A 57671-nucleotide genomic window follows, 5' to 3' on the forward strand; every position below is an offset into this window, starting at 1 on the left:
GCATGTGGAGACGGTAGTGTTGATGTCAAAGGTACAGAAATAAATAGGGCGTAAAAGCATGGAAATCAAGGGTTTCTAGGTATTAGATCTACTTAGCCAGTTGGTGGTTGAGAGATAAAATGCTTGGGAGTCCTTGCTTTTTGTGTTCTTGGGGACATATCGAAGGGATAAAAAGTGGTAGGGTTGAGGAGACAATTTAGATAACGGGTATTTTTGATAGGTTTAGGAGACAGGATAGATTTGTTTAAATTCATTACAGTTTAATAGACTAAGATGTGATACTTGAGTGACGTGGTAATCAATTTCATTTTTAGATTTAGCATAAGAGTTTTTTGTAACAGGTGAAACTTCGCATTGACAGAATGTACGGAATGTACTATTATTATTATAAAAGTACATTTTGGAGGGTTTGGTATGAGTAATACGGAATTTATCAAGCAGTTACGTGAGCAGACAGGTGCAAAAATACTTGACTGTAAAAATGCGTTGATCATAGGAAATGGTGATTATAGCAAAGCACTAGTATTGTTAAAAGAAAAAGGGATTGAAAGTGCAAAAAGAAGAACATATAGATTGACTAAAAGCGGAATTATAGGTCATTATGTCCATAATAATCAACGGTTAGGAGTTTTAGTGGAGATTTATTGTGAAACTGAGCCCGCTACTTCCACACAGATTTTCAAAGATTTTGTTCGTGATATAGCAATGCATATAGCGGCCATGAAACCTAAATATATTACTACGGCTGATGTGCCATCTATTGATCTTGAGCAAATGAATTATGATGAGCATCAAGCATTTTATAGAATAAACTGCTTGATGGAACAAGATTATTACAAGGACACAAACAAGAGCATTCAAGACGTGTTTCTAGAGATTATAGAAAAACTTAAGGAAAATGTGACTGTGAAGAGGTTTATCTATTTTGAGGTGAGCGATGATCATGAATAAAAAAGCTGAAAAAATCTTAAACACCACATCGAAATTATTCCTTCAAAACGGTGCCAAAAAAATAACCATGGATGATATTGCTGAACAAGCTAAAGTTTCAAAAGTAACCGTTTACAAATATTTTTCCGATAAAGACACGTTGTACTATGAAGTCGGTAAGCACATTTTATCTTTTCAGCTTTCAAAACTAAATGAGATTATTGAATCAAGAGATAGTCTCATAAATAGATTTTATAGTTATATTGACATCTTGAGTGAGTTTACAGATAGCCGTCAATTATGGCTATGTAGCGAATTAACCAAGTTTAATGATCGCCTATCTAGTGAATACAATGGCTATATAAGCAAGCAAAATGAATCTCTATTAATTCTAATTGATGAGGGATACCGAAGCCGCTTGATCAAGCAAGACATTGATAGGCAGATTGTGTTCCATATGATAAATATGGGGATTGTTTACTATCAACAAAATGAGGAGTATAGAAGAATAATGCATACGGATTCGCATTTTCAGAAGACAATTTTGTTTCTCTTGCTAAATGGCATTTTTGTTGACACCAAAAGTATTATGAATGGTGAAATATAGTGATAAAGGGAGTAGAAATATTATGGCAGAAGGTAGTGAATATGAAATACGTAGACCGACTGATTATTATAGTAGATTAGCAAAAGAAGGATCTAAAGACTCAGTAAGAGAGATTATGAAAGACATTAACGAGCAAATGACAATCGCTGAGTCAAAATTAATAGATTTTGTTTTGGGTTATGTTGACACACTTGAAGGAATAAAGACTCTTGAAAATTACCTGTTTAATGGAACACAAATACAAAGAAATTATTGCGCATTATATTTCAATCGGCGTGAGGATTATAAAATCGTCAGAGAGGCTTATGATCAGGGTTTGATTGATATGAAGCAAGTGTTTTCAAGATGAATTAGGAGTGAAGACCTTCGATGCCTTTACAAATACAAAGCTATTGATATTATGGTGTAAATCCCTAGGTAATCATAGAAAAAAATCTATAGAATAATAAAAATATTTAACTATACGGCATAGTTTAAGGTCGACATGAGTGACCTCTGTACTTTGCCGTTTTTATACCCGAGTGTAATGAATAGAAAAATAGTTATTGCACCAGAATGCAATAAGTATTGACATTCCATAAGTTTTTGCATATAATAAATAGAAAACAAAATATATATGGGGAGCGTAGAGGATGATTCAGCGAAATGAGTATTTTGAAAAATTAAAAGGGTATAGAGATAAAAAGTTAATTAAAGTAGTTACAGGAATCAGACGTTGTGGTAAATCCACCTTACTCAAAATATTTCAGGAACATCTATTGGAAAATGGTGTTCAAGAAAATCAAATTATATCTATTAACTTTGAAGATTATGAATTTGATTATCTAAAAGATCCAAAGGTATTGTACAATTATATAAAAGAAAAAATAACCCTTGATAAAATGACATACATTTTTCTTGATGAAATCCAAAATGTGAAAGAATATGAGAAAGTAGTAGATAGTTTCTTCATTAAGGACCATATAGATATTTATATGACCGGATCAAACGCTTATATGCTGTCTGGTGATTTAGCCACGCTTCTTTCGGGGAGATATATTAAAATAGAAATGCTACCATTCTCATTTTCAGAGTATGTTAGGGCAAATGGAACAGGTAAAAGTGTAGAGGGAAATTATAGGGAGTATATTGAAACGAGCTCATTTCCGTACACATTAAGTCTGGAAAAAGAAACACGTCAGATCAAAGAATATCTTACAAGTATTTATGATACCATCGTTTTGAAAGATGTGATTGGAAGAAAAAAAATATCAGATGTCATGATGTTGGAAAGTGTTATACGATTTTTGATGGACAATATAGGAAATCAATTATCGACTAAAAAAATAAGTGACACAATGACTTCGAATGGCAGAAGTATCAATGTTAGAACTGTTGAATCTTATGTTTCTTCGTTTATGGAAGCATACATTGTTTATCAGGTAAAAAGATATGACATAAAAGGTAAGCAGTATCTAAAGACATTGGAGAAATACTATATTGTTGATATTGGACTGCGTAATGCAATACTTGGGAATGCCGGTACAGATGTTGGGCGTGTTTTGGAAAATGTAGTATACCTTGAATTAATTAGAAGAGGATACGAGGTGTATGTTGGAAAAGTTGATAATGTAGAAGTAGATTTTGTTGTAAAAGATGAGAATGGAATAAAATATATTCAAGTTGCTGCTAGTGTGCGTGATGAAAACACCTTAGCCAGGGAACTTAGGCCTCTACAAAAAATCCAAGACAATTATTCGAAATGTATTATGACATTGGATTTAGATCCGGAAGTGGATTATGAAGGCATAAGAAAGATATATGCTTTAGACTATTTGATGCATAAGATTGAACTATAATTTATGCAGGGAGCATTAAGAAGTTTTAAAAAGTGGACATGTTTCCAAGAGCTGAAGCTCTCAAAATCTACCGCCAACATTCATCCTGTTTCCTCCACGCATGTGGAGACGGTTTGTCTGCTTAAACGGTTGTAATAACTAGGGTTAAGTGGTTACACCGTGCTAGAATTTAAAGCGTGTGGAAACATAAATAGAGAAAGGCAGGCACTCAAAAATATTGTCCACTAGAAATGAATTTCAAGAGTTTATTTATAATTTTTCCCTTCATAAACGAACTTCATATATGAGAGCAACAAAGGGAAAATATTGTAGGTTTGTTAAATGGAATTGATAGGAGATCATACAAATCCCAACTCCATTCCCATGTTTAAATATAGGATGATATAGATTTTAAGATTTTGCCACAGTTCTGATTACTGAAAAAGTAGTTGGGAGGTGGCATTTTTGCGATTTGGAACATGTAGACGCAGATTATGTATTAATAATCAATTATATATTAATTATTAGGTTATGTGAAATCATAACTTTAACCCCTATCAATCCAAATAACATAAGGTGAAAGAGTAAAAGTTTCATATTGGTTCTAAACTTATAGGGTTTCAGGATACTTGGTTTTCTCACAATGGCTTTGCCGGAGGTACCAATGTCATGAACCCCTTTTTTTTTATATAAACTTACTTGACTAATTCCAAAAATGGCATTATAATCATAAATGGAAATAAAAGGAGGTAGTTATGAAAAATATTAACGAGATAATCTTAAATCCTGTTCGAATGAGAGTTATCCAGGAACTTTCTACAGGACAAACCATTACCGCCAATGAGCTTTGTGAAAGAATTAGTGACGTACCGCGGACAACCATGTATCGTCATATAAATATTCTGATAGATAACAATATTCTGTCTGTTATTTCAGAAAAAAAAGTTAGGGGAAGTCTTGAAAGAACAATTGCTTTGAATATTTCAGAAATTTCAAAGCACAACACCATTGAGAACGCTGCTCAAAACGCCTTTGGATTTCTGATGAGTAATTATGCCAAGTTTCACAAATATCTTAATGGACATAACCCTAATCCTACAATAGATAAAATTTTTTTGAACAATACTGTGCTGATGATGAGTGATAAGGAGTTCGACCAATTCATTGAGGAGCTACGACAACTTATTTTAAAATACAATTATGAATCAACTGAAAGAAGAATAGTCAGGGATATTTCAATTATTTCATCACCTGTTGAGAAAAATTAAAAGCAGAGAATAGGTATGAAAACCTTATATCAAACAAATCAGGCCAAATTTAAAATGAAGAGAGGGAAAAAATTATGATGATATTCGGAATAATAATTGCAGTGATTGCGGTTATTATGATAATTGGTGGAATTTTACATGCTACTTATTTTAAAGGAAAGTTAGAAAAAATAAAGCCTTATGGCCAGCTTGTTGACGTTGATGACGGACAAATGCATGTCTATTCAATGGGAAATGGCGAGAAAACAATTGTATTACTTCCTGGTATGGGTGTTGGGCTTCCGTCTGCTGATTTTGCTCCCCTCATGCGTAAACTCAGTGAAAAATATACGGCTGTTAGTATTGAGTATTTTGGTGTAGGCTTTAGCAGTGAAACATCAAAGTTGCGTCACTACTCGCGCCTTTGGCAGTAAATAAAAAACAATTATTCTCATATGGATATACTGAGAAAGAGATCAATGACCTCATTACTTTTGCGGGCTTTTCAATTAACGATAACTTGTTGGAGCAGATGTCAAATTCAGCAGAATTCATAAAACAAACGATTGAATTGCCATTCCCTGAACCGATTCCTTATTTCAAGGTGATATCAAAAAAAACCTATGAAACTCCGAATAGCCAAATAAAAATGACGTCCCAGGAATACCAGAGCAAACATCTTGAACGAATCGGAAAACACGTAAAATATGAAATACTTGAAGGTACTCACTTCATTTATTTAAATAATGTCGACCGGATTGCAGAGATTACAGATGATTTCTTATTCGAAACAAATCAATAATATTTGACTTTTCGGTTCCAACATTCTTCATACTATAAATTACTTGGAAAGTTTATACGAAATACATACAGTGATGCTGTAATAATAAATGAGGAGGATGATAAATCATGGATCTATTTGAGATTATGAGCGAGATTGAATTGCTTGGCAATGCAAGAATGAAGAAATACTATGAAAGCCAAGGCGCGAGGGAACCACTTTTCGGCGTTACAACAGGTGCCTTGAAGCCAATTGCTAAAAGAATAAAGAAAAATCAACAACTTGCTGAGGAATTATATGCAACTGGAAACTATGATGCGATGTATCTAGCCGGAATGTTAGCAGATCCTAAAAAGATGACTCCAGCAGATTTTGATTGTTGGATTGAAAAGGCGTACTTTCATATGATTTCAGACTTTATTGTCGCTGTAACACTTGCTGAAACCGATTTTGCTCAGGAGGTAGCGGATAAATTTATTGCAAGCAGGGATGAATTAATTATGTCTGCAGGATGGAGCTGTTACGAATGGTTAATCGGTTCAAGGAAGGATACCGAGTTTAACCCTAGTAAGATTCTTTCTATGCTCGATGTAGTTGAAAAAAATATACATGACCAACCAAACAGAACTAGATATGCAATGAACGGTTTTGTTACTGCGGTAGGCATATCGTATATTCCACTGCACGAAGAAGCTATGCGTACGGCTGAACGGATAGGGGAAGTGTCGGTTTCTTCGGGCAAAAATGCATGCAGTGTACTCAATGCTTTTGAGAAAATCAAAAGTGAAACGGATAAAGGTCGGCTAGGATTCAAACGCAAAAATGTCAGATGTTAGAAGTCAAAATGGCTTTTAAGGACACACATGTAGAATGCTGCGTAGATAACATTTATGATATCAGCAAAATTCATGAAGAGGAAACCATCCGAGGATGTAATTGTTTATTGTTCAGCAAGTGCTTTATCTGATAAGCCTTTTATCAGAATATATCCACCGGCAAAAAATTCAAATGGCGCATATGGCAGCATCACGATAAATGGCACGTCAATACCATAAGTCTTTAAAAGTGTACCTATAAGCACAGGTATAACCGCTACCAGCCCCCAGAGTGAAAGCCATGAAGGTATAGCCTTGATTTTTAATAACAAATAGTAAAATAAAACTGCGCCAACCCCAAAAGGTACAATATGCATATTATATGTAAAATCCTTCATCGTAAGCAATAACTGGCCTAATGCTTCAAGTGCTTTATCGTTGTTTGCTGAATAGGCACCACTGACCTGAATTAGGGCAAACCCGAAAAATTTGCTCACAATAAGCATACCTGCTTCTACTATGTATAAGGCCAGAGCAGTTGTCGCCCAGACCTGATTAACTTTTCGTAACAAGCTGAAAAACAACACCCCCAACCAAACGATGACCAGCGCTGTGATGATGTCTAAAAATATGGAAGCATGAGCAATTGCTTGATTTGAAGTTGTATTGAGCATTATTTTTACAATATCGCTTTTGTCGGTGAAAGGACCAAGAAATAATGTTCCGCTGACCAAGAATGACACCAAGGCCCCACGAGGTTCAAGCGGTATCTTTTTTGTATCCTCAAGGCATGTGGAGATGGTCGTGTTGCTGTCAAAGGTACAGAATTAGGTAGGGCGTAAAAGCCTGTAAATCAAGGGTTTCAGAGTATTAAGTCTATTTAGCCAGTTGGTGGTTGATGGAGAAAATGCTTTGAGACCCTTGTTTTTTGTGCTCTTGGAAACATATCGAGTTTATATAATGTAGTAGGATTGAGAAAAATTAGCCAATACCTTAACCTTTTTAAGGTGTTCAAGGTGAATTAAAGTCACTTCCTTTAATTAAAGCATAATCAATACCAGACCGTTTAACTTTTGAATTACTACTTTTTTCAGAAGAAGAACTGTATCGGGACATAGATTATTTTTGTTGCCTCCTACTCGATTTGTGTAACAAGACTTGTACAATAATCATAGAGTATATTAGCACAAAGGATGAACTATGAAAGGGGGGTGAAGAAGAATATATGAGAAATAGTCATGAAGAGTATGAAGAATGCGACGATAATGATTTTGATATGAGATGCAGCAGAAAAAAATGTAGAAAGTGCTACGATTGCGAGCAAGACCACGACTGTGAGAAAGACCACGAATGTGAAAAAAACAAGTGCTCAATCTGTCCGATCGGAGCGCCAGGACCAAGAGGGCCGATGGGACCGATGGGACCAAGAGGGGCAACAGGAGCAACCGGTCTAGCAGGTGTAGCGGGAGCAACAGGCCCAGCAGGAGCAACAGGTTCAGCAGGAGTGATGGGACCAGCAGGAGCGATGGGACCAGCAGGGGCAACAGGTTCAGCAGGAGCAATAGGTCCAGCAGGAGTAACAGGAGCGGCAGGCGTAACAGGACCAGTAGGTGCAACTGGAGTAATGGGACCAGCAGGCGCAACAGGACTAGCAGGCGTAACAGGACCAGCAGGTGCGACTGGTGTAATTGGTTCAGCAGGTCTAGTAGGCGCAACAGGCCCAGCAGGAGCAACTGGCCCAGCAGGTGCAACGGGCGTAACGGGTTCGATTGGTCCAGCAGGGGTAGCAGGAGTAACAGGACCAGCGGGTGTAACAGGTGTAACAGGAGCAGCAGGCGCAATTGGTCCAGCAGGTGCAACAGGCGCAACTGGAACAGCAGGTGTAACAGGTCCAGCAGGAGCAACCGGCCCAGCAGGTGTAGCAGGCGTCGTAGGTGCAACAGGGGTAGCAGGAGCAACCGGCCCAGCAGGTGCAACAGGAGCAACCGGTCTAGCAGGTGTAGCAGGCGCAACAGGGGTAGCAGGAGCAACCGGCCCAGCAGGTGCAACAGGAGCAACTGGTCTAGCAGGTGTAGCAGGAGCAACCGGCCCAGCAGGAGCGACAGGTCCAGCAGGAGCAACGGGCGTAACGGGTCCAGTAGGTCCAGCAGGTGTAGCAGGTGTAGCAGGAGCAACAGGACCAGCGGGTATAACAGGAGCAACCGGCCTGGCAGGAGCAACTGGTCCAGCAGGTGCAACAGGCGTAACAGGACCAGCAGGTGTAACAGGTCCAGCAGGAGCAACCGGCCCAGCAGGTGTAGCAGGCGCAGTAGGTGTAGCAGGAGCAGCAGGAGCAACCGGCCCAGCAGGGGCAACAGGTGTAACAGGTCCAGCGGGTCTAGCAGGCGCAACAGGAGCAGCAGGAGCAACCGGCCCAGCAGGGGTAACAGGTGCAACCGGTACCGCGGGTCTAGCAGGCGCAACAGGAGCAGCAGGAGCAATCGGACCAGCAGGTGCAACAGGTGCAACAGGTGTAGCAGGTGTAGCAGGAGCAACCGGCCCAGCAGGGGCAACAGGACCAGCAGGAGCAACGGGCGTAACGGGGCCAGTAGGACCAGCAGGTGTAGCAGGAGAAATAGGTCCAGCGGGTGTAACAGGAGCAACCGGCCTGGCAGGAGCAACCGGTACAGCAGGTGCAACAGGCGTAACTGGCCCAGCAGGTGTAACAGGTCCAGCAGGAGCAACAGGACCAGCAGGTGTAGCAGGTGTAGCAGGTGTAACAGGAGCAGTAGGAGCAACTGGCCCAGCAGGTGCAACAGGTGTAACAGGTCCAGCGGGTCCAGCAGGAGCAACAGGTGTAGCAGGAGCAATCGGCCCAGCAGGTGCAACGGGTGTAACGGGTTCAGCGGGTCTAGCAGGCGCAACAGGAGCAGCAGGAGCAACCGGCCCAGCAGGGGCAACAGGTGTAACAGGTCCAGTGGGTCCAGCAGGTCCAGCAGGAGCAATAGGAGCAGCAGGAGCAATAGGCGCAACAGGAGCAACAGGTGTAGCAGGTGTAGCAGGAGCAACGGGCCCAGTAGGTGTAACAGGTCCAGCAGGAGCAACGGGTCCAGCAGGTGTAGCAGGCGCAGCAGGAGCAACAGGTGCAGCAGGAGCAACCGGCCCAGCAGGGGCAACAGGTGTAACAGGTCCAGCGGGTCCAGCAGGTCCAGCAGGAGCAATAGGAGCAGCAGGAGCAACCGGCGTAACAGGTCCAGCAGGAGCAACAGGAGCAACAGGTGTTTTAAGCTTTGCTGATTTTTATGCTTTGATGTCCCCAGATAATACAGCGACTGTTGCCGTAGGTGCAGCTGTAGAGTTTCCAAGAAATGGTCCAACAAGCGGTCCAGTAATTGTTCGTACGAGTAACAGTTCATTTAATTTGACTCAAATTGGTACATACCAAGTTTTTTTCCAAGTAAGTGTAAATGAACCAGGACAACTAATCCTAGCACTCAATGGGATTGACCTCCAAGAAACAGTTGTTGGAAGAGCCACAGGCACTTCGCAAATTGTGGAAATGGCACTTGTTACGACGACATCTGTTAATTCTATCCTTACCGTACGAAATCCATCAGGAAATCCAGAAGCACTGACCATAACACCTTCGGCTGGAGGAGCAAGGTCAGTTTCGGCACATCTTGTGATTACAAAAATCAGTTAGTGAATATCAACAAAATTTTAGAATAGGGTAGGATAGAGGGAAATGTTTTGCATTTCCCTTTTTCAAAAAAGTAAGAGCTGTGAGTAAAGCATCATCGAGCAATGTAATATAAAGGGGAATAAAAACAAAAATGACTACTATCAGTCTTTGTATGATCGTAAAAAATGAACAAGTTGTTCTTGAACGTTGCTTAGCATCGGTGCAAGACATTGTAGATGAAATAATCATCGTTGATACGGGTTCGACAGATAGAACAAAAGAAATAGCGAGACTTTTTACGGACAAGATTTATAATTTTAAATGGATTAATGACTTCTCTGCGGCTAGAAATTTTTCGTTTTCCTATGCAAGTAAGGATTATATATTATGGTTAGATGCTGACGACGTGCTTCTTGAAGAAGACAGGGTAAAACTAAAGCAACTCAAAGTGTCTATAGAGCCATCAGTCGATGCTGTCATGATGAAATACAACTATGCTTTTGACGAGTTTGGTAAGGTAATCTTAAGCTTTTATAGAGAGCGTTTGGTGAAAAGAAGTTTAGAACCCAAATGGCAGGACCCTATCCATGAATTTATTGGTGTTATTGGTTATGTCATAAATTCAGATATTTGCGTAACGCACAAAAGAATCCACCAAAATACAGATAGAAACCTAAAAATATTCGAGGTAATGTTGTCAGGCGAACGCAGATTGACTCCAAGAAATCTTTTTTATTATGCGCAAGAATTGTATTATCACAATAGATATGATGAGGCCATTCAATATTTTAAGAAATTTATTGACACAAATGAAGGGTGGGTCGAAGATGTTATTAATGCCTGTTACTTGCTCTCAGTATGCTATGGTGCACTGAAAGATGAAGAAAATTATATAAGTGTTTTATATAACAGCTTTGTATATGACTTGCCTAGGGCAGAGATTTGCTGTCAGCTTGGGGCGCACTATTTTAATAAAGAAAACTATCATAAAGCGATCTTTTGGTATGAACTGGCTACTCAGCTTGAAAGACCTAAATCCAGCTGGGGCTTTATATTAGAAGATTGTTGGGGATTTTTACCTAATATTCAGTTATGTGTATGCTATGACAGAGAGGGGGACATTGAAAAGGCAATAAAGTACAATGATGTAGCAGCTGAATATAAGCCACAAGCACCAGCAGTTTTACATAACAAAAGTTACTTCGAAGAACTTAAGAACCCACTTACTATGGATCATCGTTGGATGGAGGGCAGGCATCATGAAAATGGCAACTTGAGAATTGTTATGGTGGCACCCGATATCTATCCAATTCCTCCTCAAAATTATGGGGGTATTGAAAGAGTGGTATATGATTTAACAGAAGAGCTAGTAAAAATGGGGCATGAGGTTTTTCTTTTTGCTCCAAAGTATAGTGCCAGTAGTGCAAATATCATGAATTATCAGCATTATGGGCCAAATCCTGAGGAAATTGCTAGTTTTGTAAAAGCCCATTTGCCTAAAAACATAGATATCATTCATGATCATACCCATGCGTCCATAGTAGGTAGAGAAAACCTGAGTATTCCTACTGTTTGCACCATTCATACCCCTGTTACAAACTCTGTTAAGTACCCCATTTATATAAGTAGGAGAGCACGTGAGATACTTGCTGGTGGGAAAGGGTATTTTTCTTATAATGGCATCAATCCAGACGAGTTTGAGTTTAGTGAGCAGAAAGAGGACTACATTCTCTATATGGGCATGCTTGCTTGGTACAAAGGAATTACTCATTTGCTAGAATTAGCTGAGAGAACAGGGCAAAAGCTAATCATCGCAGGACCTATTTATGATATGAATTATTATAGGAACGAAATCGAGACAAGAATAACAAATAACGTCAACATTGAATACATTGGAGAAGTTGGAGGACAACAAAGGCAGAACTTATTGAAACATGCCAAATATTTATTGCTACCAACAATTTGTGAAGAGCCTTTTGGCCTCATTCTTGTGGAGGCAATGGCATGCGGAACAGCGCCTTTGGCTTTTTCAAATGGAGCAATTCCTGAGATTCTACGGGAATTTCCTCAACTAATCTGTAGTTCGGTAGATGAAATGGTGGATAAGGTGTTACATCAACAGGCTCCCGACCCACTAGCTTTGAGAAAATACGCCCTTGAAAATTTTTCAAGGGGCAAAATGGCAGAAACTTATGTAAAAATCTATTCTGAAATCATAGTTAAAAGCAATTCCAATAGTTAGCAAAAAGATGCGTTGCTCTAGTGTTCAAGCAACTCATCTTTTTTACTTACTAAAGGAGTCTATTTCCTCAACGAAAATGTAGAAAAGTAAGCTGTCTATAAAGACATTTGTACAAGTTTGTATTTCGAATAAACATAAAAAAAATAAAATATCATATTGACTACATCGCTATTGCGTGATACTATATAGTGGTAGTAAGTAATACTGATTACCAGTCATACTAAATAGTGAAGAGGTGGTTTTTTTGGAAAATATAACGGAAATGTTAAAGGGTGTACTGGAAGGCTGCGTCCTTGAAATAATCAACCACGAGGAAATCTACGGTTACGAGATCACACGAAGACTAAATACCCTTGGATTTTCGGACGTTGTGGATGGGACAGTATACACCATTTTAGTGCGGCTTGAGAAGAATAAACTCGTGGACATAGAAAAAAAGCCATCCGATATGGGACCACCGCGAAAGTTTTTTAAGCTCAACGACGCTGGGCGTGAGGAGCTGAGAAGGTTCTGGGAAAGATGGGAATTCGTATCATCAAAAATTAACGAGTTAAAGGAGATGAAATAATGAAATTTTGGGAAAAAATAACGGGAAGCGATATGACCATAGAATTTAAAAATTTTGAATCACGAGTCAAAAAATTACCGGCTGATTATCAAGTGGCATGGGTAAAAATTAAGGATAATCTTTGGCCGCACTCAGATTTCACAGGTCGTAACCTCATGTCAATTCTTGATGGTGTGATTGGTCTGCTCGAAGAAACAGCTGGAGACGGTCAGAGTGCACAAGAGGCTTTGGGTGACGATATCAAAGGTTTCTGTGCAGCGTTAATCGGCGAAGAAGGGTCAAAGTCTTTTCGCAACACGTGGCGCAAGCAACTCAATAATAACATCTCAAAAAAATTAGGTAAATAGGAGGATAAAATGCAAATAAAAGATATCATCGAAGGCAAAAAAGAGTGGCGAGCGCACATGGCACGTGTAAAAGCGCTACCTAAAGATTATCAGATTGTATATGAAGAGATTCAAAAGTATTTCTTTAAGGTCGGACCAGTTGAACTAATAGACGGAATTGGCTTACTTTCGGGGATTATTGATCTTTTTGAAGAAGGCGCTGCAATGGGGAAAGGTGTGCTCGATGTGACGGGCAGTAACGTTGCGGATTTCTGCGACGATTTAGTCAAAGATTCAAAAACTTACTTTGATAGTTATCAAGAATCTGTTGACCAAAAAATTAGCAAGGCCATGAAAAAGGTTACAGATAAATAAAGTAAAAGTTATATAACAAGGATGAAAAGTAATCAAAAAACATAAATTAAAGGGATGGTAAAGTGTTTAAATACGAGTGGCTATTATGCCCAGTCTGTGGCAACAAAACAAGGGTCAAGATACGTGAGGATACGGTGCTTAAAAACTTTCCATTATTTTGTCCCAAGTGTAAACAGGAAAAGATAATTAACGTAAAACAACTGAATATATCAGTTATTGAAGAGCCAGACGCTAAGACGCAGAGCCGATAACATGTGAGTGAATCACAGTTGTCGGCTCTTTTATTGTGATAACGATTCAAACTGCATTGAAAGGATTAGACGCAGATTTGAATGTGGTTACTTTATTGTAGAGGAGGAAAAGAAAGTGAAAAATAGCATCATACAAATTAAAGGCGTTAAGAAATCTTATAAAGATGTTGAAGTACTGGGAGGCGTAGATTTTGAAGTAGAGCAGGGGGGGATCTTTGCATTACTAGGTTCCAATGGATCTGGAAAAACAACGATGATTAGAATCATGACGACTTTGCTTAAAGCAGATGCGGGGCATGTTGTGATCAATGGTTTTGATATTGAAAAAAATGCAATGAACATTAGAGGTTCTATCAGTCTTACGGGTCAGGTTGCTGCTATTGATGAAATTTTGACTGGACGTGAAAATCTTCAAATGATAGCAAAACTTAGACATCTTAAAAATCCAAATGAAGTTGCAGATGCGTTAATAAAACGTTTTGGTATGAGTGAGGCTTCAGGCCGAAGAGTCAGTACTTACTCAGGAGGTATGAAAAGAAGAATAGATATAGCAATGAGCCTTGTTGGAAATCCAAAGATCATTTTCCTAGATGAGCCAACGACAGGTCTTGATCCAGAATCACGCTTGGAAGTTTGGAAGATTGTAAAAGAGTTATCAGCTTTAGGAACGACTATATTTTTAACAACTCAATATTTAGAAGAAGCAGAACAACTTGCAGATATAATCGCTATTCTTCATGATGGAAAAATCATTGCTCAAGATACACTAGAAGGATTGAAAAAATTAATACCACCTGCAAAAGTAGAATATGTAGAAAAACAACCAACATTGGAAGAAATATTTTTAACAATCATAGGCAAAAAGGGGGAAAAATAAATGGAATCAACAAATAAATATTTTATGAAAGATATGAGTGTCATGTTTGGACGTTCTATGCGTCATATTTTTAGAAGTATGGATACAATTATTACAGTTAGTATTACACCAATCGCGATTATGCTATTATTCGTTTATGTATTTGGTGGTGCAATTCAAACAGGCACTGATAATTATATTGATTATCTATTACCTGGTGTGATGTTGATGACTATTGGTAGTGGGATTGCATATGTCGCTTACCGCTTATTTACAGATAAACAACGCGGTATCTTTGAACGTTTTCATTCTATGCCGATCGCGCGATCTACTGTATTGTGGGGACATGTATTAACCTCTATAATCTCTAATGGAATTTCTGTAGTAGTGATTATACTTGTTGCATTATTGATGGGTTTTCGTTCTTCAGCAGGAATCTTAGAGTGGTTAGCAGTATTTGGAATACTTGGGGTATTTACACTTGCTTTGACTTGGATTGCTGTAATTGCTGGACTTGCAGCAAAAACACCAGATGGTGCAGGTGCATTTTCCTACCCAATTATCTTCTTACCATTTATCAGCTCTGCTTTTGTACCAACAAATACGATGCCTTCAGCAGTACGCATTTTTGCCGAAAATCAACCTGTTACGCCAATAGTTGAAGCGATTCGTAATTTATTGTCAAACAAACCAGTAGGAAATGATATTTGGGTTGCAATTGTTTGGTGTATAGCCATAATAGTTGTAGCGTATATATTTGCTATGAGGATATATAAACGAATATAGCCTAAATCAATAACCATTTGCGTCATTGTATTGTCTACTCTGGATATGTTCAAGCGCTCAGTGAGGATAAGGGGGGTTATAAAATCATTTTTACTTTTACACTTATTTCATGTATAATATAAGCATAAAAATGAGTGAGAGTGGTGAGAGGACCTATGATATTTCCCGTATTGACGACAAAACTGCATAAGCCTCAGCTACCTGACAGCGTGATTTCAAGAGAGGAACTGCTAAAGGACAGCCACTTGGCAAGAGTGATTCTAGTGTCTGCACAGGCGGGCTCAGGTAAATCAACGGTTGTAAGTGCCTGGCTATCGAAACAGAACAGGGCTTACTGCTGGTATTCCCTAGATGATTGGGATAACGATTTGATGCAGTTTTTTGCATATCTAGTAGCTGGGATTAAGCCTATTGATGAGCATGTTTCTGAAGCGCTGGAGCAGTTACTAGACGCTTTTCAATCTATTGGGTTTGAGGCGTTTTTAATAGCATTGATCAATCAGATACATACCATTAAGTCTCCATTTATCTTGATATTAGATGATTATCATGTCATACGAAATGAACAAATCCATCAAGTGCTTAGGACGATGCTCGAACACTTTCCACCGTCGTTGCAGTTAGTTTTGATTACCAGGGAAGATCCTCCATTTCCACTGGCAAAGATGCGCGCAAGCAAGAGGCTTCTCGAACTCAGAATTTCAGAGCTCAGATTCACAGAGGATGAGGTGAAAGTTTATTTTTCGCAGCAGCTTCATTTAACATTAGAAGAGGCACAACTGCAGCACCTTATCAAGCGAACAGAAGGTTGGATTGCGGGTCTTCAGATGACGGCGCTCTCGATGCAGGGACTTGATGATATAGGAGTTTTTATCGAGGCGTTTACAGACAGTCATTATTATATTATGGACTATCTGATGGAGGAGGTACTTGAGCACCATCCTCCAGAAATCAAGACGTTTCTACTTAAAACTTCCATGCTAGAGTTTTTTTCAGGTGATCTCTGTGATGCTGTGCTCCAGCTCGAAGCAGGCGTCGGCAGTACCACCATTGAGAGGCTTGTGAAGACGAACAGTTTTATCATCTCTGCGGATTCATCTCATCAATGGTATCGATATCATCACCTCTTTAGAGATCTTCTCAGACAACGTCTAGACCATCAGTTAAAGAGTGAGTTAGAAAAGCTCCATCTTCGTGCGGGGCTTTGGTTCAAAACAAATGGACGTGAGCAAGAGGCCATTCATCACTTGCTAAAGGCAAATGCATTTGAGGAAGCGGCAGCACTGATTGAGTGTAAATGGGCTGAAATGGACATTCAGCTTCAGTCGACATCGTGGCTTGACATGGCAAAGAGATTGCCTGCGGTTATTATTGACAGAAGTCCTGTACTTGCCATGGGGTATGGGTGGGCACTGCTCGATATGGGAGAGATGGAAGCTAGTAGAGCGTGGTTTGACAAGGCGCAGGACTTGTACGATCGGTGTCAAGCAGATGCGTGTTCCCAAGACATTATTATAAGCGACATTACTCAGTTTGATTTATTGCCAGCGACGATTGCATCCGCATATGGGTATCTTGCCGCTGCTACAGGGGATGTTGAAGGGATTTTCACACATGCTCGGGACGCCCTCATACGGATTCCCAGCGAGCAGTATTATAAGCGAGGGGTTGTGAGCATGTTGCTCGCAATCGCACATTGGGGAATGGGAGATCTACATGAGGCAGAAGTAGTGATTGCCCAGTCCTTAAAGAGCATTAGGAGTTTTGTGAATCCACTGACTGAGAATTCCTTTTACATGGTGCTCGGTGAATTGTATATTCAGCAGGGAGCCTTGAGTAAAGCAAAAGCTCTATTTGAACAGACGATTTCAAGAGTGATTGAGCAGAATTGCGTCCCTATCCTACTGGCTAGTCTATACTTGGGCTTAGCCAAAATCGCCTTTTTACGAAGTGAAAACAGGGATGCATACGCATTGCTCGAGAAGAGCAAGGCCTATGGTCAGCGATATGCTATAATGGACTGGAAATACAAATACTATCTGCTCCTTTCGAGAGTTTATTGTAGTGAGGGTTTCTATGATTTAGCACGCGACTGCATCATGGAGGGCAAAGTGTATTACTTTATGAATCCACTTCCTGATGAAATTACCCTCGAAGAAATGGAAATCATGATTGATAACGCAGAGACACCCCTTCACCCAGATCCGGTATTGGAGGTAGAGGCATTAAACAAGGGCAATAGACCGTCGTTTAAAAAGGAACATGCCAATCAGTCGCTCTCAGAACTCCTCACAGTTAGAGAGCTTGAGGTGCTGGCGTTGATCGTGTCGGGATTATCCAACCAAGAAATTTGTGACACACTTTTTTTAGCACTTAGTACTGTAAAGGGTTATAATCAAAACATCTTTGGAAAGTTACAAGTGAATCGCCGTACACAGGCAGTGGCCAAAGCGAAAGAGCTTGGCTTGGTATAGTGGGTGCTCAGTAAAGGAAAACCTACTTTTTATAGTGCGATACCCTACTTTAGAAGGTGCACAGACCTCATCGATTTTAGTATGCTTATAATAAATAAGTAACTATAACGAGGAGGTTTTTTTAGTGAAGACACAAAGCTCAGTACTACCGGAAAAACAAAGTGAACAGATACCTATGCTGCTATCAAAGCTGTGGATATTTCTTTCCCTGAACTACATTTTGTGCGATCTCTTAAGCAATATGGAGATGTCGGTTATAAGGGGATTGGTTGAGGGCAATATCGCAGGAATTCCGATGACAGAGGGATTTTTACTGCTTGCAGGAATCTCACTGGAAATTCCGATTTTGATGGTCGTATTATCGATAATTCTGCCTTACAAGGCCAATAGAAGGATGAATATCGGTGCTGGCATTCTCATGATCATCTATCAACTTGGGTCATTTTTTGTGGGATCGGACGTAATACTCCATTATATGTTTTTCTCAGCAGTGGAGATTCTAGGAAATGCGTCGATTATAGTGCTTGCACTTAAGTGGAAGAGGTGATGAAGCGTGCTATACGTAATTGTCATTAGTGGGTATATTCAAGAGACGTGGTTTGAAGAGCTTATTATTATAAAGCAGCCCAATTTAACCACGAAGCTATGTGGACATTTCATCGATCAATCGGCTTTGTATGGCGTCCTTCGGAAAATTAATGACTTGGGTATTGACTTGATTTCGGTCAATCACATAGAAGATGAGTTTTCTTATGAAATCATAGAAGATAAGAGCAAAAGGGAGGATAATTCAAAATGACAAATAATAATTTTACAGATAACATAACCCAAATGAAATACAACGGAGGAGAAAACATCATTTCGAACAAAAAAACTGCACGGATTGCAGGTCTTTTCTTCCTGCTAATGGTGGTATTCGGTTTGTTTGCGGAGATTTTTTTCCGTCAAAAACTATTCGTCTCAAAAGATATTGTTGCAACAGCCAGTAACATTTTATCAAATGTCTTCTTATATCGAATAGGAATTGTAAGTGATATCCTAATGTCTCTGAGTTATTTGTTCACTGCCTTGATTTTATATAAACTGCTTTCTTCAGTAAATAAGAATATGGCAGCGGCAATGGTCATATTTGCAATTGCTGGGAGCGTATTGCTTATGTTTAATATTCTGAATGAATTTGCACCACTATACATCTTAAGCGGTAATGATTATCCGGGTGCTTTTAATTCCAGCCAGCGTCAGTCTCTGGCAATGCTTTTTTATAATTTACATGGGCATGGATATATGATCGGTCAGATTTTCTTTGCCCTATGGGTACTTCCTCTTGGATTTTTGATCTATAAGTCGAGATTTATTCCAAAAGTGTTCGGTATTCTGTTTGTAATTGAAACCATATTTGGACTGATGGCAGTTATAGTACATTTTCTCATTCCAAATGGAACTATAGAGACAATCCTATTGTTGCCGACAACAATAGCTGAATTCTCATTTATGTTTTGGCTGTTAATTCGGGGAATTAATGAATCGACTTATTGCTCGAAAAAATAAACTTTTTTGGGAAAAATCTTTAATAGTAAATTGGCTATTTTTTAACCGATAAAGTATGGAGGTGAAAACTATGAAGGAAGAAAGCAAATCTACAGGTACCGTGTCAACAAAGTGTCTTATTATAGTCTATTCATATCATCATAACAATACCTCGAAAATTGCTGATGAATTTTCGAAGGTGCTGAATGCACAGGTAATAGCACCTAAGCATGTAATTCTGGAAGAACTTCAAGAGTATAATCTTATAGGATTCGGTGCAGGTATAGACAGCGGAAGGCATTACAAACCGTTGCTTGATCTTGCCGACATGCTACCGGAAGCGAATAAAAAGCCAGCCTTTATTTTCTCAACAAGCGCAATACAGGGAGATGCCAAGGTTGCTAAGGACCATTCTATGCTAAGACAAAAGCTGCAGTCAAAGGGGTACGCAATAGTAGGCGAATTCAGCTGCAAAGGCTTTAACACTAACAGCTTTCTAAAGTATTTCGGGGGAATGAACAAGGGTAAACCTGACAGTGATGACCTTAAACATGCAGAAGAATTTGCTTTGAACCTGTTGCTATGCAATCTTAGGAGAAAAGCAGACTAGTAATTTGATTTTTGATTTAAAACAGCATGGATATGTTCCCGAGGTCTGACCCATCCTAATAATAAGCAGTTAAAATTTAATAAACAGTAAAAAAGCAGATGTTTATTTAAAAGAGACAACAGAAATAGAGGGGGTAAAAGCCGGTAAATCAATTATAAACATTGGGTTGAGTAAGTACGCATAATTAGTACTTGAAGAATGTGGAAATATAGATAGAGAATGCTTACTAGGTAATACCCTAAGGAACATTCTCTTTTTTGTAAATTTCTGCTATAATGAATCAAGTTAAATTAACATAGATTTCTTTTCCCCTTGGGAGAGTAAAAGTAGTGATTTCGTAAATTAGGAGGAAAATCATGAAAGTATCAGACCAATTAACAAAATCACAAATAAGGGCGCTAAATTATATAACAAAATACGCAAGAAGTCAAAAAAATGAAGCTCAGCTAACAATTAAGGAAGTGCTTCAAATGTCAAATATCGATCAGAAAGCATTTGGAGAGGCTGTAGATAAGATAAAGGGTCATGCTAGGGTTGCTTTGCATTTTCATCCAGATCGACCAGGTCATAACCGATACGTTCCTTAGAGATTGTGCAATAGGTGAAAAAAACCTTACACCACGAAAGCTACTTGATCATTTGCTAGTTAATCTAGAAAAGCCCTTCGCAGATCCTTCAAACAAAGAGCCAAACCGTAATCTTAATCAATATATTGAAGCCCAAGTTCATGGAGATATTTCTTTGAAAAACGACGTGGAAGTGTTAGTGATAGATCCTTCATTTAAGGGTATTTATACTGGACGAATTTTGGAGCGGATATGTAATGAATACTCAATTGAACGCTACTGGCACATGGGTTTTGCGTTAGGGGTTACTAGAAAAAGAGCCTAAGAAAAATTGATGAGCAACAATCTAATCACCCACGGGCCTATGGAGTAATACATCGCATAACTACTTTAAGAGAAAAAAGAGGTGTTGCAACATTTTGTTTAGATTGGTGTTTTAAAGAATGCGGAAATATCCGAATAGACACCCATAGAAATAACATTCCGATGTTAATGGCCTTAAAAAAGAATGATTATTTGCAGTGTGGTATTATTTATCTTGAAAATGGGAAGAAAAAATAGCCTTTCAGACGTATAAACACTGGTGTTGAGCAGGTACGGAGTATTACAATTTCAAGAGTATGGAAAAATAAATGGAAAATAAAGGAGATGTTAATTATGTATAAACTAAAAACACAAGAAAATGACAATAACGTCATCGAATTTATTGAAAAAATAGAAAATCTCAATAAACGTGAGGATGCGTATGCATTATTAGATATTTTTTCTGAAACGACTGGTCTTGAAGCAAAGATGTGGGGGACAAGTATTATTGGATTTGGTTCATATCATTACAAATATGATTCTGGCCATATAGGAGATGCTATGCTCGTTGGTTTTTCGCCACGCAAGGCAAAAATTAGCTTGTACTTAGCAACAGGGGATGTAGAATGGGGGAAATTACTGAAGGATTTTGGAAAACATACGTCGGGGAAAGCATGTGTATATATTAATAAAGTATCAGAAATTGATGTTGAGGTGTTAAAGAAATTAGTAAATCAATCTGTTGCATTTTTGAAAGAAAAATATCCAAGTTAATATACTATTGTGGAGGAATAGTATCAAATGTACTATCTGCCACCTCCACCCAACCATGTTGAGACGGTGGTGTTGATGTCAAATATATAAATTATGCAAGTTCAACATAATGGATGTTTAAGAAGAAATATATAATTAGTCGCTGAATTGATTGATTTTCTCTTGAGAATGTGGCATGATTAGAATAATGTAATGTGCATAATAGTGCATTATTTGAAATATTAAAAAGAAAGAAGGGTGACCATGATACATCAAGAGATTGGTATTGATTTGGGCACAGCCAATACGTTAATTTATAGAAGCCATAAGGGGCTGGTTTATAACGAGCCAACTGTTATTGCAGTGAATAAAGGAAGTAATCGGGTTTTGGCTGTTGGAACTGAAGCGAAAGAAATGCTTGGCAGAACCCATGATGGCGTTAAAGCTGTCAAGCCACTACTTCAAGGTATCATTTCAAATTATGAATATGCAGAGCTTATGTTGAAATATTGTTTACAAAAAACAGGGGGTACAGGTCTATTCAAACCCAATATTACTATTTGTGTGCCGAGTGGTGTTTCAGAAATTGAAAGAAGAGCTGTTGAAGAAGTCAGTTACCGTTTGGGTGCAAGAAATGTTTTTATCTTAGATGAACCTATTGCTGCGGCAGTAGGAATTGGCATCGATATTAATGGTGCTGTTGGAAATATGTTGATAGATGTGGGTGGTGGTACCACAGATATTGCTGTTATTTCACTTGGTGGGCTGGTAACAAATACATCAGTTAAGTTAGCCAGTGATGACTTTGATAATGCAATTATTAAATTGGTACGTGAAGTGCACCATGTTCTTATTGGAGAGCTTATGGCAGAAAAAATCAAGATGAAACTTGGAACCGTTGATTCTAAGTATGAGTATAAAGAAATGACCGTTAGTGGATTGGACATGGTGAAAGGTATTCCACAAATTATTAAAGTCAATTCAACAGAAATTAAAAATATCCTTATGCCGATCGCACTTATTTTAACTGAACAGGTGCAACAGGTTTTAGAAAGGACGCCTCCAGAGTTAGTGGCCGATATTGGACTAAAAGGTATTGTCTTAACAGGTGGTGGAAGTTGCCTTGATGGAATAGACAAGTTGATTGAGGAAAAAATTGGAGTAAGTGTCAAAAGAGCAGAGGAACCATTGTCATCTGTCGGAACAGGCCTGATGAAAAAGATAAATGGAAAATACATCAAAGTAAAAAACTAAGGCTCGCAGTACTTAAATATCGAGAGTGTGGAACATAAATATGGAGAATGCATCCTTAGTCAATAAATTAGGTGTGCATTCTCTTTTTTATAGCAACCTGTAAAATCGGTCACAAATCTAAATTGAAATATTTGTCCCATCAAACTTAGTGAATTTAAATCCTGTGAAATTTTCATTATATGTATTCTTATAGTCTTGTAATAATCGAATGGCCACAGTCTCCCCAAGCTTCATCCCTTCCATTCCATCTGAACGCCAATGTACACCTGACATATCTCGGCCTAGCGAAATATTACTAGCGAGTTTATTTAATTCACCACCAATAGTTAAGGGTTTACCTTTAAAAGCGCTTAATGACAATCCGTTTGAACTAGGCACAACTGGGTCAGGAATCACATAATCTTCATTAAAAAATGCTTTTAAAATGGTTACAGCAGCTCCCGCAATAGTAGCATGTCCAGCAGGATATGCTGGGTGTGTAGGGCAACCATCAGGATAGGCCATTGGCAATAAATAGGAACCAAATTTAGAATAAACTTCATTTACTACAGGTGAGTTGAGTATTTCTGGGTTGATCGGATAATTGGAATAATCTTTTAGTACATTATCTACACATCCGCCATATTCCTCAGGACGCAACCTACGATGGACTTGAAATTTTTGAAACCAAGCAGCCTCCAATCCCAATCTTGCAGCACGTGCAGTAAAATCTAACACATGAGCTGATCCAAAAGTTACAAATCCAATCTGAGTTTTTGAGCGCAAGTATGGATTTGTGGGTGCTAGTGCCTCTTGTCCGTAATTCAAGAGTATTAAACAAGCTGCCAGATACCCTTGATATGTAAAGTCATAGTGTACCCACTCACCTAAACCACGACCATTGTATATGTATCTGGGTTTAGATTCATAGCTACTTTTTGTACGCGGATTTAAACCGTTTTGAATATTTAACCATTCTTTATATTTTGTCATAAAGTATTCACCTGGTAAGGTTGTATTGTAGTATTGAAGAAGGGTGCGATCACCATAGGGTATGTCCAACAATAAAAACTGTGATATATATGGTCCGTTAAGGGTTCCAGGAAAACCACTTCGAAACAATGTCCTTGGTGTTACCATGCCTTTTTCTTTTGGTCCTTTAAATGCTGAAAAAAAAGACAAATCTTTTGCTGCTTGGATGGTGAAGTGATTGGTGCTATAATCCATAAAAGGTACATCTCTCACCAATGACATCCAATAAACCTCAGCCATTTCGCTTGCAATCCATGCACTACTAAAACTAGGTGGAACGGCTATCCCTAAATGATGTGAATCCGCTCCAGCAAGTTCATATGCATAACTTCCTTGGGGGTTACTTAGTTTTTTGTCGCCACCTAAGGGGATTTCTTCAAAGACACAAGGACTACCTATTGCGATAGCGCGCTTATATGCTTTGTAAGCGTATAAGTCGACTTCTCCAAGTTCATTATGTGGTAACGCCTTTGAATAGTTACCAATCTTATCTTTGTACTTTTCTTCATCATCGTTTGTTGGATGCTCTGGAATAGGAAGGTTCTTCTCGAAATTTGTGGCTTCTTCTCTTATTTGAGAGGCCTCTTCATTTCTTTGAGATGGTGTTAAGGGCCCAATATCTGCATCTGCTTGTCCAATGTTACGATTACATTTGTATCTTCTTTTATGATTTCTTCTGCAGTGATTCTCGATAAAATGTGTTTTTGGTGCTTTTTTCTGAATAATCTCACTCCCTTATATATTCGTATATTACATTGTATGTGATTTGATATAAATGTGCTATTAAGCGACTGGGAAAAGTAGAGGAACACATAAAAAAAGGTCGTGCTATTAGCAGATGAATAAAAAGTAATCTATTTTCGAAGGCAGGCTCATAAAAAAACTCATTTCTAGTTACCAGTAGTTATTTACCAGAAAAGAGTTTTTACACACTTTATTTTATAGACTTTTTAAATATTAACAAAGGTTTGCTTCCTTATTTTTTTTCCATTTTCGTTGCTGCTTTACAAATGACAGTAGTATTCTCTTCAATATCTTTGACAACGATAGCCCCTAACCCTGCAGTACTGTTTTGACCAAGGATCAGATTTTCTTTGATGCTGGCACAGGCACCAATTAATGAACCTTTTTTAACTTTTACGTTCGCAGAAATACAAGACAACGGGTTTATGGTACAATAATCTTCAATTGTTATATCATGGCCAACCGTTGAATTGAAGTTAACAACTACAAAATTACCCAACTTGATGTTTGTTGCGAATGATACGCCTGCAAAAATGATAGAACCTATACCAAGGTCATTCGTACAACCGGCAGGTATATTTGCGTTAGGATGAATAAGATTAGGGCATACAATATTATCGCATTTTATTAAAATGTTTTCTTCAATAGTTTGTTTTGCTGACGGTGCACCAATTGCAATTGCAATTCCAAGTAATTTATTTTTTTTTGAAAAGTCTTCAAATAAATCATTTGAAATAATAATCTTTAATCCGTTCACTTCTTGTCCTATATCATCAGAGTTATTAGAAACATACCCCAATAGATCGTAAATTCTATTATTTGAACTCTTATTGATATCATCAACTAAACCCTTTACTTGCGTAGCCAAACCACCGATACCAAATATTACAAGCGGAAGCCCATTCCATTGTCTGCCCACTTCATTTCCCTCCATTATTTTCTTTAATCCAGTAATCAAATAGTACTATAGCTTTACATTACGTTTATTCAAGATTGAGGATCTTTCTTGCTTCATCCGGTGTAGCAACCTCTTTATTTAATTCAGTTATAACTCTTTTTGCTCTTTCTACCAATTCTGTATTAGATTTTGCCAATATCCCTTTTGAATAATAAATATTATCCTCCATACCTACTCTAATGTGTCCGCCAAGAGCAAGGGTTGCATACATGATGGGCAAATGCGCCTTGGAAATACCAAAGGCTCCCCATGTAGAACCTGAAGGTATTAAGCTTTTTAAGAATACCAAATTCTCTATTGTAGCATCCATACCGCCCGCAGTTCCTAGAACAAATTGAAAATGGAGAGGAGCTTCCAAAATTCCTTCCCTTAAATAGTAAAGTGCATTATAAATCATTCCTGCGTCAAATACTTCTATTTCGGGTTTTATATGGTTATCCTGTATTATCTTCCCAAGTTTTTCGAGGAATCTAGGACTATTTAGATGAATATCAGAATGCATCCAGTTCATTGACCCACAGTCATAGGAGGCCAGTTCCGGTTTTAATTCAACAAGATGCTTTATTCTGTCATCATCAGGAAGCCCTAATTGTCCTGAAGTTGTAAGGTTGATCAAGATGGGGCACCCAGTATCTCGGATATATTTAACGGTTTCTTTGAATTTTTCCAAATCCATTGATGCCTTGCCATGATCATCACGGACATGAATGTGTGCTATAGAAGCACCTGCTTTCCAGCATGCATATATCTCGGTTGCGATTTCCTTCGGTTGAAGAGGAATAAAAGTTGTATCCTGCTTTGAAGACCTCGAACCCGTTGTAGCTACTGTAACAATTACTTTATTATTTAGTTCAGTCATCATAATCATTCCTTTCAAAGGATATTTTCATGTCACTTTTTAGTGCCGACTAAAACTCTGTTTAATAAGTATGCTGGCTCACTGATGATAGTTCTGATATGTTCAAATCCAGCGCTTTCCATTGCTTGGATCCAGAATTCAGTAGTAGCCAAACATTCCCCGTTTTCTGTCAGGAATCTAGGCATTAGTTTTATCTGTAGTAACATCCTCTCAAAGCTAACCTCTTGAAGATAGTATTTAGCTTTCTTTGTTAAAAGATCTAGGATATGTAGAATTCTCTCTTCACTCTGTACAGGCCCCATAACCAAAGCAAACTGGTCTCCGTGTACAAACTTCCCACCAGACTTTAGGATACGATAAACCTCCCTGGCACAAGTTATCTTATCTTCATGAGCTAAATGATGCAAAGCCCAATTCGTGACAACATAATCAAAGGTATTTGCCTCAAACTCCAGTTTATGAGCACTACCAACCGTATATTGTATATTACTGTTTGTACTAAATTTTTTCTGTAGCAAGTTTAACATCTCAGAGGCGGGATCTAATGCAAAGTATTCTATGTCGGGATACTTTTTTATAGCTTTTTCAAGAATCGCTCCGGTCCCACAACCTAAGTCAAGAATTCTCTTTGGTGAACTGCTTATTTCTGCAACGATAGTCTCAAGTTGTATTTGGTAAGATTTATCCTTTGCCATTAGGTTGTCATAATCAGAACTAACATCATTCCAATGAGTCGTTACATTGTTCTTATCAGACAATAACATTCACTCCTTATATGTAATATTGCAATTATAGAATCATTATATGTGGACATGCTTTGTTTTGTTCCATGAACGAACCATGAAAACAGGCAGAACCTAATTAAGCGAGGAACGATTATTTCAAAACAACAAAAGCTATGCATTTTTAGACGGTGGAAAAACATCGTCAATCATAATCAGGGCATCGTATTCTTAACACCTTTTAAATTGGTTTTCAAATAGTTTTGAGTTATTCTAAATTCATCATCATAAGCATAATTTAGAAACCGATTATAGTCATCGATACATTCAATCATTGTTTGTATTTTTTTATAAGAACTTAGGCTGGACCAAATCCCTTCGTCATGAATTCTATAAAGTGTCATAGGAGCCTTCACATAACCAATATCTCCAAATTGTGAATAGTAAATATTTAACATCCAGTCACCAACAAACATTTCATAAAATTGTTCCGGAATTTGATCGAAATATTCGCTGCTATAAAAACAACAGGACATGGTTCCAAGGAGGTATTTTGTAATGATATACGACGTCGTAAAAATTTCACCAATTTCTACTTGTTGTAAATCGAATAGCACTTTCGTATTCTTATTTTGATCATAAATATGAATACTATCAAATGTAATGGCACATTCAGGATGACTTTCCATAAATGCTATATGGCTTTCAATTTTATGATTGTCAATCCAGTAATCATCACCATTCATGAGTGCAGTATATTGACTTCCACTACAGGCTTTAAGTACTCGCTTTAAGTTTCTTACCATACCCAAATTTTCTTCGTTTTTCAAAACTTCAAAAGTTATGTTTTCTTCTAATTTTGTATTTTTAAAGTAATCATCAATTATTTCTGCAGTTTTATCGGTTGATGTATCCTCTCCGATAATGATGTTTAATCTGAAATGACCCTTTTGATGAACAATTGAATTGAGACATTCAACTATATATTTTTCTTGATTATAGGTAAATAAACCGACATTAACAGTCGGTAATTTCTCCTCACTCTTATTTTGCATTTCAAGCAATTTTGTATATAAGTTTTTAAGCTTTATCGATATAAGCTCTGCGCTGTGTATATTGTTCTGAGTTTTTTCCTTTTTTTGAAATATACCAAATCGAGTTGTTTCATATAGTAAAATATAATCTTCTTTTAATTGCTTATATAAGCATTTTACAGTGTCTTTATGTAGGGCATCTATGACAATTAGGCCATTGTCACTTACTGAAGGTATATAATAATCAATACTAGTTTGAAGATTCTTACGATTAAGATAGCCATTGATATACAGCATATCAATTTTGATGTTTTCAGTTTCAGAAACCGCTGTTGAAGAAGGCTTTCTTATTGTTTTGACAACTTGAGTAAGCCCAAATTTCCCAGTATTAATTAGGACATTCTGATACATAGCTTCATAATCAATATCTTTGAGAGTGTTGTTTGCGGACTGATCTGATTTTTCATATGTATCATATTCATCTACGCAGTAAGGGAAAATTCCATAAGCTTTTCCATTATTGTCTTTAAATGCTTCTGCAAGAGAAAAAAAGCTCCTGCCGTCGTATACACCAATTTCTAAGTGGTTTTTTAGACCAAAGTTTTTTGCCAAATACGCCATTAAATAACATTGTGATAATGGTGCACCGTTGTCATACGCATATAAAGAATGATCACTATGTATATTCTTGATTCTATTAAATAAGCTGTTTTCCCATTGCATTAGTATCCTCTCCAACAAAAATAATTTTGAAATTGTCTCTGTTCATACTCACTTTAGAGCAGTTGGAAACACATGCATATTAGAACATGTACTATTATTGTATGTAAGATTTGTTTTAATGGTGCTCTCCTGTAAGGGTGTTTTCTGTCTGAATGGACGAGAAATGCACTTGTTTTTTCACCCTTCTGGTAAGCTTATTGGCGTTTTTTGAATTGGTCACAATAGTGTATATAGGAACTTGAAGAAGGTGGTTGTTAAAATGAGAAATAAACGAATAAAATATTTAGACGAGGTATTTTCACCCTATGAGGACTTGCATACGGTCAAGGAAATGTATCTTTATGCTTTTATAGCCCAACGCAGTTTAGCAGAACGAGCACGACTATTGGCATTACATTCTTCTGATGATGGTCGAATAGAATCGGGAGCTATTTCAAGGTAGACGCCTTCACGAAAAAAGCGTTGAAAAGATTTTTTAACGAGACGATCTTCTCCTGAATGAAATGAAAGTATAGCAACGCGCCCACCTTTGGCAAGGGTAGCAGGAAGTTTTTCCAAAAATTCATATAACACTTCAAATTCATTATTGACATCAATTCTGAGCGCTTGAAAACATCGTTGACAGGATTTTTTTATCTCATGGTCCCTATCATTTTCTGGAATAAAGTTCAGAGCATCTTTGATGATTTGTTGGAGTTGAGTTGTTGTTGAAAGGTCTTTTCCTTTTTTTATCTCGGAAATAATGGCACGAGCAATTGCTGCAGCATTAGGCTCATCCGCATTTTCTAACAACATACCTTGTAATTCAACTTGTGAAATGGTTTTTAAACGAGCTGCTGCAGAGATACCTCTATTAGGATTAAGTCGCAAGTCTAAGGGCCCTTCGTTCTTAAATGAAAATCCTCTTTCAGGATTGTCTATTTGCATTGAAGAGACCCCTAAATCTGCCAATACAAAATGGAGCGGTCCCGATTCGACAGTAATTTGATCTATATTGGAAAAGTTCATTTGTTTGATCGTTAAAATTTCGGAACCATAACCTAAACGCTCTAAACGCTCCTTAGTGCGCGGTAATTCAATAGAATCTACATCAATTGCATACAAGTGCCCTTTTGAATCTAAACATTTAAGCATCTCTAAAGTATGACCGCCATAACCTAGGGTTGCATCTAATCCAGTTTGTCCAGGAGTAATTTGTAAGAATTCTAATATTTCATTAACGCAAATTGAACGATGCATACCAGCAGGAGTACTACCCTTTTGAATAACCTTTGCCACAGCATCAGCATATTTCTCTGGTTGCAGTTCCTTGTATTTTTCTTTAAAAACTTTAGGATGAGTGCCGTTATATCGAATACGTCGCGGACGTTTTGGCTCTTGATTATCCATTGCATAACCATAATGATTTTGCGTTTATAAATTCGAAATTTGAAATTGATGTTTTATAAAACGTTGAGATCATGTTTTCCTCCACTTTTTTAATTTCTTATTGTAATGTTGTTACAAAGCCTATGATACCAAATACAAAGTATAAAAGCAAACTCAATTGGGGTCTTGCGTATAAAATTACAATTTAATGAGAGCAGGATGCAAAAATGTTTTATTTATGATGAGAATATACCCAAATATAGTAAAGTTTATGGCTAAAAAAATCTATCTATAATCACTTATATAATTAAATTAAATACCCTGAAATTTTTTTGTGGACAGATGTAACCTTATTTTTTGTGTTAGTTAGAATATATCTAGACTGGTCTCAATGACTAGTAATACTTGACATATATTAATATTTATAATATGCTAAAATTAGCTAATTTTCTTGGGGAGAAAAAGGAGATATACATATGTTATGTGGGAATTGTGGTAAACAAATGTTAGATGGGGCGTTAGCCTGCTCAAGCTGTGCAGAGAAAAATCCTTTTGCACCAGTAAGAGAACCAATTAAGCCATTTGCAGAAGTGGTAAAAGAAGCACCAGTAAGGGAGCCAATTAAGCCGTTTTCAGAAGTAGCAAAAGAAGCACCAGTGAGGGAGCCAATTAAGCCGTATTCAGAAATGGAGAGGCAAAAGAAGCACCAGTGAGGGAGCCAATTAAGCCATTTGCAGAAGAGGCAAAAGAAGCACCAGTGAGGGAGCCAATTAAGCCATTTGCAGAAGTAGCAAAAGAAGCACCAGTGAGGGAGCCAATTAAGCCGTTTACAGAAGAGGCAAAAGAAGCACCAGTAAGGGAGCCAATTAAGCCGTTTTCAGAAGTGGTAAAAGAAGCACCAGTGAGGGAGCCAATTAAGCCATTTACAGAAGAGGTAAAAGAAGCACCAGTGAGGGAACCAATTAAGCCATTTGCAGAAGAGGCAAAAGAAGCACCGGTGAGGGAGCCAATTAAGCCATTTGCAGAAGAGGTAAAAGAAGCACCAGTGAGGGAGCCAATTAAGCCGTTTTCAGAAGTGGTGAATAAGATTTATGAAGAAGATAATAGTTTATCTCCAAAAGAAGATACAGAGGATCTTTGCGTTATTAATGATGAATCTTCAGATTCATTGGATCTAGCAAGGTTTCTAGTTGGATTATGTTTAGTAGTGTTAATGTTTGTCCTTAAGATATGGAAATAGAATATTAATCTATTAATATTTTCGAACAATTTTAGCCGCCTTTAATAGGCGGTTTTTTATTTATAAAATCTAATAATAGTAATTTCTAGAAAGTGTGATAAGATGTAATATAGTATTTATGTGAAAGGAGAAATTAAATGGTATTTCAAGATTTAAAATTAAATCCATCTATTATAAAAGCAATAGAAGATCAAAAATATGAAAAACCAACTCCAATACAAGAAAAAGCGATTCCGTCAATATTAAGTGGAAAAGATTTGCTTGGATGTGCACAGACAGGAACTGGTAAAACAGCTGCTTTTGCAATTCCTATATTACAAATGCTTTCAGAAGATAGTATCGATCATGAAGTGTACAATCAAATTAAAGCATTGGTTTTAGCACCTACTCGTGAATTAGCTATTCAAATTGGTGAAAGTTTTCAAACTTATGGACAACATCTAAATATTCAGACCGGTATTATTTATGGGGGAGTAACTCCAAAAAGACATATCAAGGTAATGAAAAGAGAGCCCAATATTTTAGTTGCAACACCTGGGCGACTTCTTGACTTGATTGAACAAGGATATGTTGATTTAAATAGTATAAAAATGTTTGTACTTGATGAAGCAGATAGGATGCTTGATTTAGGAATGATACGAGATGTTAAAAATATCATATCAAAATTGCCAAAAGAGAGACAAAACCTTTTGTTTTCAGCAACTATGCCGCAAGAAGTTTCGAAACTTGTTCATTCAATTTTAAGAAATCCTGTAAAAATAGAAGTTAAAAGTAATAGCAAGACTTCAAATGAAATGGATATTAAACAACAAGTATATTTCGTTGATGAACCAGACAAAACATCATTGTTATTGCATTTGCTTGAAGATAAATCATTTGAATCTGTATTGGTTTTTGCAAGAACTAAAATGAAAGCAGATAAAGTTAGTAAAGCGATTAATATAAAAAATATAAGATCTAAAGCTATTCATGGCGATAAAAATCAATCTGAAAGGCTAAAGGCTTTGGAGCGTTTTAAAAATAAAGAAATAAGGGTTTTGGTTGCCACAGATGTAGCGGCAAGAGGGATTGATATAGAAAAATTGTCACATGTAGTGAACATGGATATTCCAAACGTTCCCGAAACATATATTCACAGAATTGGACGTACAGGTAGAGCCGGGATGGGTGGAACAGCAATTTCACTTTGTAGCAATCAAGAAACAGCATTTTTAAAAGATATTGAAAAACTTCAAGGCAAATCAATAGAGGTTGTGGAAAATCATCCATATGTATGACTGTTCTTCGTAAAACTTAAGACTGGATTTAATTATCCTAAAAGAAGTTATTTTATAAAAGGTTGAGGAGATAGGGTAGAGAAATTAGAAATTAGAAATTATAATTATAAGCGTGAAGCTAGATATAGATGTTCCACCTAAAAACAGTTTTGAATCGTTTGATTCAAAACTGTTTTTTTGAGATTAATAATCGTATTAATCTATGCTTGGGCAAGCATCATTTGTGTTTCACGTAATTATAGCATACTTTGCCCCTGTTGCATATAAAATGATGATAATTCTTGACAGCGATGATTATTTTGGAAGGTATTGCAATCCGAAATAGTAAGGTTCTAGTAGAAAAAGCACTTTAAGTTATGGTAGTATGATATTAAGTAGGATCTAGGAGGGGTTTATGAGTAATAAAACTACATCTTTATGGCAGTGTTACTGCTAGTGGGTGAATGGGTTCTAATAAGAATTAAACAATAGGAGGATGACTATGAAATTTTTATGGACTACAATTTATGTAAACGATATGGAAGCTTCTCTAAAGTTTTATCAAGAAGTGGTAGGATTGCCACTCAAAAGAAGATTTACTTCACCAACAGGCATGGAACTTGCTTTTTTAGGTTCTGGAGAAACAGAGGTTGAGCTGATTTGCGAAAAAGATGGTAAGGAAAAACTCATTGGGAAAGAAATTTCAATGGGTTTTGAAATCAATTCAGTGGATGAGAAAATTAAAGAGTTTGAAGCAAATGGGATAGAAATCTACAGTGGACCTGTGCAACCCAACCCTATGATTCGTTTCTTCTATGTACTAGATCCAAATGGTCTAAAGATACAGTTTGTGGAGCGAATTCAAGCTTAATATTATTTCCTTCTTCGTTCTTTGAATGTAGAAGGATTTTTTTGTATTGCGGCCCATGAGAGAATAAATTATACTTTAAGTAGAAAAGTCGGTCGGGAATGTTTAAGGAGGGTTATGATGTCAAAGAACATAATTTATTATTTTTCAGGTACAGGTAATTCGCTTTCTATAGCAATGGAGTTAGCAGAGAAATTGGGTGAAGCAGCTTTAATTCCTGTATTGTCTATTGACAGTGATTATATGATTTCATCTGAGGTTGAGACAGTAGGGCTTGTTTATCCAATTTACATGAATGCTACGCCACAAATCATTCAGGAATTTATTAGTAGGATAAAGTTTGAAAAAAACTGCTATGTTTATGCAATAGCAACTCATGGGGGTATTCCAGGTAAGGCAGGGTGTCATCTACATAAGGTGTTAAAAGACGAGAATATTAGTTTGAAGGCATATTTTGAAATATGTATGATTAACAATACACCTAAAGGGGTAGCACCGAAATTCTTAATGAATTTAGATTGGGAAAAAGAGATTGCTGAGGATAAGGTTATCCCTATTCTTCAACAATCTATTGAAGAAATACAGAGCATTGTCTCTTTTATACAATCAAGAGACACAAGTTCCATTGAGGTACTACAAGCAAAAGAAAAAGGATTTCAGTATTGGATCATGAAGCAATTGTGGAAGGTAAGCGGGCATTCAAAGCCGAAACTTCAATTTTTACTGGGAGATGGATGTATCGGTTGTGGTATATGTGAGAAAGTTTGCACAACAAATCGTATTAAACTTTCAGCTGGTAAGCCCTATTGGGAAGGGGAAAAATGCCATTATTGTTATGCTTGTTTTAACTTTTGTCCAGTTCAAGTGATTGGAGTCAAGTACTATACAAAAAAATTAGGTAGATATCATCATCCTGATGTTGGTTGGGAAGATGTTGCTGCGCAGAAACATCTACAGTAAAGGCAATAGTTAACTGGCCCATTTAACTGATGTGCAAGCGAAGCTTGCATTCGGTTACGAAACCGTAGCGAATGCGGAGATTTTGTAACATTGAATATTTTTACTTGCAAAATAGTATAAAGAGTGTAAGATTGTCTATGTAATGCCTTTCTGAATAAATCGAGAAGAATTGAAAGGTGTAGCTTGACGTGGAGGCAATATCATGAAAACAACAAAATCCAATACTTTTACAATATTACCCAATACAAAAATATTCATTCAGCAGGGTGATCCTGTATTTTTAGGATCTCCGTATGCGAAGATAAAGGCTTTTTTAGAAGAGCAGTATTCCTATAAACTGCTATTAAACATCCAGAAGAAAAGCCAAGTGATTGATGAAGATAGAGAGGAAAATGCCATTTATTTTATTCTATCAGATAAAGTGTGCTCAGGAGAAGGCTATCAACTTTGCATTACGCCAAAAACGATTAAAATCATTGCATCAACACATGTCGGACAGTATTATGGGGTTGCTACCTTGATTGATCTTATTATGAATCAAGGTCTTCGATTGAATGAAAAGGTCTTAGATGACGAACCTTATTTTAAACACAGAGGTGTTATGTTAGATATTACCAGAGGACGCATTCCAAAATTATCTTATCTCAAAGAAGTGATTGATGTTTTATCACACTATAAAGTGAATCAGCTACAGATGTATATGGAACATACCTTTCAGTTTTCGTTTATGAGTGAAGCGAGTATGGGAAAGGATGGTCTTTCCTCCATGGAATTTATGGAGCTGGATGCCTATTGTTATGAACGGCATATTGAGTTGATTCCCTGCATTGCAACCTTTGGACATCTTTATGAATTGTTAAAAAGCCACAGCTTTAAGCATCTATGCGAATATGAAAATTTTAACGATGAACATTTTTCATGGATGAATCGTCAAATGCGACATACCATCGATTGTATGAATCCTGAGAGCTTAGAACTTGTGAGGCAAATGATTAAAGAAATTACTCCTTGTTTTCGAAGCAAGTATCTGAATATTTGTGGTGATGAAACCTACGATATGGGAAAAGGGCGGAATAAAGAAAGATTTACTGAAATAGGAGGAGCAAGGCTGTATGTTGACTTTTTAAATCAAATACTTGATACGGTTATTGAACATGATAAGATCCCAATGTACTGGGGGGATGTTATATTACAATACCCTGAATACATCAATGAGATTCGGACAGATGCCATACCCCTTCATTGGTGGTATGAGGCAACGGTGAAAGAAGCTGATTTCGCTGTATTTGAGAGAACACATAGACCTTATTATTCTTGTCCTGCTACAGCAGGTTGGAACCATTTTATGAATGATTATAAACGCGCATATAGCAATATAGATAAAATGATTGAATATGGCGTGAAATATAATGCAGCAGGTATTTTGGTGACCGACTGGGGTGATTTTGGACAAATTAATCATCTTTCTACTTCGCTCCCACTACTAAAATATGGTGCAAAAAAAGCTTGGAATCCAAGTGCTAAGCCTGCTGATAGATTGTTTGACAAGTCCTATGTCGAGATGCTAGAAGATATTGGAAATGAGCGTGTTGTTACTTGGGAACATTTAATGAAGTGGTTTTATGGTCGATATCATAATGATTTTATGCTTGGAGACATTACCAATGAATTTCAAGGTCTAAAAGAGTCACTTTTACTAGAAAGCTATGACCGACTAGAAGTACTTGAAGAACGTGTCTCAGGGATAGCACCTTTTTATAACGGTTCCATAAGCGATGATCTTGTAGAAGTTTTTTGCGATATACAAGGGATGAAGTGGATGATCGAATTTGTAAGAGTTATAAAAGAAGAACGAACAGATGCTAAGCTCGCTACTACAATTGAGAATTGGTTTATGGATTATGAAGATTTATGGAGAAAACGTTACAGAGAAAGTGAGCTTTATAGAATACGGGAAGTAATTATAAAGCTATGTAGTTTCTTGAGGACCAATATATAAAGTGAAGCAGCTTTATTGGATAAAATCTATAGGAGAAAATGTATGGCCTGGAGTAAAACAAAACAATATCTGGAGAGCTTTCTTAGTCCTGGACTAGTGGGTAGGGTGGAATACCGTACTACGAGCTATCGTTATTTACCGGATAAGTCAGGTCGGTGTAATATAATAGTAGATAAGAAGGAAGTCTTCAATATGAGTGACATAACTACCATGATTCGGTGGTATCAGACAGAGCAGGAAATAAAAAATGATTCTAAGTTACAAATTCCGATCAGTAATGAAGACATTGAAACGATCAGAAAAGATACCGGGGGAATGGTACCAAATGAGCGACTAGGGGTGATTGCTAGGGACCGAAAAATAGCTGTCTACGCAAAAGAAATGCTGGTTGCGCAGACAGTTTTATGTAAATCGGATTTTTATTCTGTTTCTAATATATTTTTATCTGAGTCCATAGAAAGAAATATGGATAGTAAGGATATTTTATTAAATGTTTTGGCGTTGGTGGACAGACGAGTTGGGAAAAAGAGGCTTTTAAGCTTAGAGGAAAAGATAAGGTTGAAGCACCCAATTGTGCAGTATTTTTATGACCTACGGTGCAGCACATTATAATTATTCTGCTAAATCAAAAATACAAGCTTAGCTTTATAGAAGAAAGGAGAAACAAATGAATGTAGAAAAATTAAAACAAGCAGAGCATGAATTTCTGATGCGTTATCCAGGAGGATTTGAACATCCTGACATGGTGAAAATTAGTAAAAAGCATCATCCTGAGAAAATGAATCAACTGGCACAAACTGTATTTGCACCGGAGAAATTTGCTTTTCCAGAAGAAATCGTGAACAATATGGTCAAGGTCGTGAGCCAGTCATCGATGATCTCGTTATTTGAAAAACCTAAATTTCGAGATTTTGTTAATACACTCAATGCTGATGAAAGAATGCTTCTAGCAAAAGGCTTAGAGGAAACCATCCATGGTAATCAAGAGATGGGTTTCCAATGGATCATTGATATCTTGCTAATTGGAAAGATGGCAAAGTGGCCTATTGTAACAATCTGTCCAGTTTACTATCGACCAACAGTTGAAGTGTTTGTAAAGCCAACAACCGCCAAGTTCATTGTACAACAGTTTGAACTTAAAGAAATTAAATATCAGTCACGTCCTAATTTCGATTTTTATCAACGTTTTAAAGAGTATATTGATGAAATGAAGACGCTGGTCTCACCAACTTTGTCGCCTAGTAATCCTGCATTTACAGGATTTTTAATGATGGGAATGCCAGAACACAATCTATTGTAAACCATTTGTGTTATAATATGGAAGATTCGTTATTTTATTTAACCGAATGCGAAGGTTTTGTAACATTGACAAAGGAGCCATAAATGAAAAAAATAAAACTTACCGAATATAGCCATGGAGCTGGTTGTGGATGCAAGATTTCACCAGCAATTTTAGACGCTATTTTAAAAACAAATCAAAATACTACTTTAAACTATCCAAACTTACTTGTTGGAAATAGTACGAAGGACGATGCAGCAGCCTATGATTTGGGCAATGGATTTTCAGTTTTAAGCACAACAGATTTTTTTATGCCGATTGTAGATGATCCTTACACCTTTGGAAAAATTGCTGCTACAAATGCGATGAGTGATATTTATGCAATGGGTGGAAAACCACTGATGGCAATTTCTATCCTGGGTTGGCCAATCAACGTTCTTTCACCAGAAATTGCTAGAGAGGTGATTGAAGGTGGACGAGCTGTTTGTGAAGATGCAGGTATTCCACTTGCAGGAGGGCATTCTATTGACTCACCTGAGCCGATCTTTGGACTTGCAGTCACTGGAATTGTTGAAAATAGCAGGTTAAAACAAAATAACAAAGCAGTTTCGGGATGTGAAATATTCTTAACCAAACCTCTAGGAATTGGTATTTTAACAACTGCACAAAAAAGAAAAAAGATAGAAGACGGACATATTGATGTGGCAATTGCTGCTATGTGTACATTGAACAAGATTGGTTCACAGCTTTCATCACTAGAAAGTGTAGTTGCATTAACAGATATTACGGGGTTCGGATTACTTGGACATTTAGGAGAAGTATGTGAAGGTAGTGGTATTTCGGCTATTATTGAATATGATAAAATCCCATTATTACCAAATACAAAAAAATACCTCAAAATGGACTGTATATCTGGAGGGACAATAAACAATTTTAAAAGCTATGGGCACACAATTGAAGAAATGACGGAAGAACAAAAATATATCTTATGTGATGCACAAACATCTGGTGGACTGCTTGCTATTGTGAAAAAGGAAGGTGTTTCAGACTTTCTAAAAATAACCTCTCAAGCGGGTTTATCTCTTCAATCCATTGGTCATACGTGCAATCGATTTGAAAGTTTAATAAAGGTTATATAAAAATGAATCAATATGAATGGAAAGATTTTGAAAGAATTGTTATTGACGAAATACCCCTAATTGATGTACGTGCACCCATTGAATTTGAAAAAGGTTCTTTTATAAACGCTGTCAATCTGCCACTTATGAATGATGAAGAAAGACACTTGGTAGGAATCTGTTATAAAGAAAAAGGCAACGAAGAGGCTGTCCTATTAGGACATCAATTGGTGTCAGGAGAAATAAGACAAGCACGAATAAATTCCTGGAAAACTCATTTGGACCAATACCCAAATAGTTTGATCTATTGCTTTAGAGGGGGTCTTCGATCTCAAATTAGCCAACAATGGATTGAGGAGGCAACAGGTAAAAAAATACACAGACTGGAAGGTGGTTATAAAGTCTTTCGAAATTATTTGATTAAGGCCCTTGAACCTTCCCAACAAAAGAGCAAACCTATTTTAATAGGTGGGTGCACAGGAGTAGGTAAAACCATATTACTTAAGAAGCTTGATTATGCTATAGATCTCGAAAGTATCGCTAATCACAGAGGTTCATCCTTTGGGAAGCAATTAGAACCTCAACCTAGTCAAATCAACTTTGAAAATAATCTTGCTTATGCACTCCTTCAACATAGACATAAAGATCACCGATATATGATTCTTGAGGACGAAGGATACAATGTAGGTCGATGCCTTATACCAAGACCACTGGCTGAATACTTTAAAGGTGGTGAGTTAGTGATATTAGAAGCCTCTTTTGAGGATCGTGTTCATAATACGCTAAATGAATATGTTATTCAATCTCAAGCCCTTTATCGAAAGGCATATGGGGGAGAGCAAGGAATGGTTGAATGGTCTAATTATATACGAGATAGCATAAAGAGAATTAAAAATCGCCTTGGAGGCGATCGTTATAAAAAGGTCTTAGATTTTTTTGAACACGCTTATCAAGAACAATTGTATTCAGGAGGATTTCATCTACACAAAAATTGGGTTGAAATGCTTTTAAGAGATTATTATGATCCAATGTACAATTATCAAATAGAAAAGACTACAAGTAAAATAGTATTTAAGGGGAACGATGACCAAGTGTTTGCTTATTTGGAAAATAAATTATTCGATAAATGAGAGGCAAATGAAATATTAAGACCTATGAAAAGAAGGTGATATTATGGAAAAAGTTTATAATTATACAATAACAAATCAAGAAATATTTGAGAATGTTTTTAAAGATGATAAGGTTCTAATGAATCATGTTGTTGTTCCACCAGGCAAAGTGTTTCCTAAGCATCCAACTGATGCGATTGTTTATGTTCTTATCATTCGAGGGGAATTAAGTATAACCTTTGAGAATAATGAAACCAAAATTTTTAAAGTCGGTCAAGTAGTAAATCTTTCTAAAGGAGTTAACTCTGAACTAGGCAACAGAGGGGAAGACCTTTTAGAGCTTTTTGTTGTTAAATATGAATACGATCTTTAAGATGAATATCGAACTTTAGTAGAAACGAATGAGGGGATAATTTCTTTTGATCTGGAAATAATATGTTTACAGTAAAAGAAAGGACTCTAAAATATTATGAACAAGTCAAAAAATAAAAACACTCCCAATCCAACGTATGCTAGTACTGCTCACAATAACAATGCCACAATCGATTATCAGTCAAAAGATAGAGAAAATGCTATTGAAAACATCAAAAAAACATATCCTACAAAAAGATAATAATACGAAGTTGGAAATGATGATGAGTAGGATACACAGTTTGAGCCCGAAAGTTGGGCTTTTTTATTGCAACAATTTATGTTATTCTATGGTAAATGAGGATATGATAAAAATCACCATTTTAGGAGGTTTATTGATGAATAACAATGATATACTAATTAGATTAAGATATGCACTAGAGATAAGAAATTCAGATTTGGTGGAGATATTTAAGCTTGGTGGCATTGAAGTAACACAAGAAGAAGTTATGAAAATGCTCATAAAATCAAAGAATAGTGACCATGATGATATTGATAATAATGATGATATAGAAGAGAATGATGAGAAAATAAAATGCACTTATTTTATGATAGATTCATTTTTAAATGGCTTTATTATATTTAAAAGAGGTCAACAAGGTTCAAAAACAGGACAACACGAAAGTCCGGCACCGTCTATGAAGAGTAGTGAAAGTGTTAATAATCTCATGCTAAAAAAATTGAAAATAGCACTATCTTTAACAAGTGACGATATCCTTGACATATTAAATGAAGCGGGAATCATCATATCAAAAGGAGAATTAAGTGCGGTATTAAGAAAAGAAGGACATAGGAATTATAAAGAATGTGGAGATAAATATGCTAGGAATTTTCTGAAAGGATTGGCTATAAAATATAGAGAATAATTTTTGCTTTTAAGCCCTACAATAGCAAACCCACACCAGTTTGAAGGTGTGGGTTGTTTTATTGTAAGGGTATTTGAAAGTTTTGCTGTTCTTGCTGCTGAATGGTCTGCTTACCTTTTTCAATTTGTTGGGCATCATTTGGGCTAATCACATAGAGTAGTTGTTGAAGTTCACCGACATGTTTCTTTTCTTCATCTGCGATATGTTGTAGAACTTTTTTTGCGCGTTCATCAGTGGTAGCCATCACATGGGATTCATAACCAATTATGGCTTCGTACTCTCCAGCAATATCAACACGTAAAGCTTGAGCTAATTCTTCATTTGACATTTGACGAGGCACGTTTGATACAAAGGGATTTCCTAAAATTGCGATAAAAAACACCTTCCTTTCTTCAAGTTAGACTTAGTTTAGCCAAAAAGAGAAGAAGTATACAAATACCTATTAATTACGACTTTTCTTTTGCTTAGATTTTTTTCGATTTAAAACCTCAATATCTTCTTGGAATGAAAGGTCTTCTTGACCAGCCATTGCCTCAATATGGTGTATTAACTCATGTTTTATAGTATCCATTATTTCTTTGTGCCAAATATTTAAAGGTTCATCTTCTAGAAAATATTGAAAAGATCCATAATACAATACCACTTGATTTCCCAATTCATCTTGAATGTATTCCCCCATAATATAATAATCTTTTTCTTCATTATCCTCAAGTCTTTTAGGGCTCACATGGATTCCCATGTTTAAGTCTCTGAGTAGTATAGGGGGTATTTCTTTTTCGGATACATACACAACATAATCTGAGAATTCATCAATTTTCATTTTTTGTACTTCCTTTAGGTTACTAATAACTATGTGTGTTGACAAGGAAAGTTCTGCATAAGCAATTGGAAAAGCGGCAGATATGAACGAGAGTTTAAACTCGGTGTATAAATAACAATGTTATTTAACACTGCGTAGCCGATTTTCTTCTTTAAATATATTGTCGATGTATCAACTTAAACATGACTTGGTTTTCCATTGCCAGTGGGTTTGAATGAGCAAAGAAAATGACACCGTTGGTAGGTGACAAAATCTGTGCGATTACATTACCTTCATAGGGATGGAGGATTTCAGCGAGCACCTGTTGATAAACTACGTCGTCACCGGGTTTAACCTTGCTTCTAAAGATACCAGCAGTATGTGTGTGGACGGTGATGAGATTGTCATCTTCTAAGGAACTGGAAATGTATCCACTGTGGGTATGGTATTTGATAATGCCCATACGACTTAAGAATCTCAAGATTGAGGTAACGGCTTCTTTTGCCGATGCTTCATCGATAGCATCCGTCTGATTTGTGTAGAGAGAAAAAGCTTGGGTGCCTTTTATCTGCCAGTTGAAGTTAAGGGTAGTTTTGTCAAACAGTTTAGGCGTACGAACAAAGACATATTTAAGACCAAATAAAGTTGCCAAGCTAGCATTGTTGTAGCCAGTTTCCATCATTCGAACATGGGGGATGAAGTCACCGGGCATATAAAAGCTGGCAAACTGTATTCCATAAGTGTAACCACTCACCTGTTCAAGTACACCAGCAGCAATCCTTTGGGTTGTTTCACCTTCAATATTGCCGGGGAACATACGATTGATATCGGTATTATCCAATGTCCAAAAACGCTTGCCAATATTCATTGCGTAATGATTTAAGGAAGGGATGACCAAGATTTTATGGTTCTTAGATATTGAACCTTTCTTTTCAAGGCTTAACAGTGTTTGAATGAGTTGAGAACAAATATAAAGCTGTTGAATTTCATTGCCGCGCATAGGACCGATAATAGCGGCGGAAGGGCTACCTTGACCGAAAGTAAAACCGTTTATTTGAAAATTGTTTCTATAAGGTGATTGTAGTTCGAATATAATTTCTTTATTCATCTTGAGCACCTCCTATCAACCTTGCTAACAAAGAACCTTTATAAACAACGGGATACTCTCTGAGAGTCAAAATTAGACCGTCGCAGGGTGCCAATAATGTCTCAAGGATTTCCCCATTTAGTGTATCAAGGATATCACCAAGGGGTGTTTCTTTTTTTACATAAACAGCATGATCAATTCTAGGTATAAAGATCCCAGAATAACTGGCACTAACCAGCTGAATATCATTGTCTTGAATCGTGCGAGGTATTTTTGCTGAAGTAGCATCTCCTTGCCATATACCTAATTCTTTCATAAGGCGAAAGATACCTTCAACCAACATATCACCATAATGGGTAGTGATACGCATACCTACACCCATTTCAACAACCATTGTTGGAACACCAATTTCATTTAGACTTTGAGCGAGGGTAGCGTGATGGACTTGTTCCTTTGGGTTGATCCATATAAAATCCGTATTCAGCAATTGACTATAGGGCAAAAGAGTTTTTGATGCTGCCTCGCTCATACGAACTTGGGGCGCCTCTCTTAAAAAGATATTGCTGGAATGGATATCTATACACATTGTTGCTTCGGCGATATCTTTAAGTATTTTGGAAGCAATATTTTCAGCAACAGCACCATTCTCAGACCCGGGGAAAATACGGTTCATATCCATGTCAAACATTGGTATGCCCCTTGAGATGGAGTCAATTCCTAATGGATTAAGTGCTGGATAAACATCTACGATTCCAGTTAACTTGTCTTGATTATCTTTAAGTCTCTTTATTATTTGATAACAGACGTATTGTCCTTCTAATTCATCACCGTGGATACCTGTTACGATACAGATTCTTTTCTCATCACCATGTAACTGAGGTGGCATAAGACGGTTCTTTTTGATTTCTAATTTTTCTTCGACAAAAAGATCAATAGAGACGATGCTTTCTACCATATATATACCCCCTATAATGCTAGTTTTTATCAATTATAATATATCTTTTAAAGCATTACAAGTGTTGTATCAAATGATTTTCAACATAAAAAAGAAGGCACCTACGATCGGTGCCTTTTCAAAAGGATGAGGGGGAGAGTATTTAATATGTAAGAGGTAACTATTCTTACAAGAGCTAATTATAGTACATTTGTCGCATTATGTCAATTAGTAAAAATATAGGAGTAATAACTGATGTTAACGATAAGAACTGTAACATATAATTTAATTTAGCACTTGCAAACTGCTCTGAATATGTAGTACAGTAGTACTAATAATGACATAATTCGACAAAAAAAGCTTGAAAGTAAATTTAATAATTTAATATCAATAACTGAGGCGGATGATATAACTGATTTAGCCCCCGAAGATCATAAGTATCCATTCAAATATAAAATACTATAAAATATCAATGTGAGGTGGACTGGCATGAAAAATTTTTTGAAGAACAAGAACTGTAATGAAGCAATTTGTCTATTAGCGTACGTTGAAAATCTTATGAATGATATTGAAACAGAAGAGCCATCTGCAGATTATCCAATTCATAAAACGATGATAGATTTGTTTAAAAGGCTTCAAAGTAATGAAAGACAATTATCTGATACCACTAAGAAAACTTTAGATGTAGCAGTTTCCTTAAGTGAATTTGATGTTACAATGACGCATACAGCTACTAAACTTATTCGTTTCTCAGATGAGATGGCAACACTTAGTGAATCAAATCTAGCCATTGTTGAAGAAACAACCGCTAGTATGAATCAAGTTAATGAAACAATAACAACCGTTTCAGATACGTTAATGGATCTTTCAGTACATTCGGGGGTAATACTAGAAAGTAATAAAAATGGATTGAATAATTTGACTGGTGTTAATAAATTAAAAGAAACGGTTATAAGAGATGCAAATCTAATGAAAGTTGAAATAGAAAAGTTGATTGATTTGAGTCAAAAGATTGATGGTATCGTTGCAAGTGTAAGTCAAATTGCAGATCAAACAAATCTACTGGCATTAAATGCTTCTATTGAAGCAGCCCGTGCGGGTGAAAGTGGTAGGGGATTTGCTGTTGTTGCTGATGAGATTAAAAAGCTTGCAGACAGCACCAAGCATAACTTAGAAGGTATGAATGCATTTGTCAGTAATATTCGAATTACTGCAAATGAAGGTAAAAAAAGTATGGACAATACGCTGAAATCAACGAATGAAATGAGTCAACAAATTGACCGTGTATTTATAACTGTATCTGAGAGTGTTGAAATGCTTGATCATTCAATAAATGAAATAACAAATGTCAATCATTCAATGACAGAGGTTAAGCTAGCTTCAGAGGAGATTAATAGTGCAATGAATTCATCCAGTCAAGATGCAGAAAGGTTAAGTTATATGACGAAAATAATTCGTGATGATGCAATTGAAAGTAAACAACTCGCTAAGAAATTTTCGGAAGTGGATGATTTATTATCAGTAATTAACAAGGAAGCGATTGAAGCATTAAAGGGTAGCAAAAATGCATTAAGCAATGATGAAATACTTAAAATAATCGAAAGTGCAAAACAAGGTCATCTTGGATGGTTGGATAAATTGAAAACAATAGTAGATACAAATAAAGTGATTCCATTACAAGTGAATGGACACAAATGTAAATTTGGTCACTTTTATCACAGTATAGATATTGATTTTCCTTTGATAAAAAACAAGTGGTATGAAATTGATGCACTTCACGAACAATTACACAAATATGGAGAGGCTGTAATACAAGCTGTTGAGAACAATCAAATTGAAGTAGCTCGTACCAACTATGAAAAAAGTAAAGATTGTGGAAGGAAAATATTTGTAATATTTGAAGATATAAGTCAAATTATTAAAAAAGAAAGCCTCAATAACGTACAAATATTACAAAGAAACAAGCTTGTTGAGAGAAATATCTAATAGCATTAATTTGATGTTGTGATTTTGGCGAATTATTGATATAATATCTGTGATATGTTAATAACAGAACAACTATTTATGTAATGGATTGAATATTTTCAGACAAATCTATCCTTGTTTTTTGGGGTCAGATGGTTTTAAATCTTAAATCCAAAAAAATCAAGGAGGTAAAATTAGAATGGCAGATAAAACAATTGTATGTAAGGGATGTAACTCAGATTTTGTTTTCACGGATAGTGAACAAGCTTTTTACAAGGAAAAGGGTTTTGAAAACGAGCCACAAAAGTGTCCTGATTGTAGAGCAGCAAAAAAACAACAATCAAGAGGAAATAACAGAGGTGGTTTTGGTAGATCAGAACGTGAAATGTTTCCAGCTGTATGTGCTGAGTGTGGAAAGAATACAACGGTTCCTTTTAAGCCAAATGGCGAAAAACCAGTTTATTGCAAAGATTGCTACCGCCCTACAGGCAGATAGTAATTTATTTAAAAAAAAATTAAAAATTAGTAATATGAAGAAAACCCCTTTAAGCATTTATGCTTAAGGGGGTTTTCTGCGAATCAGAACTTCCATGCGCGTAATGTTAACCTATATGTAAATCTGGTTGACATTACGATGATTATAGTTTATTCTTTTATTATCTTTTTGCAGAGTTTATAGGAAGAGAATTGTTATAGGAGATAGAAAAATGCACCAATTATTAAATGAGAAAATACAAAGTATAAAAGAAAAAGGTTTATATAGAAAGCTTAGATATCTTGAAAATGCACAAGCTCCTCGAGTTGTTATTGACAGCAAAAATGTGATTTTGATGGGATCGAATAATTATTTAGGGCTTTGTGATGATGATCGTCTTAAGGAAACGGCAATAAAAGCCATTCAAAAATATGGTGTAGGATCTGGAGGCTCAAGATTGACCACGGGCAGCTATGATCTCCATAAGGAATTAGAGCGAAAAATTGCTGAGTTCAAAGGAACTGAAGCCAGCATTGTTTTTAACACTGGATATATGGCTAATGTAGGCACAATCAATGCGATAACAGATCGAGATTGGGTTATCTTTAGTGATAGATTAAATCACGCTAGTATTGTGGATGGAAGTCGTCTAAGTGGAGCAGAGTTGATTCGATATAAGCATTGTGATATGGATGATTTGGTGCAGAAAATTAAGAAATATAAAAAAGATAAATGTTTGCTTGTAACCGATGGTGTATTTAGTATGGATGGTGATATAGCACCGCTACCTGATCTTGTTGAAATTGCTGAAAAATATTCTATCATGACAATGGTGGATGATGCTCATGCGACTGGTATATTAGGAAAAAATGGAGCAGGGACACCAGAATATTTTGGACTAGAAAATCAAATCGATGTTCATATGGGTACATTAAGCAAAGCGATAGCCTCTGAAGGTGGTTATGTTGCTGGAAAACAGATTTTAATTGACTACCTAATCAACCATGCAAGAAGCTTTATTTATTCCACTGCATTAGCACCTGCCTCTATAGCAGTTTCTATAAACGCAATAGAAATTATGAAGCAAGAGCCAGAAAGAAGGATTGCATTGCTGAAGTTCTCAGATTACTTTCAAAACAAATTAGATTTATCAGGTTTTGAAATTAAAAAAAGCAGTACTGCGATTATTCCAATTATGATTGGGGGAGCTGAAAAGGCTGCCATGTTCAGCCAATTATTATTTGAAGAAGGCATTTATGTGCCTGCTATACGTCCTCCTACAGTGCCAACTGGAACCAGTCGATTAAGAGTCTCTTTGATGGCGACTCATACGAAGGAAGATTTAGATGAGGTGATTCATAAGATGATTCTTATAGGAAAGAAATTAGAGATTATTGCATAGGGTCAATGGACTGCCCCTTCGGTTAAAAAATAATGATTAGGTGAATAAAATGAATAAACCATATTTAGTAATGCTCCCAGGTTGGGGAATGGGTTCATATATTTGGAAACCCGTTCAGGAAATGCTATCAGCCGACTTTGAATTACTATTCGTCGAATGGAATGATATTACTTCCGTAGATGGATATAAAGAAAAAGTTGTGCAATTAATGAATCAATATAAGATGGATTCTTTCTCTTTGTTAGGATGGTCTTTAGGTGCTCTAGTGGCGCTAGAACTAGCAAGCCAATACACATCTCAAATAAAATATGTCTTTTTAATAAGTGGTACAAGTCGATTTACTATTTATAAGGAGGAACAGTATTTAATCGGCTGGAATAAAAAAATTATTGAACGAATGAAATTTAAACTTGAAAAAGACCAGCAAGAAACAAGATTAAACTTCAACAAAGCGATGTTTTCAAATACTGAAAATTCGAATGGACAAGCCCAGAGTTTCTTTGAAATGGTTGAATTAAATAATAGTGATTACAGTACTAATTCGTTATTGATAGGCTTGGATTATCTTATTCAAGCAGATGTGCGGAAGCGAATCAATCATATTATAGCACCTATGTTGTTGCTTCATGGTGAAGAGGATCAAATTTGTCCTTTAGCAGCAATAGAATATATACGATCGAAGAAGACGTATCAAACGAGATTAATATCACTTGCACATACAGGACATATACCTTTTTTTACGAATCCAAAACAATGTTACGATAGCATTAAGGAATTTGTAAAGGCATGTGAGGAAGGAAGTTTATATGATTGACAAAAAATTGCTCAAAATGCGGTTTAGTAATAATGCGAAAACTTATGATCAATATGCCAACATTCAGAAAAAGATGGCAGAAGAACTTCTGTCCTTTTGTAATTTGAATGTACTGGTCCATTGTAAGATAAATCGCATTCTAGATATTGGATGTGGAACCGGTTATTTAACTAAGTTATTAAGCACTCTTTTTCCTGCTGCATATATTACAGCGATAGATCTTGCTTCAGGCATGATTGAAATAGCAAAACAACAATGCATTGAATCAAGTAAAATAGAATATATCTGCGGAGATATTGAAGAAATTGAGCTTAACGATACCTATGATTTGATTATTTCAAATGCAACCTTTCAATGGTTCAACCAACTACCTCAAACGCTTCATAAACTTCACGAATTGTTAGCTGAAAATGGCATTCTTTGTTTTTCAACGTTTGGCACACAAACTTTTACGGAATTAAATCAAGCGTATACAAAAGCAAAAGAGCAACTTAATCTAGTTTCAGAAGCTTCCCCTAGTCAAGCATTTTACAGCTTTACAGAATTAAATCAATTGTGTTTAGCGGAAGCTAGAGAGATAGATATAAAGGAAAGCTTAGAATATGAATATTTTGATTGTACAAAGGATTTTTTTCGTTCAGTTAAAAAAGTAGGTGCAAATAACAGCAATGTTCAGGGGAGATGCCAATCCCCAATGTTAATAAGTGAAGTTATTAACATTTATGATTCTGACTATAGAGAAAACGAAAAGGTTAGGGCTACTTACCATTGTCTTTATCTAAAATTAGTGAAACAACAATAAAAGGAGATACATATTATGAAAGAATTTATAACAAAAATGGAACAGAAGATTATGCTAGGAGACAGTATTAACCTGGAAGAAGCTTTAAGGCTTACTGAAACTGAGGATTTAGAAGACTTGTTTTCAGCTGCAAATAGAATTCGCATCAAATTTATGGGTAACAAGGTAGATTTGTGTACGATTATGAATGCGAAATCTGGTAAGTGTACAGAGAATTGTAAGTATTGTGCTCAATCAGGACACTATCATACAGGTGTTGAGGAATATCCATTGGTCTCTGTTGAGCAAGCGCTTGAATTGGCTAGAGAAAATGAAAGACAAGGGGTAAATCGTTTTTCCTTAGTTACGAGTGGAAGAGGTCCTTCCGATGAAGAATTTGAAAAACTACTTGAAATTTACAAAGAACTAAAAGAAAAAACAAACATAAAATTATGTGCCTCCCACGGTATTATTTCTTATGAACAAGCGGTCAGATTAAAGGAAGTCGGTGTGGAAATGTATCATCACAATATAGAAACAAGTGAAGATAATTTTGATACAATCTGTGATTCTCATACGTATGAAGATCGTATAGAAACGATAAAAAATGTAATAAAAGCTGGGCATGACGTTTGCTGTGGTGGTATTTTAGGCATGGGAGAATCCATGGAACAACGACTTAAAATGGCCTTTGAGATAAAGGCGTTAAATATAAAGTCGATCCCAGTTAATGTATTGAATCCAATTTCGGGAACACCGTTAGGAGAGCAAAAAGTACTAGAAGCTAAAGAAATTCTAAAAATAATGGCAGTATTTCGATTTATACTTCCAGATGGTTATATTCGATATGCTGGTGGAAGAAAGGCATTAGGAGAGCTTCAAAGCAAAGGGTTAGAAGCTGGGGTTAATGCAGCCTTGGTTGGAAATTATTTAACAACCATAGGAAATAACATTTCTGAAGATTTGAAAATGCTTTCTGAAGCAGGATTTGAGGTGTGATATGTCAAAAGGAGTCTTTATTATAGGAACTGATACTGATGTAGGAAAAACCGTAGTATCCGCAGGACTTATGCACCTTCTTCGAAAAAATGGATATACCGCTTGTTATTTTAAACCTGTACTCAGTGGTGCAATAGAGGATCATAGAGAACTGATTCCTGGAGATACTCGATTTGTAAAAACTGTTGCAAACCTAGAGGAGACTCTAGAAAATATGACCCCTTATAAATTTCAAACGCCAGTAGCACCTCATTTAGCGTCAAAAATAGAAAACATCCCTATTCAAGTGGAGGTTATTAAAAAAAGCTATCAAAATTTATGTGAAAAATACTCCTATATTCTTGCCGAGGGTGCTGGTGGGCTAGTTGTTCCTCTTACAGAAGAAGGTTATATGCTCTATAATCTTGTACTGGATTTTGAGTTGCCGATTATCATCGTGGCTCGACCAGGGTTAGGCACCATAAACCATACAGTTATGACGGTTAGATATGCACAAAACCTTGGTATTACGGTAAAAGGCATTATTATCAACGGGTATGATGACGCAAATGTTTGTCATATGGATAACAAAATAACTATTGAGAAGTTAACCAATGTCCCAATATTAGGGCTTATTCCTATTTTAAATGACATTGATGTCGAGAAGCTTCAATGGGGTGATTTAAGGGAATGCTTCGAAAAAAATATCTCAGTAGATATACTATTTTAATGAATAGGTATACCAATAATATACTATGATTTTTCAAAATGCTGATTAATGACAAGGTCTATATAAATTAATAAAGATAACAATTGATAGAGATAACAATTGATAGAGATAACAATTGATAGAGATAACAATTGATAGAGATAACAATTGATAGAGATAACAATTGATAGAGATAACAATTAATAGAGATAACAATTAATAGAGATAACAATTAATAGAGATAACAATTAATAGAGATAACAATTTATAAACATAACAATTTATAAAGATAAAAATTTATAAAGACAACAACTAATACAAGATAACAATGAGGTAACAAAAATGAATGATTTACAAAAAAAGGACATGCAGTACATATGGCATCCCTGTTCTCAAATGAAGGATTATGAAAGCTTTCCACCAATCGTATTAGAAAGTGGTAGTGGTGCCTATTTAAAAGACGTTGATGGCAATCAATATTTAGATGCGGTTTCTTCCTGGTGGGTTAACTTATTTGGTCATTGCAATAAACGTATTAATGCGGCTATTGATAGACAAATCAATACCTTAGAACATGCTATTTTTGCTAACTTTTCTCATCGACCAGCGATTGACCTTGCAGAACGACTTGTGAAGCTTACACCAGAAGGGCTAAATAAAGTTTTTTTCTCAGACAATGGTTCTTCAGCCATAGAAGTAGCTTTAAAGTTGAGCTTTCAATATCACCAACAAACTGGAAACCCAAATAAAACGAGATTTGTTGCAATTTCAGATGGATACCATGGGGAGACCATCGGAGCACTTTCTGTAGGAGATTTGGGTTTATATAATGAAATTTTCAAACCATTATTATTAAATACTTTTAAGCCACAGGGACCTGACTGTTTCAGATGTCCCTATGGTCAAAAGAGAGAAGAATGTAATGCCGAGTGTTTTGAGCATATGGAAAAAACAATTATTGAAAACCACGAGCAGATTAGTGGTGTTTTAATCGAACCGATGATTCAAGGCGCAGCCGGGATGAAAATCTACTCTCCAATTTATCTGAAAAAGCTAAGAAAGCTGTGTACTGAATATAATGTACATTTTATAGCAGATGAAATTGCGGTGGGATTTGGTCGTACTGGAAAGATGTTTGCTTGTGAACATGCAGATGTATCGCCTGATATGATGTGCCTTTCAAAAGGGATCACGGCTGGTTATATGCCACTATCAGTGACACTTATGAATGATACGATTTATGATGCATTCTATAGTGATTACACTGACTTAAGAGCTTTCATGCATAGTCATAGCTATTCGGGTAATACATTAGCCTGTGCCATTGCCTGCGAGTCCTTGAATATATTTGAAGATGAACATATATTAGAAAGTAATCAGAAAAAAACAAAGCTGATTCGAGATATGGTTAGTACAATGTTTAAGGATCATCCCTATGTAGGAGAATTTCGACAATTAGGCATGGTAGGGGCAATCGAATTGGTTAAAGATCAGAAGACGAAAGAAGGTTTTGATTGGAAAGAACGCGTAGGATATAACATATATCAGATTGCACTTAAAAAAGGAATATTGCTTCGGCCGTTAGGAAATGTTATTTATTTTATGCCACCGTATGTTGTTGAAGAAAAAGATATTGAGTTCATGGTTTCAGGTGCGTTACAATCCATAAATGAATATTTTAGCATTTAGTAGAGCACGTCTTACAGATATAACGCCCTTAATAGAGCTTTTGGAAGAATAATTATCTACAGGTAATATATAACAAAATGAACATCTTGACAAATACAAGTCTGACATCCATAATAATATTTATCAAACAATTCGACAAATATAGACAAGAATCTTGAATTGTTGTTCAATAATGAATATCCTCTATAGAAACTAAGATAAGGAACCTCATTAATTCAAAATTGTAAGGAGAGACAGTTATGAAAATTGATCAACTGATATACGCAAATAATAAATTTAAAGGTGAAGTCACCTTAGGCGATAAGGCACAATGGATTTTAGTTTTTGGAAGCAAACAATTAATTTGTCAATCAGAAATATTTGATCAAATTAAGTGTTTATATCCCAATGGTTATATTATGGGGTGTTCATCAGCAGGAGAAATTCAAGGTTGTAATGTCGCTGATGATACATTAATTGTTACGGCCGTTTTTCTTGAGAAAAGTTCGGTCGTTTTTAGTAGATTTGAATTGGAGAACAACTCGAATTATCATATAACTGGCAAGAAAATTATGGATTCCTTGTCAGCTGAAGAATTGAAGCATGTATTTATTTTATGCGAGGGCCTAAATATCAATGGAAGCAAATTGGTAGAAGGAATGAGAGAGAACAATCAATTTAATATACCTATAACTGGCGGATTATCAGGAGATGGCTCGGAATTTAAGGCTACATATGTACTAGCAAATGATTATGCAAGGTCCAATCAAATCGTAGTTGCAGCCTTTTATGGAGATATAAACACAAGCTATGCTTCTATGGGGGGATGGGATACCTTTGGAGTTGAACGAATTGTGACGAAAGCGCGCAACAATGTACTTTATGAAATTGATGGTAAACCAGCATTGGATTTATATAAGGAATATTTGGGTGAAAAAGCCAATGAATTACCAGCTAGCGCACTACTATTTCCACTCAGTATTAGAGAAAGGAAATCAGCTCATAGCTATGTGAGAACAATTCTAGCCGTTGATGAAGAGAAAAAAACATTAACTTTTGCTGGAGATATTCCTGTTGGTGCATATTGCCGATTAATGAAAGCCAATACAGACAATCTAATTGATGGTTCAAGGCACGCAATTGAATTAAGTAGAGACATGATTAGTGGACAGCGTGCAGATCTGGCTATACTTATTAGTTGCATTGGTAGAAAGCTAGTGCTTAAGCAAATGGTAGACGAAGAAGTAGGCGTGGTTAAGGAGCTTATGGGAAATGATACAATTATTTCAGGATTTTATTCTTATGGAGAGATTTCTCCTTATAAGAAAGATACCACCTGTGAACTTCACAACCAAACAATGACTATTACGTTGATAGGTGAGGAGTGTTGCCATGGATGAATACAATATATTATTAAAAAAACAGATTAATAAAATTTTTGGTAGTCAAGAGACTTGTGAAGGACTTCACCCTCAAGTGAAGGAATTTCTAGAACTCATCAACAGAACATATATTGACTATGATAATGATAAAATCCTACTTGAAAGAAGTATTGACATCAGCTCTAGTGAATATATAGAAAGCATTGAAAAAATGAATAATTTGCAGGCCCAGCTTGTAAGCAATGAAAAGATGGCAGGTATTGGTGAACTTTCCGCAGGGATTGCTCATGAAATCAATAACCCCTTGGGTTTTGTACAGAGTAATATGGAAATATTTAAAAAATATATTATAAAAATGCAAGGACTTTATGAGCTTAATCAAAATATGGTTAACTATTCGAGAAGTGAAGATGATTGTGGAAAATTATGCCAAGAAGTGTTAGCTTATATGAAAACGAATAAAATGGATGCCATTTTTAACGATTTAGAAGCCATCAATGAAGAGACACTTGATGGTCTTCAAAGAATTGAAAAAATTATTAAGAGCTTGCTAGGGTTTTCCAGAAGAGGTAATGCAGAGGAATTTGTAGATTATGATTTGAACACGGGCATTAAAGATACTTTAGTAATTGTTAATAATGAAATTAAATATAATGCCAATGTCATAGAACAACTTGAGACTATCCCTTTGATATCTGCTTTATTTGGAGAGATTAATCAAGTGCTGTTAAATTTAATTGTGAATGCTTCTCATGCGATCAAAAGCAAAGGTATTTTTGGTAATATAACAATACATACTTTCGCTGACGAGAATTTTGTTTACTGTGAAATAACAGATGATGGAGCCGGAATCCCTTCCAATTGCTTAAACAGGGTATTTGAACCCTTCTTTACCACGAAACCAGTTGGGAGTGGTACGGGTTTGGGTCTTAGCATTGCACATGATATTATTGTTAACAAGCATAAGGGTAATATTGATGTCAAGAGCACAATTGGAGAAGGAACTGTTTTTACGCTAACTCTACCAATTCATAGTGAGCAGGAGCATGTTGATTATTAATCATTAAGGAGTTGTAAAACATGAGAGTACTTGTTGTAGATGATGATCGCTTCAATTTAATGGTGGCACAAGGCTATTTGCAGTATTATTTCAAGGAATATACCGTTTTTCTTTGCCAAGATCCTAAAGCAGTAATGGGTATGCTGGAAACAGAAAATATTGATATACTTTTACTTGATATCATGATGCCTGAAATAGATGGTATAGATATCCTTAGGCAAATACGTAGCAACGAAGCATATGGTGATTTGCAAGTGATTATGTTGACTGCAATGAATGATAGTGAAAGCTTCAAAACGTGTTTTGAAATAGGTGCAAGTGATTATGTTAGAAAGCCAATTGATATAACGGAATTTCAAGCTAGACTTAAAGCTGTGGCAAAAAATAGAAGCAATACGCTTATGCTTAAAGACATGATTGATGTGATGAAGAAACAAAACATTGAACTCAAAACGGTTAACGCTTTATTAAAAGACACTCAATTTCATTTGGTTCAATCTGAAAAGATGGCAGCGATTGGAGAGCTTGCGGCAGGAGTCGCCCATGAAATTAACAATCCCATTGGGTATATTGGCAGTAATCTTGAAACCTTATCCAATTATTTGAAAAAAATAAATGAATACTTTATTTACAATCAAGAATGCTTAGAGGGCATGGTTACGTGTTTTGAAGATTCACAATATAAACAGATTATGGATACAATAAAAGGAAAATACAATCAACTTAAAATTGAAGCCATAACAGGAGATTTAGAAAATATTATAACAGATTCCAAAAATGGTATTCAAAGGGTTGCAGAAATTATTCAATCTCTTTTAAATCTTTCCACAACCAGTTTAGATCAAGAAAAGGATTTCTGCTTATTGGAGCTAATCGTTAATCAGGTTTTTCTTATTGTAAAACATGAAGCGGAGAACGTGGCAGTAATAACTCAAAACAATACGATGCTTCCTGAAATCTATTGTAATGCGGGGCAAATTGGTCAAGTTCTATTGAATATACTTCTCAATGCAATTCAAGCCATTAAGTTGCAAAGTAAAGAATCTCTGGGACATATAGAAGTCAATACATATCAAGAGGCAGATTATATGTGCATTTCAATTACAGATGATGGACCAGGAATACCAGAGGAAAATCTGGATAAAATCTACAACCCATTTTTTACTTCGAGGGATGTTGGCCAGGGTACTGGATTAGGATTAAGTATTTCCTTTGACATCATAGTTAATAAGCATAAGGGTGTATTAGATGTAAAAAGTATATTAAATGAAGGCACAACTTTTATTATTAAGCTACCAATATCGGTATAGTCACTAATGAAAAATAGTGTCAGGGAGGTTATCATGAAGAAAATATTGTTTGTTGATGACGAGACTCAAATATTAAAGGCGTTAGGTAGAGTTCTTATGGATACGGATTACAAAGTAAATACAGTTGATAGTGGAGAAATGGCCTTAGAATTTCTAAAACACAATAACGTTGATTTAATCATATCGGATATGCGAATGCCTTTTATGGACGGGTATGAATTACTGTCCAAAGTAAAATTGCTATATCCTAATATCATACGAATTATTCTAAGTGGATATTCAGATGAAAAAGTCGTTTTCAATGCACTTCAAAAAAACATAGCTAAATTATATATTATGAAACCTTGGGAAAATGATAAGCTCTTGACAATCATTGATCAAGTATTTAAGACAGAAGAAATATTGACCTCTGTTAATTTACTAACATTAATTAATGGTACAGAACATCTGCCTACGATAAAAGAAAGCTACCAAAGAATACTTCAACTTATTGATAAGGAATCTGACTTATCTAATATTGCTCTAGAAATTGAGCGAGATCAATCAATTGCTTCAAAGCTATTACATGTTGCAAATTCGGCATATTATAGTGCAAAAACAGGTTCGCTTAAACAAGCAATTACCTATATAGGAATTCAAAATACTAGGAATTTAGTTATTTCTACCTCAATAATTGAAGGATTTAAATCAAACAGTATTGTTAAAGAAAAAATGGAAAAAATATGGAACCATGCATTTATTACGAATAAGCTATTGAGCTTCATTTATCAAAAACATTTGCATAAAAAGCTGCCTGAAACCTTATCTGCAACGGGGTTACTGCACAATATTGGTCTTGTATTATTTTTGAGTAACTACGGACAAGAATATTTAAAACTTATGCTAAATGCAAAAACACAAAAAAAATGTATTGAAGAATTAGAGTTAGAGAAGTTTAAAGTGACACATAATGAAGCAGGTAGCTATCTGTTAAATTGGTGGGAATTCCCATATGCTATTGTTGAAGCTACAATGTATCATCATAAACCATTTG

The 57671-nt window shown here is 36.3% G+C and carries 56 protein-coding genes and 2 pseudogenes (1 of these 58 running past the window's edge); 47 read left to right on the forward strand and 11 right to left on the reverse strand.

Annotated elements, in window-relative coordinates; genetic code table 11:
• The first annotated feature begins 414 nt into the window (after window positions 1-414).
• The 7 genes and pseudogenes from tsf (at window position 415) to CVU84_08795 (ending at window position 6218) form a co-directional block, all read left to right on the forward strand.
• Window positions 415-951 (forward strand): elongation factor Ts, encoded by a 537-nt coding sequence (gene tsf, locus CVU84_08765; GenBank protein PKM94600.1) that lies wholly within the window; start codon window positions 415-417, stop codon window positions 949-951.
• On the forward strand, window positions 938-1537 hold the full coding sequence (locus CVU84_08770; protein PKM94601.1) for a hypothetical protein: 600 nt from the start codon (window positions 938-940) through the stop codon (window positions 1535-1537). Before tsf ends, CVU84_08770 begins: the two co-directional genes overlap by 14 nt.
• Before the next feature lie 22 nt (window positions 1538-1559).
• Entirely contained in the window at window positions 1560-1886 is a 327-nt protein-coding gene (locus CVU84_08775) for a hypothetical protein (GenBank protein PKM94602.1), read from the forward strand.
• Window positions 1887-2169: 283 nt separating this feature from the next.
• On the forward strand, window positions 2170-3375 hold the full coding sequence (locus CVU84_08780) for an ATPase (GenBank protein ID PKM94603.1): 1206 nt from the start codon (window positions 2170-2172) through the stop codon (window positions 3373-3375).
• 734 nt (window positions 3376-4109) lie between these two features.
• Entirely contained in the window at window positions 4110-4622 is a 513-nt protein-coding gene (locus CVU84_08785) for a hypothetical protein (protein ID PKM94604.1), read from the forward strand.
• A 74-nt stretch (window positions 4623-4696) separates the two neighbouring features.
• A pseudogene (locus tag CVU84_08790) lies at window positions 4697-5403 on the forward strand (alpha/beta hydrolase).
• Window positions 5404-5510: 107 nt separating this feature from the next.
• Window positions 5511-6218, forward strand: coding sequence for a DNA alkylation repair protein (locus tag CVU84_08795; GenBank protein ID PKM94605.1), 708 nt, complete (start codon window positions 5511-5513; stop codon window positions 6216-6218).
• A gap of 104 nt (window positions 6219-6322) precedes the next feature.
• Here CVU84_08795 and CVU84_08800 read toward each other — a convergent pair whose 3' ends face one another.
• Entirely contained in the window at window positions 6323-6997 is a 675-nt protein-coding gene (locus tag CVU84_08800; protein ID PKM94606.1) for a hypothetical protein, read from the reverse strand.
• A 425-nt stretch (window positions 6998-7422) separates the two neighbouring features.
• Between CVU84_08800 and CVU84_08805 the strand changes: the two genes are divergently transcribed.
• The 16 genes and pseudogenes from CVU84_08805 to CVU84_08880 all read left to right on the forward strand — a co-directional run bounded on the left by CVU84_08805 (window position 7423) and on the right by CVU84_08880 (window position 22749).
• The gene (locus CVU84_08805) at window positions 7423-9879 is read left to right on the forward strand and encodes a hypothetical protein (GenBank protein PKM94607.1); all 2457 of its coding nucleotides are present in this window, start codon (window positions 7423-7425) and stop codon (window positions 9877-9879) included.
• Between the two features lie 130 nt (window positions 9880-10009).
• Window positions 10010-12100: a hypothetical protein gene (locus CVU84_08810; GenBank protein ID PKM94608.1), complete on the forward strand. Its 2091-nt coding sequence runs from the start codon at window positions 10010-10012 to the stop codon at window positions 12098-12100.
• A gap of 244 nt (window positions 12101-12344) precedes the next feature.
• Window positions 12345-12668 carry a PadR family transcriptional regulator gene (locus CVU84_08815; protein PKM94609.1) on the forward strand — a complete coding sequence of 108 codons (324 nt, stop codon included), beginning with the start codon at window positions 12345-12347 and terminating at the stop codon, window positions 12666-12668.
• On the forward strand, window positions 12668-13015 hold the full coding sequence (locus CVU84_08820) for a hypothetical protein (protein PKM94610.1): 348 nt from the start codon (window positions 12668-12670) through the stop codon (window positions 13013-13015). Before CVU84_08815 ends, CVU84_08820 begins: the two co-directional genes overlap by 1 nt.
• A 9-nt stretch (window positions 13016-13024) precedes the next feature.
• Complete coding sequence (locus CVU84_08825) at window positions 13025-13369, forward strand: hypothetical protein (GenBank protein PKM94611.1); 345 nt, start codon at window positions 13025-13027, stop codon at window positions 13367-13369.
• Between the two features lie 62 nt (window positions 13370-13431).
• A complete protein-coding gene (locus tag CVU84_08830; GenBank protein PKM94612.1) occupies window positions 13432-13620 on the forward strand; it encodes a conjugal transfer protein in 189 nt (62 codons plus the stop codon).
• A 115-nt stretch (window positions 13621-13735) separates the two neighbouring features.
• Entirely contained in the window at window positions 13736-14497 is a 762-nt protein-coding gene (locus CVU84_08835; GenBank protein PKM94613.1) for an ABC transporter, read from the forward strand.
• A complete protein-coding gene (locus CVU84_08840; protein PKM94614.1) occupies window positions 14498-15262 on the forward strand; it encodes an ABC transporter permease in 765 nt (254 codons plus the stop codon).
• Between the two features lie 155 nt (window positions 15263-15417).
• Window positions 15418-17736, forward strand: a complete 2319-nt coding sequence (locus tag CVU84_08845) for a hypothetical protein (protein PKM94615.1) — start codon at window positions 15418-15420, stop codon at window positions 17734-17736.
• 124 nt (window positions 17737-17860) lie between these two features.
• Window positions 17861-18283, forward strand: a complete 423-nt coding sequence (locus CVU84_08850) for a hypothetical protein (protein ID PKM94616.1) — start codon at window positions 17861-17863, stop codon at window positions 18281-18283.
• Between the two features lie 6 nt (window positions 18284-18289).
• Window positions 18290-18535, forward strand: coding sequence for a hypothetical protein (locus CVU84_08855; GenBank protein PKM94617.1), 246 nt, complete (start codon window positions 18290-18292; stop codon window positions 18533-18535).
• Window positions 18532-19284 carry a DUF4386 domain-containing protein gene (locus tag CVU84_08860; protein PKM94618.1) on the forward strand — a complete coding sequence of 251 codons (753 nt, stop codon included), beginning with the start codon at window positions 18532-18534 and terminating at the stop codon, window positions 19282-19284. Before CVU84_08855 ends, CVU84_08860 begins: the two co-directional genes overlap by 4 nt.
• A gap of 70 nt (window positions 19285-19354) precedes the next feature.
• Entirely contained in the window at window positions 19355-19873 is a 519-nt protein-coding gene (locus CVU84_08865; protein PKM94619.1) for a flavodoxin, read from the forward strand.
• 356 nt (window positions 19874-20229) lie between these two features.
• A pseudogene (locus CVU84_08870) lies at window positions 20230-20764 on the forward strand (hypothetical protein).
• 332 nt (window positions 20765-21096) lie between these two features.
• Complete coding sequence (locus CVU84_08875) at window positions 21097-21516, forward strand: hypothetical protein (GenBank protein ID PKM94620.1); 420 nt, start codon at window positions 21097-21099, stop codon at window positions 21514-21516.
• Window positions 21517-21759: 243 nt separating this feature from the next.
• On the forward strand, window positions 21760-22749 hold the full coding sequence (locus CVU84_08880; GenBank protein PKM94621.1) for a rod shape-determining protein: 990 nt from the start codon (window positions 21760-21762) through the stop codon (window positions 22747-22749).
• Between the two features lie 117 nt (window positions 22750-22866).
• Here the strand turns inward: CVU84_08880 and CVU84_08885 are convergent, their stop codons facing one another.
• From CVU84_08885 to mraW, 6 genes are all read right to left on the reverse strand, one after another.
• Entirely contained in the window at window positions 22867-24453 is a 1587-nt protein-coding gene (locus CVU84_08885; GenBank protein ID PKM94622.1) for a phosphoesterase, read from the reverse strand.
• 283 nt (window positions 24454-24736) lie between these two features.
• A complete protein-coding gene (locus CVU84_08890; protein ID PKM94623.1) occupies window positions 24737-25438 on the reverse strand; it encodes an acetyltransferase in 702 nt (233 codons plus the stop codon).
• Between the two features lie 49 nt (window positions 25439-25487).
• Window positions 25488-26321 carry a 3-keto-5-aminohexanoate cleavage protein gene (locus tag CVU84_08895; GenBank protein PKM94624.1) on the reverse strand — a complete coding sequence of 278 codons (834 nt, stop codon included), beginning with the start codon at window positions 26319-26321 and terminating at the stop codon, window positions 25488-25490.
• A 32-nt stretch (window positions 26322-26353) separates the two neighbouring features.
• A complete protein-coding gene (locus CVU84_08900) occupies window positions 26354-27085 on the reverse strand; it encodes a class I SAM-dependent methyltransferase (GenBank protein ID PKM94625.1) in 732 nt (243 codons plus the stop codon).
• Between the two features lie 173 nt (window positions 27086-27258).
• Window positions 27259-28800 (reverse strand): hypothetical protein, encoded by a 1542-nt coding sequence (locus tag CVU84_08905; protein ID PKM94626.1) that lies wholly within the window; start codon window positions 28798-28800, stop codon window positions 27259-27261.
• 339 nt (window positions 28801-29139) lie between these two features.
• Window positions 29140-30189, reverse strand: a complete 1050-nt coding sequence (mraW, locus tag CVU84_08910; protein ID PKM94627.1) for a 16S rRNA (cytosine(1402)-N(4))-methyltransferase — start codon at window positions 30187-30189, stop codon at window positions 29140-29142.
• Between the two features lie 455 nt (window positions 30190-30644).
• Here mraW and CVU84_08915 point away from each other — a divergent pair, with 455 nt between their 5' ends.
• The 12 genes from CVU84_08915 (at window position 30645) to CVU84_08970 (ending at window position 41274) form a co-directional block, all read left to right on the forward strand.
• On the forward strand, window positions 30645-30881 hold the full coding sequence (locus CVU84_08915; protein ID PKM94628.1) for a hypothetical protein: 237 nt from the start codon (window positions 30645-30647) through the stop codon (window positions 30879-30881).
• On the forward strand, window positions 30878-31408 hold the full coding sequence (locus tag CVU84_08920) for a hypothetical protein (protein PKM94629.1): 531 nt from the start codon (window positions 30878-30880) through the stop codon (window positions 31406-31408). Before CVU84_08915 ends, CVU84_08920 begins: the two co-directional genes overlap by 4 nt.
• Window positions 31409-31545: 137 nt before the next feature.
• Window positions 31546-32685, forward strand: a complete 1140-nt coding sequence (locus tag CVU84_08925; GenBank protein PKM94630.1) for a DEAD/DEAH box helicase — start codon at window positions 31546-31548, stop codon at window positions 32683-32685.
• 481 nt (window positions 32686-33166) lie between these two features.
• Window positions 33167-33535: a glyoxalase gene (locus tag CVU84_08930; protein ID PKM94631.1), complete on the forward strand. Its 369-nt coding sequence runs from the start codon at window positions 33167-33169 to the stop codon at window positions 33533-33535.
• Between the two features lie 117 nt (window positions 33536-33652).
• Window positions 33653-34492 (forward strand): hypothetical protein, encoded by an 840-nt coding sequence (locus CVU84_08935; protein ID PKM94632.1) that lies wholly within the window; start codon window positions 33653-33655, stop codon window positions 34490-34492.
• Between the two features lie 202 nt (window positions 34493-34694).
• Window positions 34695-36491, forward strand: a complete 1797-nt coding sequence (locus CVU84_08940) for a hypothetical protein (protein ID PKM94633.1) — start codon at window positions 34695-34697, stop codon at window positions 36489-36491.
• Window positions 36492-36533: 42 nt separating this feature from the next.
• A complete protein-coding gene (locus CVU84_08945; GenBank protein ID PKM94634.1) occupies window positions 36534-37103 on the forward strand; it encodes a hypothetical protein in 570 nt (189 codons plus the stop codon).
• Between the two features lie 55 nt (window positions 37104-37158).
• On the forward strand, window positions 37159-37791 hold the full coding sequence (locus CVU84_08950) for a hypothetical protein (GenBank protein PKM94635.1): 633 nt from the start codon (window positions 37159-37161) through the stop codon (window positions 37789-37791).
• Window positions 37792-37874: 83 nt separating this feature from the next.
• Window positions 37875-38909: a selenide, water dikinase SelD gene (locus CVU84_08955; protein ID PKM94636.1), complete on the forward strand. Its 1035-nt coding sequence runs from the start codon at window positions 37875-37877 to the stop codon at window positions 38907-38909.
• 2 nt (window positions 38910-38911) lie between these two features.
• Window positions 38912-40018, forward strand: a complete 1107-nt coding sequence (locus CVU84_08960; GenBank protein ID PKM94637.1) for a tRNA 2-selenouridine(34) synthase MnmH — start codon at window positions 38912-38914, stop codon at window positions 40016-40018.
• A 43-nt stretch (window positions 40019-40061) separates the two neighbouring features.
• Entirely contained in the window at window positions 40062-40370 is a 309-nt protein-coding gene (locus CVU84_08965; protein ID PKM94638.1) for a hypothetical protein, read from the forward strand.
• Between the two features lie 376 nt (window positions 40371-40746).
• Window positions 40747-41274 carry a DUF1456 domain-containing protein gene (locus CVU84_08970; GenBank protein PKM94639.1) on the forward strand — a complete coding sequence of 176 codons (528 nt, stop codon included), beginning with the start codon at window positions 40747-40749 and terminating at the stop codon, window positions 41272-41274.
• Window positions 41275-41332: 58 nt separating this feature from the next.
• Here the strand turns inward: CVU84_08970 and CVU84_08975 are convergent, their stop codons facing one another.
• From CVU84_08975 to CVU84_08990, 4 genes are all read right to left on the reverse strand, one after another.
• Window positions 41333-41647, reverse strand: a complete 315-nt coding sequence (locus tag CVU84_08975; GenBank protein ID PKM94781.1) for a rubrerythrin family protein — start codon at window positions 41645-41647, stop codon at window positions 41333-41335.
• A 69-nt stretch (window positions 41648-41716) separates the two neighbouring features.
• On the reverse strand, window positions 41717-42094 hold the full coding sequence (locus CVU84_08980; GenBank protein ID PKM94640.1) for a hypothetical protein: 378 nt from the start codon (window positions 42092-42094) through the stop codon (window positions 41717-41719).
• A 151-nt stretch (window positions 42095-42245) separates the two neighbouring features.
• Window positions 42246-43181, reverse strand: a complete 936-nt coding sequence (locus tag CVU84_08985) for a succinylglutamate desuccinylase (protein ID PKM94641.1) — start codon at window positions 43179-43181, stop codon at window positions 42246-42248.
• Entirely contained in the window at window positions 43174-44115 is a 942-nt protein-coding gene (locus CVU84_08990; protein ID PKM94642.1) for a succinylglutamate desuccinylase, read from the reverse strand. Before CVU84_08990 ends, CVU84_08985 begins: the two co-directional genes overlap by 8 nt.
• Window positions 44116-44583: 468 nt before the next feature.
• Between CVU84_08990 and CVU84_08995 the strand changes: the two genes are divergently transcribed.
• The 12 genes from CVU84_08995 to CVU84_09050 form a co-directional block, all read left to right on the forward strand.
• Window positions 44584-46080 carry a chemotaxis protein gene (locus CVU84_08995; GenBank protein ID PKM94643.1) on the forward strand — a complete coding sequence of 499 codons (1497 nt, stop codon included), beginning with the start codon at window positions 44584-44586 and terminating at the stop codon, window positions 46078-46080.
• Window positions 46081-46258: 178 nt separating this feature from the next.
• Window positions 46259-46555, forward strand: coding sequence for a zinc-binding protein (locus CVU84_09000; protein ID PKM94644.1), 297 nt, complete (start codon window positions 46259-46261; stop codon window positions 46553-46555).
• Window positions 46556-46766: 211 nt separating this feature from the next.
• Complete coding sequence (gene bioF / locus CVU84_09005) at window positions 46767-47936, forward strand: 8-amino-7-oxononanoate synthase (GenBank protein PKM94645.1); 1170 nt, start codon at window positions 46767-46769, stop codon at window positions 47934-47936.
• 49 nt (window positions 47937-47985) lie between these two features.
• Window positions 47986-48750 (forward strand): biotin biosynthesis protein, encoded by a 765-nt coding sequence (locus CVU84_09010; GenBank protein PKM94646.1) that lies wholly within the window; start codon window positions 47986-47988, stop codon window positions 48748-48750.
• Entirely contained in the window at window positions 48743-49552 is an 810-nt protein-coding gene (bioC, locus tag CVU84_09015) for a malonyl-[acyl-carrier protein] O-methyltransferase BioC (protein ID PKM94647.1), read from the forward strand. The genes CVU84_09010 and bioC overlap by 8 nt, the downstream gene beginning before the upstream one ends.
• Before the next feature lie 15 nt (window positions 49553-49567).
• Window positions 49568-50530 carry a biotin synthase BioB gene (locus CVU84_09020; GenBank protein ID PKM94648.1) on the forward strand — a complete coding sequence of 321 codons (963 nt, stop codon included), beginning with the start codon at window positions 49568-49570 and terminating at the stop codon, window positions 50528-50530.
• Between the two features lies 1 nt (window position 50531).
• Complete coding sequence (bioD, locus tag CVU84_09025) at window positions 50532-51239, forward strand: dethiobiotin synthase (GenBank protein ID PKM94649.1); 708 nt, start codon at window positions 50532-50534, stop codon at window positions 51237-51239.
• Between the two features lie 321 nt (window positions 51240-51560).
• The gene (gene bioA / locus CVU84_09030) at window positions 51561-52907 is read left to right on the forward strand and encodes an adenosylmethionine--8-amino-7-oxononanoate transaminase (protein PKM94650.1); all 1347 of its coding nucleotides are present in this window, start codon (window positions 51561-51563) and stop codon (window positions 52905-52907) included.
• Between the two features lie 239 nt (window positions 52908-53146).
• Window positions 53147-54286: a hypothetical protein gene (locus CVU84_09035; protein ID PKM94651.1), complete on the forward strand. Its 1140-nt coding sequence runs from the start codon at window positions 53147-53149 to the stop codon at window positions 54284-54286.
• Complete coding sequence (locus CVU84_09040; protein PKM94652.1) at window positions 54279-55328, forward strand: histidine kinase; 1050 nt, start codon at window positions 54279-54281, stop codon at window positions 55326-55328. Before CVU84_09035 ends, CVU84_09040 begins: the two co-directional genes overlap by 8 nt.
• 20 nt (window positions 55329-55348) lie before the next feature.
• Entirely contained in the window at window positions 55349-56638 is a 1290-nt protein-coding gene (locus CVU84_09045) for a hybrid sensor histidine kinase/response regulator (protein ID PKM94653.1), read from the forward strand.
• Window positions 56639-56644: 6 nt separating this feature from the next.
• On the forward strand, window positions 56645-57671 hold the 5' portion of the coding sequence (locus CVU84_09050) for a response regulator (GenBank protein PKM94654.1). Its footprint extends 170 nt past the window's final position; 1027 of the gene's 1197 nt are visible here — the first part of the coding sequence; its start codon is at window positions 56645-56647; its stop codon lies beyond the right edge, outside the window.

Source organism: Firmicutes bacterium HGW-Firmicutes-1 (assembly GCA_002841625.1).
In the GTDB taxonomy this organism is placed as follows: Bacteria; Bacillota; Clostridia; order Lachnospirales; family Vallitaleaceae; genus HGW-1.

Excerpts from the sequence above, each read along its gene's own strand:
- CVU84_08865 (PKM94619.1), top strand. The coding sequence starts at position 19,355 with ATGAAGGAAGAAAGCAAATCTACAGGTACCGTGTCAACAAAGTGTCTT.
- CVU84_08820 (PKM94610.1), top strand. The coding sequence starts at position 12,668 with ATGAAATTTTGGGAAAAAATAACGGGAAGCGATATGACCATAGAATTT.
- mraW (PKM94627.1), bottom strand. The coding sequence starts at position 30,189 with ATGGATAATCAAGAGCCAAAACGTCCGCGACGTATTCGATATAACGGC.
- CVU84_08795 (PKM94605.1), top strand. The coding sequence starts at position 5,511 with ATGGATCTATTTGAGATTATGAGCGAGATTGAATTGCTTGGCAATGCA.
- CVU84_09040 (PKM94652.1), top strand. The coding sequence starts at position 54,279 with ATGGATGAATACAATATATTATTAAAAAAACAGATTAATAAAATTTTT.
- CVU84_08805 (PKM94607.1), top strand. The coding sequence starts at position 7,423 with ATGAGAAATAGTCATGAAGAGTATGAAGAATGCGACGATAATGATTTT.
- CVU84_08925 (PKM94630.1), top strand. The coding sequence starts at position 31,546 with ATGGTATTTCAAGATTTAAAATTAAATCCATCTATTATAAAAGCAATA.
- CVU84_08825 (PKM94611.1), top strand. The coding sequence starts at position 13,025 with ATGCAAATAAAAGATATCATCGAAGGCAAAAAAGAGTGGCGAGCGCAC.
- CVU84_08945 (PKM94634.1), top strand. The coding sequence starts at position 36,534 with ATGGCCTGGAGTAAAACAAAACAATATCTGGAGAGCTTTCTTAGTCCT.
- CVU84_08780 (PKM94603.1), top strand. The coding sequence starts at position 2,170 with ATGATTCAGCGAAATGAGTATTTTGAAAAATTAAAAGGGTATAGAGAT.
- CVU84_08785 (PKM94604.1), top strand. The coding sequence starts at position 4,110 with ATGAAAAATATTAACGAGATAATCTTAAATCCTGTTCGAATGAGAGTT.
- CVU84_08960 (PKM94637.1), top strand. The coding sequence starts at position 38,912 with ATGAATCAATATGAATGGAAAGATTTTGAAAGAATTGTTATTGACGAA.
- CVU84_08930 (PKM94631.1), top strand. The coding sequence starts at position 33,167 with ATGAAATTTTTATGGACTACAATTTATGTAAACGATATGGAAGCTTCT.
- CVU84_08955 (PKM94636.1), top strand. The coding sequence starts at position 37,875 with ATGAAAAAAATAAAACTTACCGAATATAGCCATGGAGCTGGTTGTGGA.
- CVU84_08935 (PKM94632.1), top strand. The coding sequence starts at position 33,653 with ATGTCAAAGAACATAATTTATTATTTTTCAGGTACAGGTAATTCGCTT.
- bioD (PKM94649.1), top strand. The coding sequence starts at position 50,532 with ATGTCAAAAGGAGTCTTTATTATAGGAACTGATACTGATGTAGGAAAA.
- CVU84_08840 (PKM94614.1), top strand. The coding sequence starts at position 14,498 with ATGGAATCAACAAATAAATATTTTATGAAAGATATGAGTGTCATGTTT.
- CVU84_09045 (PKM94653.1), top strand. The coding sequence starts at position 55,349 with ATGAGAGTACTTGTTGTAGATGATGATCGCTTCAATTTAATGGTGGCA.
- bioA (PKM94650.1), top strand. The coding sequence starts at position 51,561 with ATGAATGATTTACAAAAAAAGGACATGCAGTACATATGGCATCCCTGT.
- CVU84_08905 (PKM94626.1), bottom strand. The coding sequence starts at position 28,800 with ATGCAATGGGAAAACAGCTTATTTAATAGAATCAAGAATATACATAGT.
- CVU84_08965 (PKM94638.1), top strand. The coding sequence starts at position 40,062 with ATGGAAAAAGTTTATAATTATACAATAACAAATCAAGAAATATTTGAG.
- CVU84_08775 (PKM94602.1), top strand. The coding sequence starts at position 1,560 with ATGGCAGAAGGTAGTGAATATGAAATACGTAGACCGACTGATTATTAT.
- bioC (PKM94647.1), top strand. The coding sequence starts at position 48,743 with ATGATTGACAAAAAATTGCTCAAAATGCGGTTTAGTAATAATGCGAAA.
- bioF (PKM94645.1), top strand. The coding sequence starts at position 46,767 with ATGCACCAATTATTAAATGAGAAAATACAAAGTATAAAAGAAAAAGGT.
- CVU84_08845 (PKM94615.1), top strand. The coding sequence starts at position 15,418 with ATGATATTTCCCGTATTGACGACAAAACTGCATAAGCCTCAGCTACCT.
- CVU84_08770 (PKM94601.1), top strand. The coding sequence starts at position 938 with ATGATCATGAATAAAAAAGCTGAAAAAATCTTAAACACCACATCGAAA.
- CVU84_08875 (PKM94620.1), top strand. The coding sequence starts at position 21,097 with ATGTATAAACTAAAAACACAAGAAAATGACAATAACGTCATCGAATTT.
- CVU84_08985 (PKM94641.1), bottom strand. The coding sequence starts at position 43,181 with ATGAATAAAGAAATTATATTCGAACTACAATCACCTTATAGAAACAAT.
- CVU84_08895 (PKM94624.1), bottom strand. The coding sequence starts at position 26,321 with ATGACTGAACTAAATAATAAAGTAATTGTTACAGTAGCTACAACGGGT.
- CVU84_09035 (PKM94651.1), top strand. The coding sequence starts at position 53,147 with ATGAAAATTGATCAACTGATATACGCAAATAATAAATTTAAAGGTGAA.
- CVU84_09000 (PKM94644.1), top strand. The coding sequence starts at position 46,259 with ATGGCAGATAAAACAATTGTATGTAAGGGATGTAACTCAGATTTTGTT.
- CVU84_08990 (PKM94642.1), bottom strand. The coding sequence starts at position 44,115 with ATGGTAGAAAGCATCGTCTCTATTGATCTTTTTGTCGAAGAAAAATTA.
- CVU84_09020 (PKM94648.1), top strand. The coding sequence starts at position 49,568 with ATGAAAGAATTTATAACAAAAATGGAACAGAAGATTATGCTAGGAGAC.
- CVU84_09010 (PKM94646.1), top strand. The coding sequence starts at position 47,986 with ATGAATAAACCATATTTAGTAATGCTCCCAGGTTGGGGAATGGGTTCA.
- CVU84_08950 (PKM94635.1), top strand. The coding sequence starts at position 37,159 with ATGAATGTAGAAAAATTAAAACAAGCAGAGCATGAATTTCTGATGCGT.
- CVU84_08890 (PKM94623.1), bottom strand. The coding sequence starts at position 25,438 with ATGGAGGGAAATGAAGTGGGCAGACAATGGAATGGGCTTCCGCTTGTA.
- CVU84_08915 (PKM94628.1), top strand. The coding sequence starts at position 30,645 with ATGTTATGTGGGAATTGTGGTAAACAAATGTTAGATGGGGCGTTAGCC.
- CVU84_08995 (PKM94643.1), top strand. The coding sequence starts at position 44,584 with ATGAAAAATTTTTTGAAGAACAAGAACTGTAATGAAGCAATTTGTCTA.
- CVU84_08880 (PKM94621.1), top strand. The coding sequence starts at position 21,760 with ATGATACATCAAGAGATTGGTATTGATTTGGGCACAGCCAATACGTTA.
- CVU84_08810 (PKM94608.1), top strand. The coding sequence starts at position 10,010 with ATGACTACTATCAGTCTTTGTATGATCGTAAAAAATGAACAAGTTGTT.
- CVU84_08860 (PKM94618.1), top strand. The coding sequence starts at position 18,532 with ATGACAAATAATAATTTTACAGATAACATAACCCAAATGAAATACAAC.
- tsf (PKM94600.1), top strand. The coding sequence starts at position 415 with ATGAGTAATACGGAATTTATCAAGCAGTTACGTGAGCAGACAGGTGCA.
- CVU84_08980 (PKM94640.1), bottom strand. The coding sequence starts at position 42,094 with ATGAAAATTGATGAATTCTCAGATTATGTTGTGTATGTATCCGAAAAA.
- CVU84_08970 (PKM94639.1), top strand. The coding sequence starts at position 40,747 with ATGAATAACAATGATATACTAATTAGATTAAGATATGCACTAGAGATA.
- CVU84_08940 (PKM94633.1), top strand. The coding sequence starts at position 34,695 with ATGAAAACAACAAAATCCAATACTTTTACAATATTACCCAATACAAAA.
- CVU84_08900 (PKM94625.1), bottom strand. The coding sequence starts at position 27,085 with ATGTTATTGTCTGATAAGAACAATGTAACGACTCATTGGAATGATGTT.